Origin of the sequence: Thermoanaerobaculum aquaticum (assembly GCF_000687145.1) — a bacterium.
Taxonomy (GTDB): Bacteria; Acidobacteriota; Thermoanaerobaculia; order Thermoanaerobaculales; family Thermoanaerobaculaceae; genus Thermoanaerobaculum; species Thermoanaerobaculum aquaticum.
The window spans coordinates 1-49,234 of sequence record NZ_JMFG01000036.1 but is presented as its reverse complement, the minus strand read 5'-3'; the positions used below and the strand labels follow the sequence as shown (position 1 = coordinate 49,234).

Annotated in this window: 48 protein-coding genes and 3 pseudogenes; 44 read left to right on the top strand and 7 right to left on the bottom strand. The window is 62.8% G+C overall.

Going from position 1 to position 49,234, the window contains the following annotated elements:
- Positions 1-256: pseudogene (locus EG19_RS13785) on the bottom strand (methionyl-tRNA formyltransferase); the annotation flags it as partial.
- 86 nt (positions 257-342) lie between these two features.
- Here EG19_RS13785 and EG19_RS11210 point away from each other — a divergent pair.
- The 5 genes from EG19_RS11210 (at position 343) to gltA (ending at position 6,772) form a co-directional block, all read left to right on the top strand.
- On the top strand, positions 343-2,370 hold the full coding sequence (locus EG19_RS11210) for a M1 family aminopeptidase (protein ID WP_038050393.1): 2,028 nt from the start codon (positions 343-345) through the stop codon (positions 2,368-2,370).
- A gap of 105 nt (positions 2,371-2,475) precedes the next feature.
- Positions 2,476-3,153: a superoxide dismutase gene (locus EG19_RS11205; RefSeq protein ID WP_053335260.1), complete on the top strand. Its 678-nt coding sequence runs from the start codon at positions 2,476-2,478 to the stop codon at positions 3,151-3,153.
- A 42-nt stretch (positions 3,154-3,195) separates the two neighbouring features.
- Entirely contained in the window at positions 3,196-4,332 is a 1,137-nt protein-coding gene (locus tag EG19_RS11200) for a tetracycline resistance MFS efflux pump (RefSeq protein WP_038050392.1), read from the top strand.
- A gap of 84 nt (positions 4,333-4,416) precedes the next feature.
- The gene (locus EG19_RS11195) at positions 4,417-5,277 is read left to right on the top strand and encodes a sulfide/dihydroorotate dehydrogenase-like FAD/NAD-binding protein (RefSeq protein WP_038050391.1); all 861 of its coding nucleotides are present in this window, start codon (positions 4,417-4,419) and stop codon (positions 5,275-5,277) included.
- A gap of 4 nt (positions 5,278-5,281) precedes the next feature.
- Entirely contained in the window at positions 5,282-6,772 is a 1,491-nt protein-coding gene (gene gltA, locus EG19_RS11190; RefSeq protein WP_053335258.1) for an NADPH-dependent glutamate synthase, read from the top strand.
- Between the two features lie 19 nt (positions 6,773-6,791).
- Here the strand turns inward: gltA and EG19_RS11185 are convergent, their stop codons facing one another.
- Positions 6,792-7,136: a DUF1820 family protein gene (locus EG19_RS11185; RefSeq protein WP_038050390.1), complete on the bottom strand. Its 345-nt coding sequence runs from the start codon at positions 7,134-7,136 to the stop codon at positions 6,792-6,794.
- A gap of 41 nt (positions 7,137-7,177) precedes the next feature.
- A complete protein-coding gene (locus EG19_RS11180) occupies positions 7,178-8,842 on the bottom strand; it encodes a nucleoside kinase (RefSeq protein ID WP_053335257.1) in 1,665 nt (554 codons plus the stop codon).
- Between the two features lie 56 nt (positions 8,843-8,898).
- Between EG19_RS11180 and epsC the strand changes: the two genes are divergently transcribed.
- The 13 genes from epsC (at position 8,899) to EG19_RS11110 (ending at position 23,079) form a co-directional block, all read left to right on the top strand.
- On the top strand, positions 8,899-9,822 hold the full coding sequence (epsC, locus tag EG19_RS11175; RefSeq protein ID WP_038050388.1) for a serine O-acetyltransferase EpsC: 924 nt from the start codon (positions 8,899-8,901) through the stop codon (positions 9,820-9,822).
- 94 nt (positions 9,823-9,916) lie between these two features.
- Positions 9,917-11,911: an APC family permease gene (locus EG19_RS11170; RefSeq protein ID WP_053335256.1), complete on the top strand. Its 1,995-nt coding sequence runs from the start codon at positions 9,917-9,919 to the stop codon at positions 11,909-11,911.
- A 604-nt stretch (positions 11,912-12,515) separates the two neighbouring features.
- The gene (locus EG19_RS11160) at positions 12,516-13,382 is read left to right on the top strand and encodes a tetratricopeptide repeat protein (RefSeq protein WP_038050386.1); all 867 of its coding nucleotides are present in this window, start codon (positions 12,516-12,518) and stop codon (positions 13,380-13,382) included.
- A gap of 2 nt (positions 13,383-13,384) precedes the next feature.
- On the top strand, positions 13,385-14,134 hold the full coding sequence (locus EG19_RS13780) for an energy transducer TonB (RefSeq protein WP_235208737.1): 750 nt from the start codon (positions 13,385-13,387) through the stop codon (positions 14,132-14,134).
- An 87-nt stretch (positions 14,135-14,221) separates the two neighbouring features.
- Complete coding sequence (locus EG19_RS14320) at positions 14,222-14,860, top strand: MotA/TolQ/ExbB proton channel family protein (RefSeq protein ID WP_268746958.1); 639 nt, start codon at positions 14,222-14,224, stop codon at positions 14,858-14,860.
- Between the two features lie 21 nt (positions 14,861-14,881).
- A complete protein-coding gene (locus tag EG19_RS11145; protein WP_038050385.1) occupies positions 14,882-15,301 on the top strand; it encodes an ExbD/TolR family protein in 420 nt (139 codons plus the stop codon).
- A gap of 9 nt (positions 15,302-15,310) precedes the next feature.
- Positions 15,311-15,739, top strand: a complete 429-nt coding sequence (locus tag EG19_RS11140; protein WP_053335253.1) for an ExbD/TolR family protein — start codon at positions 15,311-15,313, stop codon at positions 15,737-15,739.
- A gap of 206 nt (positions 15,740-15,945) precedes the next feature.
- Positions 15,946-16,635, top strand: coding sequence for a LolA family protein (locus EG19_RS11135; protein ID WP_081800141.1), 690 nt, complete (start codon positions 15,946-15,948; stop codon positions 16,633-16,635).
- Between the two features lie 5 nt (positions 16,636-16,640).
- The gene (gene tgt, locus EG19_RS11130) at positions 16,641-17,768 is read left to right on the top strand and encodes a tRNA guanosine(34) transglycosylase Tgt (RefSeq protein ID WP_038050383.1); all 1,128 of its coding nucleotides are present in this window, start codon (positions 16,641-16,643) and stop codon (positions 17,766-17,768) included.
- Positions 17,765-18,064: a preprotein translocase subunit YajC gene (gene yajC / locus EG19_RS11125; protein ID WP_053335252.1), complete on the top strand. Its 300-nt coding sequence runs from the start codon at positions 17,765-17,767 to the stop codon at positions 18,062-18,064. The genes tgt and yajC overlap by 4 nt, the downstream gene beginning before the upstream one ends.
- A 9-nt stretch (positions 18,065-18,073) precedes the next feature.
- Positions 18,074-19,636 carry a protein translocase subunit SecD gene (gene secD, locus EG19_RS11120; RefSeq protein WP_038050382.1) on the top strand — a complete coding sequence of 521 codons (1,563 nt, stop codon included), beginning with the start codon at positions 18,074-18,076 and terminating at the stop codon, positions 19,634-19,636.
- Positions 19,637-19,645: 9 nt separating this feature from the next.
- The gene (gene secF, locus EG19_RS11115; RefSeq protein ID WP_038050381.1) at positions 19,646-20,812 is read left to right on the top strand and encodes a protein translocase subunit SecF; all 1,167 of its coding nucleotides are present in this window, start codon (positions 19,646-19,648) and stop codon (positions 20,810-20,812) included.
- A 71-nt stretch (positions 20,813-20,883) separates the two neighbouring features.
- Positions 20,884-23,079 carry a RelA/SpoT family protein gene (locus EG19_RS11110; protein WP_053335251.1) on the top strand — a complete coding sequence of 732 codons (2,196 nt, stop codon included), beginning with the start codon at positions 20,884-20,886 and terminating at the stop codon, positions 23,077-23,079.
- Here the strand turns inward: EG19_RS11110 and rpmB are convergent.
- Positions 23,076-23,270: a 50S ribosomal protein L28 gene (gene rpmB, locus EG19_RS11105; protein ID WP_038050379.1), complete on the bottom strand. Its 195-nt coding sequence runs from the start codon at positions 23,268-23,270 to the stop codon at positions 23,076-23,078. The two genes, EG19_RS11110 and rpmB, sit on opposite strands and share 4 nt — an antisense overlap.
- Positions 23,271-23,543: 273 nt before the next feature.
- Here rpmB and pilM point away from each other — a divergent pair, with 273 nt between their 5' ends.
- The 16 genes and pseudogenes from pilM (at position 23,544) to EG19_RS11025 (ending at position 39,002) form a co-directional block, all read left to right on the top strand.
- Entirely contained in the window at positions 23,544-24,593 is a 1,050-nt protein-coding gene (gene pilM / locus EG19_RS11100; RefSeq protein WP_038050377.1) for a type IV pilus assembly protein PilM, read from the top strand.
- A gap of 4 nt (positions 24,594-24,597) precedes the next feature.
- Positions 24,598-25,185 (top strand): PilN domain-containing protein, encoded by a 588-nt coding sequence (locus tag EG19_RS11095; protein WP_038050376.1) that lies wholly within the window; start codon positions 24,598-24,600, stop codon positions 25,183-25,185.
- Positions 25,186-25,239: 54 nt separating this feature from the next.
- Positions 25,240-25,779: a type IV pilus inner membrane component PilO gene (locus tag EG19_RS11090; protein ID WP_038050375.1), complete on the top strand. Its 540-nt coding sequence runs from the start codon at positions 25,240-25,242 to the stop codon at positions 25,777-25,779.
- Positions 25,776-26,258 (top strand): hypothetical protein, encoded by a 483-nt coding sequence (locus EG19_RS11085; protein WP_038050374.1) that lies wholly within the window; start codon positions 25,776-25,778, stop codon positions 26,256-26,258. Before EG19_RS11090 ends, EG19_RS11085 begins: the two co-directional genes overlap by 4 nt.
- A gap of 16 nt (positions 26,259-26,274) precedes the next feature.
- Positions 26,275-27,136 (top strand): annotated as a pseudogene (locus tag EG19_RS14480) (AMIN domain-containing protein); the annotation flags it as partial.
- Positions 27,137-27,288: 152 nt separating this feature from the next.
- Entirely contained in the window at positions 27,289-28,617 is a 1,329-nt protein-coding gene (locus EG19_RS14200; protein ID WP_235208735.1) for a type IV pilus secretin PilQ, read from the top strand.
- 10 nt (positions 28,618-28,627) lie between these two features.
- On the top strand, positions 28,628-29,188 hold the full coding sequence (locus tag EG19_RS11070) for a hypothetical protein (RefSeq protein WP_152544047.1): 561 nt from the start codon (positions 28,628-28,630) through the stop codon (positions 29,186-29,188).
- Positions 29,189-29,892: 704 nt separating this feature from the next.
- Positions 29,893-30,852 carry an IPT/TIG domain-containing protein gene (locus EG19_RS13775; RefSeq protein WP_161685588.1) on the top strand — a complete coding sequence of 320 codons (960 nt, stop codon included), beginning with the start codon at positions 29,893-29,895 and terminating at the stop codon, positions 30,850-30,852.
- 93 nt (positions 30,853-30,945) lie between these two features.
- Positions 30,946-32,079: a tetratricopeptide repeat protein gene (locus EG19_RS11060; RefSeq protein WP_038050371.1), complete on the top strand. Its 1,134-nt coding sequence runs from the start codon at positions 30,946-30,948 to the stop codon at positions 32,077-32,079.
- Positions 32,076-32,429, top strand: a complete 354-nt coding sequence (locus tag EG19_RS11055) for a roadblock/LC7 domain-containing protein (protein ID WP_038050369.1) — start codon at positions 32,076-32,078, stop codon at positions 32,427-32,429. The genes EG19_RS11060 and EG19_RS11055 overlap by 4 nt, the downstream gene beginning before the upstream one ends.
- 15 nt (positions 32,430-32,444) lie before the next feature.
- On the top strand, positions 32,445-32,957 hold the full coding sequence (accB, locus tag EG19_RS11050) for an acetyl-CoA carboxylase biotin carboxyl carrier protein (RefSeq protein WP_038050368.1): 513 nt from the start codon (positions 32,445-32,447) through the stop codon (positions 32,955-32,957).
- A gap of 6 nt (positions 32,958-32,963) precedes the next feature.
- On the top strand, positions 32,964-34,301 hold the full coding sequence (accC, locus tag EG19_RS11045) for an acetyl-CoA carboxylase biotin carboxylase subunit (protein WP_038050367.1): 1,338 nt from the start codon (positions 32,964-32,966) through the stop codon (positions 34,299-34,301).
- Positions 34,298-34,822, top strand: coding sequence for a shikimate kinase (locus EG19_RS11040; protein ID WP_053335249.1), 525 nt, complete (start codon positions 34,298-34,300; stop codon positions 34,820-34,822). The genes accC and EG19_RS11040 overlap by 4 nt, the downstream gene beginning before the upstream one ends.
- Positions 34,810-35,574, top strand: coding sequence for a metallophosphoesterase family protein (locus tag EG19_RS11035; protein ID WP_038050366.1), 765 nt, complete (start codon positions 34,810-34,812; stop codon positions 35,572-35,574). The genes EG19_RS11040 and EG19_RS11035 overlap by 13 nt, the downstream gene beginning before the upstream one ends.
- Before the next feature lie 18 nt (positions 35,575-35,592).
- Entirely contained in the window at positions 35,593-38,016 is a 2,424-nt protein-coding gene (locus tag EG19_RS13240) for a peptidylprolyl isomerase (protein WP_081800137.1), read from the top strand.
- A gap of 11 nt (positions 38,017-38,027) precedes the next feature.
- On the top strand, positions 38,028-39,002 hold the full coding sequence (locus EG19_RS11025) for a 2-hydroxyacid dehydrogenase (protein ID WP_038050365.1): 975 nt from the start codon (positions 38,028-38,030) through the stop codon (positions 39,000-39,002).
- On the opposite strand, the gene EG19_RS11020 is transcribed toward EG19_RS11025, so the two are convergent.
- Positions 38,962-40,218, bottom strand: coding sequence for a hemolysin family protein (locus EG19_RS11020; RefSeq protein WP_081800136.1), 1,257 nt, complete (start codon positions 40,216-40,218; stop codon positions 38,962-38,964). The genes EG19_RS11025 and EG19_RS11020 overlap by 41 nt on opposite strands.
- 76 nt (positions 40,219-40,294) lie before the next feature.
- Complete coding sequence (locus EG19_RS11015) at positions 40,295-41,578, bottom strand: Glu/Leu/Phe/Val family dehydrogenase (protein ID WP_038050363.1); 1,284 nt, start codon at positions 41,576-41,578, stop codon at positions 40,295-40,297.
- A gap of 124 nt (positions 41,579-41,702) precedes the next feature.
- On the opposite strand from EG19_RS11015, the gene EG19_RS11010 reads away from it, so the two are divergent.
- The 10 genes from EG19_RS11010 (at position 41,703) to mutM (ending at position 48,988) form a co-directional block, all read left to right on the top strand.
- Positions 41,703-42,287, top strand: a complete 585-nt coding sequence (locus EG19_RS11010; protein ID WP_161685585.1) for an RNA polymerase sigma factor — start codon at positions 41,703-41,705, stop codon at positions 42,285-42,287.
- Entirely contained in the window at positions 42,284-42,751 is a 468-nt protein-coding gene (locus EG19_RS11005; RefSeq protein WP_038050362.1) for a hypothetical protein, read from the top strand. The genes EG19_RS11010 and EG19_RS11005 overlap by 4 nt, the downstream gene beginning before the upstream one ends.
- Entirely contained in the window at positions 42,748-43,530 is a 783-nt protein-coding gene (locus EG19_RS11000; RefSeq protein WP_038050360.1) for a hypothetical protein, read from the top strand. The genes EG19_RS11005 and EG19_RS11000 overlap by 4 nt, the downstream gene beginning before the upstream one ends.
- Before the next feature lie 94 nt (positions 43,531-43,624).
- Positions 43,625-44,143 carry a YceD family protein gene (locus EG19_RS12910; protein ID WP_053335247.1) on the top strand — a complete coding sequence of 173 codons (519 nt, stop codon included), beginning with the start codon at positions 43,625-43,627 and terminating at the stop codon, positions 44,141-44,143.
- A gap of 28 nt (positions 44,144-44,171) precedes the next feature.
- Complete coding sequence (rpmF, locus tag EG19_RS13235) at positions 44,172-44,354, top strand: 50S ribosomal protein L32 (protein WP_081800134.1); 183 nt, start codon at positions 44,172-44,174, stop codon at positions 44,352-44,354.
- Positions 44,355-44,366: 12 nt separating this feature from the next.
- Positions 44,367-45,383 carry a phosphate acyltransferase PlsX gene (plsX, locus tag EG19_RS10990; protein WP_200867154.1) on the top strand — a complete coding sequence of 339 codons (1,017 nt, stop codon included), beginning with the start codon at positions 44,367-44,369 and terminating at the stop codon, positions 45,381-45,383.
- A gap of 3 nt (positions 45,384-45,386) precedes the next feature.
- Complete coding sequence (locus EG19_RS10985) at positions 45,387-46,385, top strand: beta-ketoacyl-ACP synthase III (protein WP_038050359.1); 999 nt, start codon at positions 45,387-45,389, stop codon at positions 46,383-46,385.
- Positions 46,386-46,393: 8 nt separating this feature from the next.
- The gene (gene fabD / locus EG19_RS10980) at positions 46,394-47,317 is read left to right on the top strand and encodes an ACP S-malonyltransferase (RefSeq protein ID WP_038050358.1); all 924 of its coding nucleotides are present in this window, start codon (positions 46,394-46,396) and stop codon (positions 47,315-47,317) included.
- 12 nt (positions 47,318-47,329) lie between these two features.
- Positions 47,330-48,076: a 3-oxoacyl-[acyl-carrier-protein] reductase gene (gene fabG / locus EG19_RS10975; RefSeq protein ID WP_038050357.1), complete on the top strand. Its 747-nt coding sequence runs from the start codon at positions 47,330-47,332 to the stop codon at positions 48,074-48,076.
- Positions 48,077-48,172: 96 nt separating this feature from the next.
- A complete protein-coding gene (gene mutM / locus EG19_RS10970; RefSeq protein ID WP_038050356.1) occupies positions 48,173-48,988 on the top strand; it encodes a bifunctional DNA-formamidopyrimidine glycosylase/DNA-(apurinic or apyrimidinic site) lyase in 816 nt (271 codons plus the stop codon).
- On the opposite strand, the pseudogene EG19_RS14195 reads toward mutM, so the two are convergent.
- Positions 48,985-49,234, bottom strand: a pseudogene (locus EG19_RS14195) (CarD family transcriptional regulator); the annotation flags it as partial. The gene mutM and the pseudogene EG19_RS14195 overlap by 4 nt on opposite strands.

Genomic DNA, 49,234 nt, shown 5'->3' with positions numbered 1-49,234 from the left:
CCACCACCACCCCCGCTTCCGCCCCCAGTTGCTTGAACTGCTGCAGGAAATCATCGGAAGCCAGCTTTTCCGCTTGCATTACCGGCAAGCCCACAGCCCGGGCAAAGTCGGCCACCGCCGGCGTGCTCATCAAAAGGTGCCGCCCGGCCGGCTTGTCCTCCCGGGAAACCACCAGAAGCACGTCATGCCCGGCCTTGCGCAGGGCTTTTAGCGTAGGGATTGCAAATTCCGGCGTGCCAAAAAAGACCACCCGCATGGCGCCAGTGTACAGGAAGGGGGGATGGGTTGCGGAAGGGCTGGGCGCTGGCTTAGCATGGGCACGAAAACGGAGGTTGCGGACGCATGAACAAAAAGCTTCTGGTGTCGTGGCTTTTGCTTTTTGCGGCTGTAGGTTCCCAGGCCCAGGTGGCCAAGGTGGCCGAGGATGTGGCCCAGCTACGTTTAGGCCCCAAAGCCTTTGTGGTGGAGGGGAGGGAGCTGGCCTTTGGCGGGTTGCAGGTTTCCTGGAAGATGGGCTCCGCTGCGCCGGTGTTTGCCGGCGAAAAGCAGGTGGGCTGGTTTCTCACCGGCACCGGCGAGGTCACCTACACCTTGCCGGATCCGCTCTTGCAGCCGGTGTTTGCCTACAACGTGGAAAAGGCCACGTCTCTCGAACTGAAAGGCAAAAACGCCATTGCCCAGCCCTGCGAAGCAGCTCTGGTTTTAACTTCGGGTGCACCGGAGGCCCTGCTCTCGCCCCTGCCCCAGGGCGAGCAGGCACCCCCGCAGGAGCTCTTCTCCCGCCACCGGGAACGCTTTTCCCGGGATCTGGGGTGGCAACCGCAGGACCTGTTGCCGGCCGCGCTGGTGGATGGGTGGGCGGAGCCGCTGGTCTTTGTGGAAATCCAGGGGGCCAAGGACGACCTGGTCTTTATCCACGATCCCCTGGTGGCCAGCGAAGAGACTCTTTCGGTGCTCAAGCCCATTTACGGCCGCGATACCGACCTTCCCGAGTTCAAAGGCCGGAGGTACCAGGACACCCTGGCCGAGCTGCCGTTGGGTCACGGGTGGCTGGACTTTGCCCCCGATCGTTTCTTCTTGTCCGATCTTGACGTCACGGTGGTGCACCGCGAAGGCATCCACGGCGAAATCACCGCACGGGAAACCTTTTCCATCCTGGAACCCACCCGGGTGCTTCCGCTTTCCCTGTGGAGCCAGCGCCTCATTACCGCCGGGCTTGGTGCCAAGCCCAAGGTGGTGCCCTACACGCTTTCGGCGGTCACCAACGAGGCCGGGGAACAGCTGTCCTTTTTCCACCGGGAGGGTGCGCTCTTGGTGGATTTGGGGCGAAAGGCCCAGCCCGGTGAGAAGGTCACCATCACCTTCCGCATGAGCGGGGATGTGCTCTTCAACCCCGGCAACGATCAGTTCTGGATGCTGCCCACCAGTTCCTGGTTTGCCTCCCCCCATCACATCGAGATGCAGCACGCCACCTACCACGCGGTGGTGAAAACCAAAAAGCCCTTCATTGCCTTTTCCTCCGGCAAGCTGGTGAAGCGCTGGGAGGAGGGAGAACTCAACTGTGCCGAGTTTTCCGCGGAAAAGCCGCTGATGATCCCGGTGGTGCTGGCGGGTAAGTACACGGTGCAAGAGGAAACCCGCAACGGCCGCACCGTGCGGGTGGCTTCCTACGTGGCGGCGGAGCCCCGGGGGGTGAAGAAGCTCATCAACAACGCCTTTTCGTTGATGGAGTTCTTTGAACCGTTTTTGGGTCCGTACCCCTTCCCGGAGCTGAGCATTATCGAAATTAACCAGCTCGGCTGGGGGCAAGCGCCGCCTGGGGTCATCTTCATCACCAAAGAGGCGTTTACCCCGCTGCAGGATGAGGAGACCAAGTTCTTTTCCGAGGGCATCAACGCCCGCTTTACCCACGAAATGGCCCACGCCTGGTGGGGGCACGTGGCGAAGCTCACCATGCAGGACCAATGGCTTTCCGAGTCCCTGGCCGAGTACTACGCGGCCTTTGCCATGGGCAAGCTGTGGCGGGAATCGGAGTTCAAAAAAGCCCTCAAGGATTGGGATGGGCGCGCCCGTTACGTGAAGGACAAGCTGCCGGTGTTCCTGGCGAACCAGCTGGCCGGTCCCGACGCGGGTCGCGACCGCATGGCCCTGCTTTACGCCAAAGGCCCGCTGGTGCTGCACGCGTTGCGTCAGGAACTGGGCGACAACGCGTTCTTCACGGTATTCAAGAGCTACCTCAAAAACTTCGCTGACAAACCGGCGCAAACCAAGCACGTCATCGGCATCACCAGCGTGGTTGCCAAAAAGGACTTTGGCCCCTGGTTTGACCGTTACCTGCTGGGGCCGGGGTTCCCGGCGGCGGGCAAGTAAGGAATAGGTTTTCGCGCTTTTGGGTTTTGCCTTGGCGGGGGTGGCCCCGGGGAGGTAGCAGTGTCGGAAGCTTCCGGGCAAAGCAGAAGGCAGTTTCTCAAGCTCATGGCGGCGGCGGCCGTGGCGCCACCGCTTTTGGCGCAGCCTCCGGCTCCTTCCCGCCGGCTTTCCCTGGAGCTGCCGCCGCTCCCCTACGCCTACGACGCCCTGGAGCCGTACATTGACGCGGAAACCATGCGCCTGCACCACGACAAGCACCACGCGGCTTACATCGCCGGGCTTGCTAAGGCGGTGGAGCAGGTCCCCAAGCTTGCAGAGCAAACCCTGGAGGAGCTTTTGACCTCCCTTGCCAAGGTTCCGGAGGCGGTGCGCACGGCGGTGCGTAACCACGGCGGCGGGCACTACAACCACTCGTTGTTCTGGCAGTGCCTGGCGCCCAACGCTCCCGCGGCCCCGGAAGGGGAGCTGGCCAGGGCCATGGCCAGGGACTTTGGCAGCTTCGAAAGCTTCAAGGAAACCTTTAGCAAGCAGGCTATGGGGGTCTTTGGCTCGGGCTGGGTATGGCTGGTGGTGGAGGGGGGCAAGCTCCAGGTGGCCACCACCGCCAACCAGGACACCCCGCTTTCTCTTGGGAAAAAACCCCTTCTCGGCCTGGACCTGTGGGAACACGCCTACTACCTCAAGTACCAGTGGCGGCGGGCGGAGTACGTGGCCGCCTTCTGGCACGTGGTGAACTGGCCTTTTGTGGCCAGGCGATTTACGCAAATCGCCCACGCCCGTTAACGCTTTGCCCAAAGCCCGTGTAAAGTACCCGCGGGGGGAGGCATGTCGCGGCGGGTTTTGACCGTGCTTTTTGCCGTGGTGTTTATGGATTTGGTGGGTTTTGGCATGGTCATCCCGCTTTTGCCCCTCTACGCCGAGCAGTACGCCCCTCCCCCTTGGGTTTTCGGTTTGCTTTTGGCCAGCTACTCGGCCATGCAGTTTGTCTTTTCCCCGATCCTGGGAGCGCTTTCGGACCGCTGGGGGCGAAGGCCGGTGCTGCTGGTGTCGCTGGCCGGCTCGGCCGTGGGCTACCTTCTCTTTGGCCTGGCCGATTCCTTGGCCATGCTGTTTGCGTCCCGGGTGGTGGCGGGGATTGCCGGGGGGAACGTGGCCACCGCCCAAGCGGTGATTGCCGATGTCACGCCTCCCGAGGAACGCGCCAAGGGCATGGGGCTCATTGGCGCGGCGTTTGGTTTGGGGTTCGTGGCTGGCCCGGCCTTGGCCGGGCTTTTGCTGAGCTTTTCCCCTCGGTTGCCGGGCCTGGCGGCCGCGGCTTTCTCGGCGGTGGCCTGGCTTTCGGCGTTCCGGGCTTTGCCGGAAACCCGCAAGCCGGGGCAGGAAGCGGTCGTTCGGCGTGTGCCCCTGGCCGGGGCTCGGGGTTTGGGTGGTCTTTTGGTGGTGGGGTTTTTGACCGTTACCGCCTGGGCCGCCTTTGAGGTGACCTTTGCCCAGTTCCTCCACGCCCGCTTCGCGCTTCCCGCGGCGCGGGTGGCCTGGCTTTTCGCTTACGTGGGGCTTTTGGCGGTGCTGGTGCAGGGTTTTCTGGTGAGGAAGATTCCCGGGCGCGTTCCTCCCAAAGTGTTGGTGGTGGCCGGCCTGGGGTTGGTAGCTCTGGGGCTGGGTTTGCTGGTGGGCGCCACAACCGTGCCCACGGTGCTTCTGGTGCTGCCGCTTCTGGCCTTGGGGCAGGGCCTGGTCAGCCCGGCGCTGTCCTCCTGGGTTTCCCGACAAAGCCCGGCCGCAGCGCAGGGGGAAGCCCTGGGGGCTTTTCAAGGCGTGGGCTCGCTGGCCCGCATCGTGGGGCCGATCACCGGTCAGCTGGTGCTGGGTCACTGGGGAGTGACCGGGGTTCCCCTGGTTACCGGTCTTTTGGCCCTTGCTGGTTTGGCGGTGGCTTTGCTCTTGCCCGCAGGTCGTTAACCGACAGTCCAATGACGGTTGCGTAGAATCCGTTAATTTGAGATAATCAGCCGCCCCGGGGAGTTCCAGGGGGCGGGAGAGTCCATGTTCCAAATCCTCAAAAAAGAAAGCCTGGCGCCGCAGTTTAAGCGTTACGTTATTGCCGCACCGGAAATTGCCCGCAAACACCGAGCCGGGCAGTTTGTGCTGGTGATGCTCCACGAACACGGGGAACGCATCCCCCTCACCATTGCCGGCTCCGATAAGGAGGCCGGCACCATTACCTTGGTGGTGCAGGAGGTGGGGAAGACCACCATGGAAATGGGGCTCATGGAGGAGGGGGACTGCCTGTACGCGGTGGTGGGTCCTTTGGGGACGCCCACCCATGTGGAACGGTGGGGCACGGTGGTGTGCGTGGGAGGGGGGGCCGGAATTGCGCCGCTGCTGCCCATTGCCAAGGCCATGAAGGAGGCCGGCAACCGCGTTCTCTCGATTTTGGGTGGCCGCAGCCGCGACCTGGTCATCCTGCGAGAGGAGATGGCGGCGCTCTCGGAAGAAATGTGGATTACCACCGACGACGGGTCCCTGGGTCGAAAGGGGCTCGTCACTCACGCCCTTGCTGACGTCTTGGCTAGCGAGCGGCCGGACTACGTGGTGGCGGTGGGCCCGGCGGTGATGATGAAGGCGGCGGCGGAAATGACCCGGCCGCTGGCCATCCCCACCCTTTGCTCTCTCAACACCATCATGGTTGACGGCACGGGGATGTGCGGCGGCTGCCGGGTGCTGGTGGGAGGACAGCCCAAATTCGTGTGCGTGGATGGGCCGGAGTTTGATGCCCATCAGGTGGATTTTGATTTGCTCATCAAGCGCTTGCGCACCTACCTGCCGCAAGAGCAACTGGCCAAGCAACGGTTTTTGGAAAGCCATCAGTGTGTGGCCCTTGAAGCGGCCGGGGGGAGGGTTTAAGGCCATGACGGGACTTCCTGAACTACCCAAAAAGGAACGCACCAAGATTCCGCGGCACCACATTCCTGAACAGCCCCCAGAGGTGCGGATCCGCAACTTCCAGGAGGTGGCCTTGGGCTATACACCGCAAATGGCCATGGAAGAAGCCCAGCGCTGCCTGCAGTGCCCGGATCACCCCTGTGTGCAGGGCTGTCCGGTGCAAATTGATATCCCCACGTTCGTGGATCTGGTGCGGCAAGGGGAGTTTGCCAAAGCCGTCGCTAAGATCAAGGAAGCCAACACCCTGCCGGCCATTTGCGGGCGGGTTTGCCCGCAGGAGGACCAGTGCGAGGCGCTGTGCGTGCTGGGCAAGAAGTTTTCGCCGGTGGGGATTGGCTACCTGGAGCGGTTCGTGGCGGATTACGAACGCCAGTCCGGCACCGTGCGCATGCCCGAAGTTCCCCCGTGGAGCGGCCACAAGGTGGCGGTGATTGGTTCGGGGCCGGCGGGTTTGACCTGTGCTGCGGATCTGGCACGCCTGGGCCACAAGGTCACGATCTTTGAGGCCTTGCATAAGCCGGGCGGGGTTTTGCTTTACGGGATTCCCGAGTTCCGTTTGCCCAAAGCCATCGTGGAGTACGAGGTGGAAAACCTCAAGAAGATGGGGGTGGAAATCCGCACCAACTTTGTGGTGGGGAAAACCGCCACCGTGGAAGAGCTGTTTTGGGAGTACGGCTACGATGCGGTGTTCTTCGGCACCGGTGCCGGCTTGCCATCGTTTTTGGGCATCCCGGGGGAGGAGCTCATCGGCGTGCTTTCCGCCAACGAGTTCCTGACCCGGGTCAACCTCATGAAAGGCTACGCCTTTCCCGATTACGACACCCCGGTGCCGGTGGGGCGGCGGGTGGCGGTGATTGGCGCCGGCAACGTGGCCATGGACTGCTTGCGCTGCGCCAAGCGGTTGGGGGCGGAAGAGGTCATGTGCATTTACCGGCGCACCCGGGCGGAATCCCCGGCGCGCATTGAAGAGCTCCAGCGGGCCGAGGAAGAAGGCATTGATTTCCGCTGGCTTTCGGCCCCGCTGGAGATTTACGGCAACGCCGATGGCTTTGTCACCGGCATGAAAATCCAGCGCATGGAGCTGGGGGAACCGGATGCCTCCGGGCGGCGTCGGCCGGTACCCATCCCCGGCTCCGAGTACGAAATTGCCGTGGACATGGTGATCGTGGCCATCGGTCAAAGCCCCAACCCCCTGGCCACGCGGGTCACCCCCGGCCTGCAGCTTGACCGGCACGGGTGCATCATCGTGGATCCCGAAACGCAAATGTCTTCAATCCCGGGCGTATTTGCCGGCGGAGATATCGTCACCGGCGCGGCCACGGTAATCCTGGCCATGGGGGCGGGGAAGAAAGCCGCGCAGGGGATCCATGAGTGGCTTGCCAAGCTGGATCGCGGTGAGGTGAGCAAGCCCCGCTTTGATGCCGTGCCTGCTGCCCAGGCACCGGTCCATCCGTAGCGGTTTTTGGCCGCTTAGGCTAACGGCCTTCGGGGCGGCCGGGTTTGGCCATGGGGATGGGGAACGGCATCACGCCCCCGCCTTCCGCTGCTGCCACGCGGCTCACGCCGGCCTTTTCCACCTGGTCAATGCGCAGCACCGCATGGTAGGGAACAAAAATGCGGGAGACTCCGGCAAACTCCTGCCGGAGCTTTTCCTCGCTGGGGTCGGCAATGATCTCGCTGCGGGAAAAGTGCAAATCGGCAACTTCCAGAAAGCCAAAGATGTTGGAAGCCGCCACCTCGGAGGCGTACACCTCGTACACCTGCCCCTGCTGCACGAACAGCACCCGATAGATCGGCTTGGGCTTGGATTGGCGAACCATCACACCTCCCCGTTCATGCTAACCGCTGGTGGGCGATGTGGCTAGTATTCAAAAGCCGAACCGCCGATAAACTCCCGCAAGATCGAGGTGGAAGGCACATCTTCCTGAAACACCGGCACAAACCAGGCCAAAAACTTCAAAAGCCGGTAGGCCTCGGTGTACGCCGGGTGCTCCCTGGGCACCTCCAGAAGGAAGCGCTCGGCAAAGATCTTGAGCACCGCCGGTTCGTAAACCAGAGCCGAGTTGAACATGACGTCGGCTTGCTCCTGGAACGGGAAGATCCAGCGCCGCTCACCCCGCCGCACCCCCGGCCACATTTCCAGGGTGCGCACCGCCGGGTGACCGCGGAAGAGCCGGTCGCGGACGATGCGGCGCAAAAGCCGGGAGTCGGAGGTGAAGATGCGGTTGTGGTCGTCCAGGGTGAGCTGGGTGAGGGCGGAAATGAAGATGCGGAACTTGCTTTCCTCGGCCACCGCTTCCGTCAGCCGGGGGTTTAAGGCGTGAATGCCCTCAATGAGCAGGACTTGCCCCGGTTCCAGCTTTAACGTGCTCCAGCGTTCGGGCTCGGCCCTTTTTCCGCGCACGAAGTCGTACTTGGGAACGGCTACGGTTTTGCCTTCCAACAGTGCTTTCAGGTGCTCGTTGAAAAGCGGCAAATCCAGCGCTTCAATGGACTCGTAGTCGGGTTTTCCTTCTTCATCCAGCGGGGTTTTGTCGCGATCCACGAAGTAGTTGTCCAGGGAAACCCCCACCGGGTGCAAGCCACAAACCCGCAGTTGGATGCCTAACCGCTTGATGAAGGTGGTCTTTCCGGAAGCCGAAGGCCCGGCCACCAGCACCACCCGCGCTTGCGGCCGGGCGGCAATGGCATCGGCAATTTGCGCGATCTTCTTCTCGTGGAAACCTTCAGCAATACGGATGATTTCCGAGATTTCTCCGGAAAGGCAAGCGCGGTTTAAGGAGCCCACGTGGGCGATCCCTACCGCTTCGTTCCACTGGCGGGTTTCCCGGTAGGTGGCAAAGAGCTTGGGTTGCGGCCAGAGGGGGAGCAGCTCTTGCTTGCCGTTGCGGGCAAAGCGCAGGAGGATCCCGTCCTCGTACAAGGCAAGATCCCAACCCCGCACCCGCCCGGCGGAAGGGGCCACCGGGCCGTGGGCGATGTCCAGGAAGTTACCGCAGCTCACCACCGGCACTGTGGAAGAGCGGTGGGTGGCCAAAAGCTCCAGCTTCGAAGCTTCCCCCCGCGCCCGGAAGGCGGCCTCGGCTTCCTCCAGGGTGATGACCGAGCGGGTGAGCGGCACGTCCTCTTGGCACATCCGCTCCATTTCCCGGGCCAAGGAGGTCACCACATCCTGGGTGAGGGGGAGCTGGGAATGCCAGCTGAAAAAGTACCCGCCGCCCAGGGACTGCCCCACCACCAGCCGGCTTTCGGGGTAAAGCTCGGCGGCAGCCGCCAAAAGCAAAAGCACCGCCGAGCGGCGCAGCACGGTTTCTCCCAGGCGGCTTCCGGCGCGTACCGCTTCCAGCTCCACCTGCAAGCCGCGCAGCGGGAAGTCCAGCATTACCATGCGGCGGTTGACCAGGGCCGCCAGCACGTCCAGCGGCACCTCCCCCCAAAACTCCCGGAAGAACTCCCACACGGTGGTCCCGGCCAGGACCTGTCGCCTCTGACCGGCAAAGCTCACCACCACGGTCTTCCCCGCCATCCTTACCTCCCTTTGCATTGTACGCCGGGCGCGTACAATGCCGGCGGAGGGTTGAAGTGGCCAACGCGTCGCAAAAGAAGAGGCTTATGGAAGCCATCGAAACCATCACCCGCAACGTGGAGGCCCGAGGGGAGCCGCTCTTCCACGGGGGGGAGCAACCGCTGCCGCAAAAGCGGGAGGTCATCGCCATCGTCCGCGGGCTGCAGGAGGTCATTTACCCGGGCTACTTTGGCGACCAGGCTTTGTACCGGGAATACCTGCACGCCCACCTGGCGGATCAGCTTTACGCGCTTTCCAAAAAGCTCGAAGCGGAAATCCGCAAGGCCGTCAACGCCGTGTGCCGCCGCCCCGGCGGGGAGGTGGTGGGTCCGGTGGCGCAGGACCCGGCGGAGGTGGTGGTGCGGTTTTTTGCGCGGCTGCCGGAGGTCATGGAGCTCATCGCCGGCGATGTGGTGGCCGCCTACGAGGGGGATCCGGCAGCAACATGCTTGGAGGAAGTGGTTTTGGCATACCCCGGCGTCAAGGCGGTGTTCACCTACCGGCTCGCGCACCTCTTGCACGAGCTGGGGGTGCCGCTCATCCCCCGCATCATGACGGAATTTGCCCACAACGAAACCGGCATTGACATCCACCCCGGCGCCAAAATTGGCCGGGAGTTCTTCATTGACCACGGCACCGGCGTGGTCATTGGTGAAACCGCAGTGATCGGGGATCGGGTGAAGCTTTACCAGGGCGTGACCCTGGGTGCTCTTTCCTTCCCTCGGGATGAGCGGGGCAAGCTCATGCGCGGCACCAAACGTCACCCCACCCTGGAGGACGATGTGGTGGTTTACGCCGGGGCCACGATCTTGGGCGGCGACACGGTGGTGGGCCGCGGCTCGGTGATCGGCGGGAACGTATGGCTCACAACCTCGGTGCCCCCGTACTCCAAGGTCACGCTTTCCCGCGACCAGTTGGCCTACGAAATCACCCCACGTTAAACGCTGGTTTTGCCCGGCGACTTGACGCCCGGGTCTATACTGCACGGCCGGCCAGGGCCTCCGTTGCTGCCGGGGGTACCGCCGAGGCGTGCGCATGGCTGAGCCACCGTTGGCCAGTTCCCCCACACCGCCTGATCCCCCATCGTGGAGCCGGCGGCTCAAGGAGCTTCTGTTCGGTAAGCCCCGCAACCTGCAGGAGGCAGGTCTTGTGGAAAAGCTCTCGCTGGTGGCGCTTTTGGCTTGGGTGGGGCTTGGCGCCGATGGGTTGTCCTCCTCCTGCTACGGGCCCGAGGAAGCGTACCGAACGCTGGGTTCCCACACCTACCTGGCCATTGGCATTGCGGCTTTGACGGCTTTTACAGTGGTCCTCATTGCCACGGCGTACAGCCGAATCATTGAGGAGTTCCCACACGGTGGCGGCGGATACGTGGTGGCGTCCAAGCTTTTGGGCGAGCGGGTGGGGGTGGTGTCCGGGTGCGCGCTGCTGGTGGATTACGTGCTGACCGTTGCCGTTTCCGTGGCCGCGGCCTGCGACGCCTTATTTAGCTTTTTGCCCCCAGATTGGCATGGGTTCAAGGTGGCCAGCGAGGTGGTGATCATCCTCGCGCTTACCGTGCTCAACATCCGCGGTGTCAAGGAATCGGTGCTGACGCTGGCTCCCATCTTCGTGTTGTTCCTCCTCTTGCACGTCTTTCTCATCGTTGGTGGCATTGCCTTGCACCTTGGGCAAGTGCCGCAGGTGGTGGGAAACCTTAAGGATTCCTTCCGCTCGGGGTTGGCTTCCCTCGGCGGCTGGGGCATGGTGGTGCTGTTCTTTCACGCTTATTCCATGGGCGGCGGTACTTACACCGGTTTGGAAGCGGTTTCCAACGGTTTGCCCATCATGCGCGAGCCAAGGGTCCGCACCGCCAAGCGCACGATGTTGTACATGGCAGTATCGCTTTCGTTTACCGCCGCGGGCTTGATGGTGTGTTACCTGCTTTGGGGAGTAGAGCCGCTGGCCGGAAAAACCCTCAACGCCGTGCTCCTGGAGAGCTTCAGCGCCCGGTGGAGTTGGGGACAAGCCCTCACCGTTGCCACGCTGCTGTCAGAAGGAGCGCTATTGGTGGTGGCAGCGCAAACTGGCTTTTTGGACGGACCGCGAGTGCTGGCCAACATGGCGGTGGACTCCTGGGTCCCCCACCGATTTGCTGCGCTTTCTGAACGCCTCACCACCCGCAACGGCATCTTGCTCATGGGGGCTGCGGCGCTTTCGGCCCTGCTGTACACCCACGGGGAGGTCCGCCACTTGGTGGTGATGTACAGCATCAACGTGTTTTTGACCTTCACCTTGTCCATGTTGGGGATGCTCCGGCTTTGGTTGGGGAGGCGGAACAGCCAGGGTCGCTGGCGTAAGGTTGCGCTTTTTGCCGCGGGCTTTTCGCTGTGCGGCTCCATCCTCATCATCACGGTGGTTGAGAAGTTCCGCCAAGGGGGCTGGGTTACTTTGGCCGTCACTGGCTGTTGCATTGGGCTTGCTTTCTTGATCAAGCGGCATTACCGGGGCATGGCAGGAAAGCTGGCTGAGCTTGATCGCACGTTGGGCACGATCCCCGCCGGTGAGGAGAAGGTTGCGCCGTCCCTTGACCCTGGCAAGCCCACGGCGGCTTTCCTGGTGGCGAGCTACAGCGGGCTGGGGGTTCACACGGTTTTGAACGCGCTCCGCTTTTTCCCCGGGCACTTCCGCAACCTGGTTTTTTTGTCGGTGGCGGTGGTGGATTCGGGGGCATTTAAGGGCGAAGGGGAGCTTGCCAAGCTTCGGCAACGGCAGGAAGCCATGCTGGCCGAATATGTGGCCCTGGCCAATAGGCTGGGTTTTGCCGCCACTTCTCGCTTGGGCGTCGGCACCGACGTGGTGGCGGCAGCGGAGGCGCTGTGTCTGGAGGTGCTGCGAGAGTTCCCACGAACGGTGTTCTTTGCGGGCCACCTCATCTTCCGTCGCGAGCGGTGGTACCACCGCTACCTCCACAACCAAACCGCTTTTGCCCTGCAAAAACGCCTGCAGTGGCAGGGAGTTCCGGTGGTGGTCTTGCCGGTACGGGTGTACTAGCGTAAAAACCGGCATCGGAGAAATGGGGCACTGCTTGACACCCGGAGGGACCAGACCTAGATTATGCGCCATGAGAGGGCGGGCGCTCGGCCTGCTGATGTTGGCCGCCGTTGGGCTGGTTGAACTAGGTGAACCCTTCCTAGGTATGTCCCACCAATCGGCCTCACAACCTCCGGTCCAGGAGGTGTCCTTCGGCGGTCTGGTGAGTCCTTCCGAGTCCCTGGCGCTGCCCGATGCCCGCGGCAAAAGCGAGGCTGTCGTTGTGGCCGCGGATGACTCAATCTCTCCCGTGGGCTTAGACCAACAGTACCTGCACCTAGGAAGCGGGTCTTTCACTCCTTTGGGTCCGCTGGCGCAGGTACGCCCACCCATGCGCTGTTGAACCTCTCCTCCTAGGCACAACCAACTGTTGTGCCTTGCCAAAAACTTTCTCTCTGTAAAAACGAGCAGTTGTGCTTCGTAGCCCGACCGAGGGTCGGGCGGGAGGTTTCGCTTGATGTGGAATCGCACGATGAGGGCGCCGTTGGCGGGCGGGGCTCAGCCTATAGCCCAAGGGTGGCGATGCGGGGCTGGCATGAAGCCAGGAGGGGTCAGTAGGAGTGCTGTGCTTTTGGTGGTGGTGTTGGTGCTTTTGGCGGGTGGTTGCAGCAAGCTGCGGGCGCGCCAGCTGGTGCGGGAAGCCAACGAGCATTACAAGGCGGGACGGTATGAGGATGCCATCAAGCTGTACCAGCAAGCGGAAGCTATCGAGCCGCAAGAGGTGCGCATCAAGAAGTTCATTGCCTACGCTTACATGGCCTTGTACCAGCCGGGCTCGCGCCACCCCAAGGATGTGGCTGCTGCCGATAACGCCATTGCCTATTTTAAGCGCTACCTTCAGGTTCGTCCCGATGACCAAAAGGTGGCGCAATCGTTGGTGACGATGTACATGAACTCCGATCGCTTGGCTGAGGCAATTGCGTACTTCAAGCAGTACTCCACCGATCATCCCAATGATGTTCAGGCCGTGCAGTCCATTGCCATGCTTTATGCGAAACAGGGTGATTTCGACGCAACGTTCAACTGGCAAAAACGCTACATTTCCATGCTGGAAAAAGCTTCCTTCCGTGACCCCAAGGAGCGCAAGGACAAATTGGCCGAGGCGTACTACACGTTGGGGGTTACCTGCTGGGAAAAATCGTACTCTTCTTCGCCAGAGCTACTTCCGCTTTCTCGACGCTTGGAAATTCTCAATACCGGGCTTTCCTGCCTGGAAAAGGCGATGCAGTTCCGGGATAACTACGCCGATGCCATGGCCTATGTGAACCTTATTTATCGCCAGTACGCCAAGTACGAAACCGATCCAGTCAAGCAGGCGGCCTATACCGCTAAGGCCAATGAGTGGTTGGCCAAAGCTGTGTCGGCGCGGCAAGCGCAAGAAAAGCAGCAACGGGAAGAGCAAGCAAAAAAGAACCTATTAGAGGCCATGTGACCATGTTTGAGGACCAACTGATCGAGTCGCGGAAAAACAAAGGTGAGGGCAAGCGCAGTCTGGTTTCTCTACCGCTGTCGCTGCTCATTCACGCCGTCGTAATTGGGGCCGCGGTGGTGGGCACCATGTGGGCCATCGAGGATATTCCCGAGCCGCCCATTCCGGTGTCGTTTTACGCGGCGCCGCCGCCACCGCCCCCACCACCGCCGCCGCCACCTAAGGCATCGGCCCCCAAACCTAAGGAGCAGCCGAAGCCACAGGAGGTGACGGCACCCGTTGAAATCCCGCAGACGCTACCCCAGCCAGCAGCGGTGCCCGAGCCCGAAACTGGTGTGGAAGGTGGTGTCGAAGGGGGTGTGGAGGGCGGTGTGCCCGGCGGGGTTTTAGGCGGGGTCCTTGGCGGCACGCCAGGAGGTGTGCCTGGAGGTGTGGAGGGTGGTGTTCCTGGGGGTGAGGTAGAAGGGCCGTACCGGGTGGGCGGCAAGATTGCCGAGCCACGGAAAATCGTGCATGTGGCGCCCACCTATCCGGAAATTGCCCGGAAAGCCCGGATTGAAGGGGTCGTCATTTTGGAAATCATCGTGGATAAGGCCGGCAACGTCCGGGATGTGCGGGTGCTCCGGGGTTTAGGGATGGGGCTTACGGAAGCGGCGGTGGAGGCAGTGCGGCAGTGGCGGTACGAGCCCGCGACCCTCAACGGTCGGCCGGTGGAGGTTTACATAACGGTAACGATCAACTTCCGCCTGCAGTAAGGGCGGAAAGGACAGGAGCGGTAACGAATAAGGAGGATAAAAGCAATGTGGATGAGTCCGATAGAACTTTGGAATTCAATGGGATGGATGGCACGGTTGGTGTTTCTTTTTCTTGCCTTCCTCTCGATTTACTCCTTGAGCGTGTCTTTCGAGCGGTGGCTGCGTTTCCGGGAAGCGCGGAAGCAGTCCCTGGCCTTTACGGTAGCGGTCTCGCCGTTGCTCAAGGAAGGCCGTTTGGCTGAGGCCATTGCCCTTTCCAAGAAGTTTCCCGCCAGTCACGTGGCAGCGGTGGTGAGCGCCGGTCTCTACGAGTTTACAGTGGGAGCGCACGGTGCAGGCATTCCTGGGCATGATGTGGTGGAAGCCGGCCAGCGGGCCATGGAGCGAGCTGTGGTGAAAACCACCGAGGAGCTGAAAAAGCGGCTCTCGGGTCTGGCCACCATTGCCACCACTGCCCCGTTCATTGGTTTGTTTGGGACCGTGGTGGGCATCATTAACGCTTTCCGGGGGATGGCGGTAAGCGGCTCCGGGGGGTTGGCGGCGGTTTCTTCGGGAATTGCCGAAGCCTTGGTAACCACCGCTCTCGGTCTTTTTGTGGCCATCCCGGCGGTGTGGCTTTACAACTACTTCCTTAATAAAGTGGACCGCTTCCGGGTGGAAATGACCAACTCGGGATCCGAGCTTTTGGACGCGTTCCTTAAGTTACGGGCGGCAAAAGCGGCCTAAATTGGCCGGGAGGTAAGGCCCATGGCCATGATGACGGGTGGCGACAGGAACGGCGTGAAAAGCGAGATCAACGTCACGCCCTTGGTGGATGTGTGTTTGGTCTTGCTGATCATCTTTATGGTTGTCACGCCGATGTTGCAAAAGGGCGTGGACGTGCAGCTACCGACCGCGCAGGATCCGGCCAAAAAACCGGAAAGCCAAAACCAGGTTTTGCTGGCAATGAAGGCGGATAAAACCATGTGGTACGAAAACCACTGGCTGCCGGAAAAGGACCTTGCCGCAAGGTTAGCCGAGCTGCACGCCCGCGCTCCAGGTAAGGAAATCGTCGTGAAGGCCGATGCCCGCCTCACCTGGGGGGACGTCAAGCGCCTTTTAAAGCTGGTGAAAGAAGCGGGCTTTTCCAACATGGCGCTTGTGGCCGAAAAGGAGAAAAGGCAATAAGGAGGCAAGATGGCTTTCGACATTTCAGGCTCACCAAGCAGCGCGGTGCGCTCGGAAATCAACGTCACGCCGCTGGTAGACGTGGTGCTGGTGCTGCTGATCATCTTCATGGTGGTCACACCGCTTCTGCAGATGGGTTACGACGTCAACGTGCCTCCCAAAGCGGAAGCCAGCAATGCACCGCCACCCACTGATTTGGTGGTGGTGTCGCTGACCGCAGACAAAGGCATCTTCATTAACAAGGAGAACGTTCCCTTGGAGCAGCTGCGGTTTCGACTGGCGGAAATCCTCAAGAACCGGAGCCGAGGCACGGTGTTTTTTTCGGCTGATGACCGCGTTAAATACGCCGATGCGGTCAAGGTGCTGGACGTCATGCGCGCCTCTGGGGCCAAAAACCTCGGCATCGTTGAGGAGTTTGTGGATCCAACCAGCCATTAGCTTTTGGCGTTTGGTGAAATCGTTTGCTTCGGTGAAGCCAAGCGTTTGAGCGGGGGAGTGCGTTACGGGTGAAGCCTGCCGGTGCAAAAAAAGTCCAATCCGGCGAGCAAAGGAGATGGCTGTCTTTTCAGAGGCGGTGCCCTCGGCAGGCTCACCCCAACCCGTGGTTTGACCCACTCCCGGTGCTTTGCTAGTGTTGCCGGGTCATGGGTCGAGCATGGGCTGTCCTTGCGGTTGGGCTTTGGGCGTCTGCCTCTGCCGGCAGTCAGGTGGAGGGCCTTTCCGGGAAAGCCAAGCTGGATGCGGTACTGGCCGAGATTTCCAAGGCGCAGCTGGCCATCCAGACGCTTTCGGCCAACTTTCAGCAAACCAAGGTAAGCCGTCTCCTTAAAGAGCCTTCGGTGCTTAGCGGGGTTTTTTACTACCAGGCTCCGGATCAGGTGCGCTGGGAGTACCGGAACCCCAGGGAAACCGTGGTACTGGTCACCGCCCAAGCCATGGTGACCTACCGCCCCGCCGAGCGGCTGGCGGAAAAGGTGGAGCTAGGCCGCAGCCAGCGCAAGCTGTTCTCCTTCCTTTCGGCCAGCGAGCCCATCATGAACCTCTCCCGGCATTTTTCCTTTACCTTGCGGGACCCCGGTGGCGAAGGTAACTTCGTGCTGATCCTTAACCCGGTGACCCACCAGCTGAAAAAGCGCTTGCACCACGTGGAGCTGGTTATTGACCGGAAGAGCTTCTTGCCGGTGCGGTTTTCCTACACGGAAGCGGATGGCGACGTGACCACCTACGAGTTCTCCCAGGTGAAGATCAACCAACCTCTTCCTCCGAACCTGTTTTCCCTGGATCTGCCCCCCGGTGTGCGGGTGGTGGAGCTGAAGCTGCGGGGCTCTGAATAAAAGCCATGGGTCGAAACGGAACTTTTCGAGTGGTGGCGCGGGAGGGCTTCGCACGGGCGGGCGAACTGGAAACTCCCCACGGCATCGTCAGGACCCCGGCCTTCATGCCGGTGGGGACTGCCGGCAGCGTCAAAGGCCTGGCCCCCTGGGAGCTGGCTCGGCTCGCTCCGGAAATGGTTTTGGCCAACACCTACCATTTGCTGTTGCGGCCGGGGATTGAGGTGGTGGCGGAGCTGGGGGGGCTGCACCGGTTCATGGGATGGTCCGGTCCTATCCTCACGGACTCCGGGGGTTTTCAGGTTTTTTCCCTGGCGCAGTTGCGGCGGGTTTCCCAGGAAGGGGTGCTGTTTCGTTCGCACATTGACGGCACGGAGTTCCTGCTGACCCCTGAGTCCTGCATGGACGCGCAAAGGCGGCTAGGGGTGGACGTGGCCATGGCCTTGGATGTCTGCCCGGCGCTGCCAGCTTCCCGGGAGACGCTGGAGCAGGCGGTGAAGCTCACGGGCCTTTGGGCCCGCCGCTGTCGGCAAGCCCTTCCCGCGGGGGAGGGGCCGCTTGTTTTTGGCATTGTGCAAGGCGGTCTCGAGCTCGACCTGCGACGGCAAGCTCTGGAAGCGCTCTTGCCTTTGGATTTCGACGGTTACGCCTTGGGTGGCTTTTCGGTGGGGGAGCCACCGGAAGCCATGTGGCAGGCGGTGGGCGTGCTGGCCCCGGAGCTGCCGGAGGATCGGCCCCGCTACCTCATGGGTGTGGGCACGGTGCGGGACATCCTCGAAGCGGTAGCTGCCGGCGTGGACCTCTTTGACTGCGTCATCCCCACCCGCAACGCCCGCAACGGCCTGCTGCACACCAGCCGCGGTCCGGTGGTGGTAAAACACGCCCGCTACCGCGGCTGTCCGGAGCCCCCCGATCCCCAGTGCACCTGCCCTACCTGTCAAACGTGCTCCCTGGCGTACCTTCGACACCTTTACCTGGCCCGCGAGGCCGCTTACGTGGTTCTGGCCACGGTGCACAACCTGCACTTTTACTTGACCTTGATGCGACAGGTACGGTCGGCTATCATAGATGGCCGCTTCGCCGAGCTGCGGCAGGGCATAAGCGCTGATCTGGCGGCGGCAGTGGAGGCATCATGAACCCGCAAAACCCCTTAGTTCAGCTTTTTCCGCTGCTTCTGGTGTTTGTGATTTTTTACCTGGTGATGATCGTGCCCATGCGGCGGCGCCAGAAAAAGCACCAGGAGATGCTGGCGGCCCTCACCAAGGGGGATCGCGTGATCACCAGCGGCGGCATTTACGGCACCATCGTCAACGTGGAAGGCGACGTGGTGACGTTAAAGGTTGCCGATAACGTGAAGATTCAGGTGGCGCGTGGCGCCATTGCTGGTCTCGCCAAGGACGCGCCCAACGTAAGCTTCTCATCTCCCGAGTAAGGAGGCGACATGCGCAAGAGCCTCACCTGGCGTTGGATTCTCATTGGTTTGGTCACGGCCGGGGCTGTTTTCTTGATGTGGCCGCCGGAGAAGAAGATCCACTTAGGCCTCGACCTGAAGGGCGGCATCCACCTGGTGTTGAAGGTCAACACCGAGGACGCGTTGCGGGCCGAGGTGGATGCGGCCATGGAGCGGCTGCGGCAAGCGCTCACCGAGAAGGGCTTTCCCCCCGAAAGCATGACCCGCTTGGAGGACAACGAGGGGTTTTCCTTTAAGCCGGCACCCAACACCGACCCAGCGGTGCTGGATCAGGTGTTGAGCGACAAAGTGCCCGACTTTCAGGTGAGCCGCGGGGTGACCGTGACCTGCCGGCTGCAAGAGCAGGTGGCGCGGGAGCTGCGCGATATGGCGGTGCGGCAAGCGCTGGAAACCATCCGCAACCGCGTGGACCAGTTTGGCGTGGCGGAACCGGTGATCCAGCGGCAGGGGAACAGCGACCGCATTGTGGTGCAGCTTCCGGGCGTGGACGATCCGGCACGCGTGAAAGACCTCATCCGGGCCACTGCGTTTTTGGAGATCAAGCCGGTGGTGGCGGTGGCGGATTCGGAAGCGGCGTTGCTTGCCAACTACGGTGGCAAGGTCCCCGACGATTCGGTGGTGGTCACCGGCGATGAGCGGGACATCACCGGCCGGGTGGTGGGGAAGCGCTATTACCTTTTGAAGAAGGCCTCGGTGATTACCGGCCGCGACCTGCGCAACGCCCGGCGGTCCCAAGATCAGTTCGGACAGCCGGCGGTTTCTTTTAGCTTAACGCCGGAGGGCGGCCGCAAGTTTGGGGCTTACACCGCGGCCCATATTGGCGAGCAAATGGCCATCGTGTTGGACAACAAGGTCTATTCGGCGCCAGTCATCAGGGGGCACATTACCGACTCCGGCATCATCGAAGGGCAGTTTACGGTGCAGGGCGCTGAGGACCTGGCGTTGGTATTGCGGGCTGGTGCACTGCCGGCATCCATCACCTACCTGGAGGAGCGCACCGTGGGCCCGTCCTTAGGGCGGGATTCGGTGATCCGCGGGGTTCGCTCCGGTCTTGTGGGGCTGGCTTTGGTGGTGCTTTTCATGCTTGCCTACTACCGGGGGGCCGGTATCAACGCTAACGTAGCCTTAATCCTTAACGCCGTGCTGCTGCTGGGGGCCTTGGCGGCCTTCAAAGCCACCCTTACTTTGCCCGGTATCGCCGGCATCATCCTGACCTTGGGTATGGCAGTGGACGCCAACGTGCTGATCTTCGAGCGCATCCGCGAGGAGCTGGCGGTGGGCAAGACCGTGCGCAACGCCGTGGATTTGGGTTTCTCGCGGGCCTTGGGCACGATCATTGACTCCAACCTCACCACGCTCATTGCCGCTCTCTTCCTCTTCCAATTTGGTACTGGACCGATCAAGGGCTTTGCGGTGACGTTGTCCTTGGGTCTGATGATTTCGATGTTCACGGCGGTCTTTGTTTCCCGAACGTTGTTTGAGCTGGTGCTCTCCCGCAAGAGCGGGCGTGGGCCACAGACGCTTTCCATTTAGGGAGTGCCTATGCGCTTTTTTGCCAATACCAACTTTCCGTTTTTGCGTTACCGCCGCATTTGGATTGGGATTTCCCTGGCGCTGGCGGCGTTGGGGGTGGCGAGCATGGTTTGGGGCCCGGGGCTCAAGCTGGGCATTGACTTTTCCGGCGGTACCCAGCTTACGCTCAAGTTCAAACAGGAGCCTGACCTTTCGCGGGTGCGGAAGGCCTTGGAAGCCCTCAAGCTGGGGGAGGTCACGATCCAGCGCTTTGACGAGCCGGAACGGCACGAGTTCTTGGTTCGTGTGCAAAACCCCGGACAGGAGGGGGACTTTTCCAAGGTGATGGCCGAGGCCCTGGACCGCGAGTTCCACGGCACCGGTTCGGGGTCCCTGCCGCTGCACACCGTGGGTGTCGATGCCCTGCGGGACGCCCTGGCTGCGGCGGACCCTGATCATGTGGGCGGGGGTTTGGATGCCCGTCGGCAGCACTACGAGCCGCAGGCTGAGGCAGTTCTGCAGCTGCGGAAGGAGCTGGGGATCTTTCAGGGTCCCGAGGACCTGGACAAGGTGACGGCGCTTTCCCCGGCGGTCCGGACGTACCTGAAAACCAGCGCCCACTTTGGGGAGTTCACGGTGTTAGCTGCCGAAGCGGTGGGTCCCCTGGTGGGCAAGGACCTACGCAACAAAGCCATGCAGGCCGTTGCCTTTTCGCTTTTGGGCATGTTGGTTTACATTGCCTTCCGGTTTCACCTTCCCTACGGAATCGGCGCTGTGGTGGCCACCTTCCACGACGTGATTCTCACGTTAGGGGCGCTGTCCATTACCCAACGGGAGATCAACCTCCCCACCATTGCGGCGCTCTTGACCCTGGTGGGTTACTCGGTGAACGACACGGTGGTGATCTTTGACCGCATCCGCGAGCGGTTAAAGCTGGAGCGTGGTAAGTCGCTGGTGGAGATCATGGACAAGGCCATCAACCAGACGCTGTCGCGGACGGTGATCACCTCGGGTCTCACGCTTCTGGTGGTCATTGCGCTGTTCCTCTTTGGCGGCGATGTCATCAACACCTTTGCGTTTGTGCTGTTAGTGGGGATCATCGTGGGCACGTACTCCTCAATTTACATTGCCTCCCCGGTGGCTCTGTTCTTTACCGAGCTGTTTGCCAAAAAGAAGGCCGGCAAGGCTCGCCGGTAAAGTTTGGCGGTTTTGGCAGCGGGCCCTCTTGGCGGAGGGCCCGCTCGCTTTTTAAGGGCTAGAATGGAGTGATGGACACGCTGCCGCGTTTTGACGATATCCTGGAACAGGTCCAGGCTTACAAGCCCACCTGTGACGAGGATTTGCTGCGGCGGGCGTACGTCTTTTCGGCCATGGCCCATCAGGGCCAGGTGCGGGCTTCGGGCGAGCCTTACCTGGTGCACCCCCTGGAGGTGGCGCGGATTCTGGCCGAGATGCGCCTGGACGAAGTGGCCATTGCCGTGGGCTTGCTCCACGATCTTTTGGAAGACACCTACGTCACCGAGGAGACCCTCCGCGATCAGTTCGGCGATCGCATCACCAACTTGGTGAAGGCCCTCACCAAGATCACCACGCTGGAAAAATCCTACGCCGCCCGCCAGGCGGCCCAGGCCGAGTCCTTCCGCCGCATGCTCTTGGCCTCCATCGAGGACATTCGGGTGCTTTTGGTCAAGCTGGCGGACCGCCTCCACAACATGCGGACCTTAAACTTCCTGGACGAGAACAAGCGCCAGCGCATCTCCCAGGAAACCTTGGAAATTTACGCACCGCTCGCCCATCGCCTGGGCATGGGGAGGATCAAAGCGGAACTGGAGGATTTGGCCTTTTGGAACCTCTTCCCGGAAGAAGCCAGGAGGCTTTCCGAGGAGCTTTCGGCCAGAAGGGAAAAGGCTTCGGCGGCCATTGAGCTGGTGCGCTCCGAGCTGGAGCACATGCTCAAGGAGCTGTCCATTGAAGGCGAGGTGCGCTTCCGCATCAAGCACCTTTACTCCATTTGGCGCAAGCTGAACGTCCAGGGCATCTCCCTGCATGAGCTTTTCGACTTTCTGGCGTTCCGGGTGGTGGTGGACAACGTGGCTAACTGCTACGCGGTTCTGGGCCTGGTCCACCAGCGCTGGCGGCCGGTCCCCGGGCGCTTCAAGGACTACATCTCGGTTCCCAAGTCCAACGGCTATCAGTCGCTGCATACATCGCTTCTGGGGCCGGAGGGCTTGCCCTTTGAGGTGCAAATCCGCACCTGGGACATGGACGAGGTGGCGGAAAAAGGCGTGGCCGCCCACTGGCTTTACAAGGAAGGCCGCGATCCGGGTGCCGATCATCCTCGCCTGGCATGGCTCCGTTCGCTGGTGGAAGGGCAGCAGGAAAGCCCCCGGGAGTTTTTGGACTCACTGCGGCTCAACCTTTACCCCGAGGAGGTGTTTTGCTTCACACCCAAGGGCGAGCTGGTGCGTTTGCCCCGGGGGGCCACCCCGGTGGATTTTGCGTACGCCATCCACACCGAGGTGGGCAACACCTGCGTGGGAGCGCGGGTGAACGGTCGCCTGGTCCCTCTTCGCACGGTGCTGAAGACCGGCGACATCGTGGAAATCCAAACCTCTCCCAACCAGGTACCCCGTCGGGGCTGGCTGGAGTTTGTGGTCACCGCCCGGGCGCGCACAAAAATTAGGGCCTATTTGAAGAAGGGTGAGAAGGACCGCGCCCGGGTTTTGGGGCGCAAGCTCCTGGAAAGAGAAGCGCGGCGGTTGGGCCTGGCGGTGAAGCAGGGGCTGGAGGGGTTCAACCTGAAGGAAGCGGTGGTCCACCACGGCTTTGCCAAGGAGGAAGACCTTCTGGCGGCGGTGGGCTTCGGTCGCCTTTCGGCACGGGAGGTCATGGCCGTATTTGCCCGCGAAAAGGGCGAGCCGGAAAAGACCTCCGCTTCCAAGGTTCGCCCTCATCCCGGATCCGAGGGGCTGGTGGTGGAGGTCATGGGCGATCGCGACCTCCTCACCTTCCGGGCCAAATGCTGCCAGCCGCTCCCCGGCGACCCCATCGTGGGCTACGTGACCCGTGGTCGGGGGGTAGCCATCCATCGGCGGAGCTGCCCCAACCTCCGGCGACTGGCCTTAGCTCCCGAGCGAGAAGTGGAGGTGCGGTGGGGTTCCCTGGGGGCTTCGTACCCCATGCCGCTGCACGTGTTCTTCGAGGATCGTCCGGGGATGCTGGCGGCCATTTCTCAGGCCATCACCAGCGCCGGCTCCAATATCCGCACCTGCCATTTGGCCACCGAGGATCGCTGCGGGGTGGTCAACCTGGAGGTGGACGTGAGCGGCCGGGACCAGCTGGAAAAAGTCGTGGCCCTCATCCGCCGGGTGTCCGGGGTGACGCGGGTGGATTTTGGCTTTACCCGAGATTTTCGCCAGCTGGTGGCCACTCGGGGTTCCGAGGTGGCAGGCGGGGCCCGTTAGCGGACGGCCTTTTGCACGCGGCCGGAGCGCAAACAGCGGGTGCAAACCTTAATGCGCCGAGTACCGGCGGCAAAACGCGCGCGCACCACATGCAAATTGGGCCGCCACCGCCGCTTGGAGACGTTGTGAGCGTGGGAAATCTGGTTACCCACCATGCTTTTCTTGCCGCAAATCTCGCAAACTCTTGCCATCGTGACCTCACATGCGCCTTTCGCCGCGCAGCGCGGATTGTAGCATACTCAAGTGACGGAGGTCACCAAGTGCGCGGCTGGCAAATGAGTAGGCGAGCTCGAGTTCAAAAGGCTTTCTTTTATATCATGAGGAGAGGAGATAGCCTCTGCTTTGATGGTGGCCGCTTGACAAGAGGATATTGCAGTCATTACATTAGCAGCAAAGATGGGCACGACGCGGAAGGCAAGCTCCGACGCAGCAGTGAGGAAAAACGTTGAGGAGGGGGTGGTAACGTGCTGCTAGGGAAAAAGAAAAACATCGTCGGGCTGGATATTGGCTCTTCGGCTGTGAAGCTGGTGGAGCTTAAAGGCGGGCGCGGGGGGAGGTTTACCCTCGTTCATGCCGGTCTCGCCCCCCTTTCCCCAGAAGCCATTGTGGAAGGCACCATCATGGACTCCTCCCTGGTGGTGGAGGTGGCGGGGCGCTTGGTGCGCGAGCGGGGCGTGCGGAACGCCAACTTTGGCGTTTCCCTGGCGGGGATGAACGTGGCCATTCGAAAGATCCAGGTGCCCGCTATGTCCGAAGCCGAGCTGGCGGAGTCCATCCAATGGGAAGCCGAGCAGTACTTGCCCTTTGACGTGAACGATGCCAATCTGGACTACGTGATCTTGGAAACCGGTGCGGAGAGCATGACGGTGTTGGTGGTGGCTGCCAAGAAGGAGCGGGTTGCCGACTACACCAGCATCGTCACCCAGCTGGGCAAGACCCCGGTTCTTGTGGACCTTGATGTTTTCGCCGTGCAAAACGCTTACGAGTACAACTACGGTTTGCCCGAGGATCGGGTGGTGGCTTTGGTCAACGTGGGGGCTTACCTCACCAATCTCAACATCCTGGCTCACGGTCAGTCGCTGTTTTGGCGGGACATTGTCTTTGGCGGTAACAACTTCACGGAAGCCATTCAGCGCGAGCTGCACGTGACCCGGGAGCAAGCGGAAGCCATTAAGACCGGTGAAAGGGTAGGGGACGTCTCCCCGCAAACCGTGTACGGTATCCTCAACGCTGTGGCCCAGGACTTCGCCGAGGAGCTCAAGCGGACCTTTGACTTCTTCTACACCACCTCGGCCCACGATCGGGTCGAAGAGATCGTGCTTTCCGGCGGGTCCGCTCAGCTTTTGAACTTGGACCAAGTGCTGAAGGATCGGTTTTCGGTTCCTGTGGAAATCATGAACCCGTTCAAGGAAATCACTTATTCGGAAGCGGAGTTTCCACCCGAGTGGTTGAACCGCCATGCTCCTGCTATGGCCGTTGCTGTGGGCATGGCGCTGCGGACGGTGGGGGACTAGCGCCATGATCAAGGTCAACCTAATTGGGGAAGCCAAGCGGGAGAAGGCGGCAAGAAGGCCGCTTCTGACCCTTGCTGGCGCCAACGTCAACAACTACATCGTTGTCGGGTTGATTGTCGTCGCCCTGGTGTGGATTGGCATGCGTTATTGGCGGTTGTCCACGCAGCTGGCCTCCATCAACGAGGAAATCGCCCAAAATCAAAAGGAGTACGACCGCCTCAAGCCCATTATCGAAGAGGTGGAAAACTTCAAGAAGAAGAACGCCGAGCTCAAGCACAAGATCGAGGTCATCGAGCAACTGAAAGCCAACCAATTTGGGCCAGTGCGCATCATGGATGAGGTCAGCAAGGCGCTGCCGGACCTGGTGTGGCTCACCAGGATGGAGCTGGCCGGACGCACCGTTTCGCTCACCGGGCAAGCCCTCAACGAAAACGCGGTGGCCAACTTCATTGCCAATTTGGCGGCCAGTCCCTTCTTTTCGGAACCCACGTTGCGGGTTATGAGGCAGGATCAACAGGGGGTGTTTAGCTTTGATTTGTCCTGCGGGTTCAGCCCAACCCCCCGAACCGGCAGCGAGGCTTCGGGGCAATGAGGGAGCGTGACTATGGCAGGTCTTGAGCTGGAAAACCGACCTTGATACTTCGCCTTGATCTTGGGCGCGGTTATTGCCGGTGTGGGTATCTGGGGGGCGGAAAGCCAGTGGCTTTCCGGGATCGAACAGGATATCAAGACCCGTACCGGTGAGCTGGAAAGCCTTAAACAAAAAGTCCGGGAGGGCAAGGCGGCGGAAGCGCGGTTGCCGCAGTTCCGGGAAGAGTTTGCCCGCCTGGACAGCGAGCTGCAGAGGCTTTTGCGTATCCTGCCTACGCAAAAGCAAACGGACGAGCTCATTAAGAAAATCAAAGCCCTTACTGAGCAGGGAAGCTTCCGCTTTGTGGCTTTCGAGCCGCAAGGTTTCCAAAAGAAAGACTTTTACACGGAATGGCCCATTCGCGTCAGTTTGGAGGCGGGCTACCACGATCTCGCCAGGTTTTTCGATCGCCTTTCCAAGTTTTCACGTATCATCAACGTGGAGACCTTGTCCTTGGCAGCTCTCAATAAGCCCGGGCCTTACACCTTGACCGCTGGCTTCACCATGAAGACCTTCATTTACGGTGAGGTCAAACCGGAGGGAGGGGCGAAATGAAGAAACCTGTCCTTTGGCTGGTGGGCTTGATTTGGGCAGGCTGGGTGGCTTCCCAAACGCCGGCCCCCACACCCAGGCCGGAGGAAAAGCCCATTGACACCTCCACGGTGGAGCGCATCCTGGCGGGGGAAGAGGAAGTGGCGGCCGGGGGCGGATTTACCTACGACCCTGCGGGACGGCGGGATCCCTTCCGCTCGCTTTTGAAGGGCCGCTCCCGGGAGGAAATGGGAGAGCGCCCACCGGGCCTGCCGGGAATGGGTGTGGAGGAAATCCGCTTGCAGGGCATCATCAAGCTCCCTGAAGGGTACGTGGCGCTCATTCAAGGTACCGACAACATGTCCTATCTCATCAAACCCGGCACGGTTCTTTACGATGGCACGGTGGAAAAGATTGAGCCGGGCAAGGTAACGTTTAAGGTGAACGTGGCGGATCCTAGAAGTTTGAAGCCGTACCGCGAGGTGGTGCGGACGCTGCAGTAAGCGCGAGGGGGTTGCAATGAAGCCGACAGAAACTCGACGGGTTTTGGCTAGCCTAGCGGTCATGCTTTTGGTGGTGGGAAGCCTAGGGGCCCAGGAGGAGGTGTCGATCCTGGGCATGGCCTGGACCCCAACTCCAGCTCCAGCGTTGGTGGTGAGCGCCTCCGGGCCGCTGCCCTATCGGGAGGTCACGGGTGAGGGCGGCGTTTGGACCCTGGAGTTCCCGAAGGCCCGTTTGGCGCAGCCTGTGGAAAGCCTGGCGGAACCGCAAGCTGGCTTGAGGCGGGCCACGCTGGCCACCCACGAGAGCGGAGCCGTGAGCCTGATCCTGGAGTTGGCGCCCGGGGTGCACCCCCTCGTTCGCGCTTTGCCTGCCGGGGTCGAGGTGCGCCTGGCTGGGCGCGAGAAGGCGGCGGCTGCCCCGCGCGGCGAGGTTGAGGTGATCCCGGCTGTGGACGGGGAAACCGTGACCGTGCTGGTCAAGGGGTTGGGCCCGGTAGCTGGCAAGGCCTTTGCGCTGGACAACCCCCCGCGGGTGGCGGTGGATATCCCGGGCATCCTTCCCAGCAAGGCACGCCGGGTTTACCCCGTAGGGACAGGCGGGGTGCAACGGGTGCGGGTCGCCCAGTTCGCCGTGCAACCGGAACCGGTAGTGCGCGTGGCCATTGACCTGGATGCGCCAATGAAGTACGCCGTGGAAAGCACCGGGGAAGGCCTGGTGGTGCGGCTGGGCTCCGGGGATATGGCGGTGGCCGCTAACGCTTCGCCTCTTCCCGAGGTGGTGACGCCGGTGGCGGTGACGGAAGAGCCGGTATCGCCGGTAACGGCGAAAGAGCCAACCACTCCCGAACCGGTGAAAGTGGCGGAGGCGCAAGCGCCCANNCCCACTGCGACCCCCGCCCCACCTGCCCCGGCACCGGCTGCCGATGTGGCCGTGGCACCGCCGGTGGCGGTGGCGCCAGCCCCACCGGCAACGACGAGCTCTCCGAGCCCGCCGGTGGACTCGCCGTACACCTCCACACCGAAGGCGCTGGTGGAGCAGGCGGCTCCAACCCCTAAAGCTGCCACGGGACCCAAGGAGGTGGAAACCCAGGAGCGCCAGTTTACCGGCGAGCCCATCAGCTTGGAGCTTAAGGACGCGGACATTAAGGACGTGCTCCGCTCCTTTGCGAAGATCACCGGTCTCAACATTGTGGTGGATCCGGATGTTACCGGCTCGGTCACGGTGACTTTGGAGAACGTGCCGTGGGACCAGTGCCTGGACATCATCCTGCGCATCAACCGCTTGGATTACGTCATTGAAAACAACGTGCTGCGGGTAGCGCGAATGGAGCGGTTAACGCAGGAAAAGCAAGCCTTGGCTGCTTACCAGAAGCAAGCGGAAGCCGCCCGGCCCATGAAAACCGTTACGAAAGTGCTTTCGTACGCCCGGGCCGAGGACGTGAAGGCCATCCTCACCGCAGAGAAATTCATCGTTTCCGAGCGCGGTTCGGTGGTGGTGGATCCGCGTTCCAACATGCTTATCATTAGGGATCTGGCCGACCGCCTGGAGGGCATCCTCAACCTCATTGATGAGCTGGACCACCCCAACCCGCAGGTGCTCATTGAGGCGAGGATTGTGGAAACCAGCCGTCGCTTTAGTCGGGCACTGGGCCTTGCATGGGGATTCTCTGCCGTGGCCGACGCTGAGCATGGGACAACTACGGGCTGGCGTTTTCCCAACTCGGGTAGTGTTCAGGGCGGCGTCTTCGGCGATCCCGCCGCTGGCTTCACACGCGTTGGCGGGACAACCGGTTTTCTCTCGTTAGCGTTTGCGGATATCCTCAACGCCTTCAATCTCGATATTGTACTTTCCGCCGCAGAAAGTGATGGCTTGGTTAAGGTTATTTCCGCGCCCAAAGTAGTCGCCCAGGATAACCAGGGCGCCAAGATCGAAAGCGGAATCCAAATTCCAATTGCGCAAACCGTGACCCAGGGGAACGTGACGAGCACTACTGTTACCTTCAAAGATGCCACCATCAAACTGGAGGTTACCCCGCACATTACTGCCGAGGGGACAGTCCAGCTTGATGTGAAGCTGGATAAGACTGAAGTGCTGGAAGGTGTAAATGTCATAGCAATTGGCGCACAATTAGCCGGTGCACCGCTGTCCAAGCGCGTGGCCGAAACCAAGGTTCTTGTGCGGGACGGTGGCACGACGGTGATTGGTGGGGTGTACAAGATGAAGCAGGATCAACAGCGAAGTCAGGTTCCAGGTCTTGCCTCTATTCCAGTAGTTGGGAACCTTTTTAAGCGGCGCGAGGTGAAGGAAGATAACGACGAGCTGTTGATCTTCTTGACGCCGCGCATCGTGAAGTATTAGGGGGACGGCTATGACGAACGTAACCAAGAAACTCTCAGTTGTTCTGCTAGGGGGCGTAGCCTTTTTGGGCGGTTGTGCCGCCGGCAACCACTCCGCCGACGAGGAAGCGCCGGTGATTCTTACCGTCGAAGTGCGAGAGGGCCCGGCAGACATTGATATTTCCAACCGGCAGGATGTGGCGATTGGAAACATGCAGATCAAGTCGCAGGCCAAAGCCCCGGGAACAACGTTGGGGCCCCAGGACGATGTTGTCCTTACCGAGTGGGTCATCACCCCGGAGCGGATTGACGGCGGTACTGTGGCTTCGCCAGTTTGGCGAAATGTAGTCAGTGTTACCGTACCTGCTGGGGGCACGGCAAACTTACAAAACTACCGGATTTTCCCGGCGGAGTACTTTGACCAGCAGCCGCTGGTGCAGCTTTACCCGCAAAACGGGGGTTTCGACCGTGAAACCGGTAAGCGCAACATTCGTCAGCGTCTCAAGATTGCCATTTACGGCAAGACGGTGGCTGGCCGCCGGGTAACGTTGCGCTTCGATTGGGATTTGAACTTCTTTTATCAGAACTACTGAGGGAGGGGACTGGCATGATTAAGGTAGAAGCCTTTGTTGGTAGCTTAAGCTTGGCGGGGGTCTTGGTACTTACCGCCTGCAGCAAATCGGACAGCCCCACCGCTCCCAGGCCCTCCCCCACGCCTAGCGCCGCCACCCTGCAATTGGCAGTGGAGAGTAGCCCGGCATACGTGGGTGATGTACTTTCAGCACGGGCCCAGGTCACCGTGGGGGGTTCCGCCGTGGCCGACGGAAGCCCTGTCGCGTTTGCCCTCGGGCTCAATCAGTGTTTATTCGCTGAGAACGCTTCTCCAACGATTACCAAAACCACCGTTGCAGGTATTGCGCGTGTCACGTTCAGCTGTACGGCCGCCGGCGAGGTCGAGCTTTCTGCGCGTTACGGCTCTGCCAACGACACAAAGCGCTTTACGGTTCAATACAACCCTAACGCCATAGTTCCGGCTACCAGTGCCCCAAGCATTTTCCAGCTTGACCCCGCGGTAGGAAATGGAAAGGGGGGTGAGTACGTCACCATCGTTGGCGATGATTTGTGCTCCTACTACACCGCGTCGGGTAACTGCGTGCAGCCTGGGAAGGTTCAGTTCCAAATTGGGGCACCAGTCAACGCCACCCGTGATGCGCCGGTGGTGGCCGCCTCCGCGAACGGGGATCGTTTAATCGTTTTAACCCCGCAACCGTCCCCCAACCCCTTGACTCAGGATGCGATGGTCTCGGTGGTGGTCACTACCGTTGCCGGCTCGGCCACCGCTACCGACGCTTTCCGTTACAGCGCCCAGCAGCTGCCACCGCTGATCTATAGCCTCCAACCGAGCTCTGGTTCCGCTCGGGGAGGCGAAACGGTAACCATTTACGGCGCTAACTTCCAGGAGCCAGTGAAGGTGGAGTTTTCTCCGGGCGGAGTGGCGCAAGTGGTGGATGTGCCGCCGGGGGGTAACCAGATTACCGTCATTACTCCCCAAAACTCCGTTCCCATTGACGCCGACACTACGGCCAGCGTGACGGTGACTTCCCTTTTTGGCACCGGGAGGGACCAGACGGTTACGAAACCCAGTGCCTTCACGTTTAAGGCTGAGGTCACCACACCTGTCCTTTACGCTCTTTCGCCCAACGCCGGGCCCATCGAAGGGGGCACTCGGGTAACGATCTTTGGTACTGGCTTCCAGTACCCGGTGCAGGTGCTGTTTGGCGATCGGGAAGCGCAAGTGGTGTCCTCCAACTTCAACCAAATCGTGTGCATTGCGCCTTCCATTGCCCCCAGCCAGCCGGGAAGCCCGACGGTGGTGCAGGTGCAGGTGAAGAACATCCTTACCGGCAAGGTGTCGTCCAACACGCTGGCCTATCGTTACGGTGAGGCTATGTTTGTGTCCGGGATTACGCCCAACACCGGCTACATCCTGGGTTGGACGCCGGCGACCATTTACGGTCAGGGCTTTGTGGCACCGGTGCAGGTGTTGGTGGACCAGGGCGGCATCCAGGTGGAAGCCGAGGTGCTTTCGGTTTCGGGGACCTCGCTTCAAGTGAAGATTCCGCCCTATCGCGGGGTCATTGGGGACCAGTGCGCCCCCGTGACCGCTACGATCAAGGTCACGAACCTGGGTTCGAACCTGTCGGTGACGGGTCCCACCTTCACGTACCTGTGCAGCGGCGGGATTTCGGGGACCTAAGGGCGGTAGAGCATTGCATTGTTAACGGGTAGGGGCGCACGGCCGTGCGCCCCTACCTTTTGTGCTAGCGGTTTTTTGGGCTACACTTGACCCGTGACGCCGCAGGAGCGCATCGCTGAGTTGACCCGGGAGCTTGCCGCAAACCCCGCTTCCCGGCAGTTCTATCAGCTGGGGGAGCTTTTGCGCCGGGAGGGACAGCTCGACCAAGCCGTCACTGTCCTGCGCCAGGGGCTTTCCCATCACCCGCGGTACGTGGCAGCGTGGGTTTCGCTGGGTAGGGCGCTTTTGGACCTGCAGAAGCTTGCCGAGGCGCAGGCTGCCTTTCGCGAAGCGTTGGCGCTGGATCCTCAGAACCCCGTGGCTTGGCGGCTTTTGGGGGAGGCCCTGTTGGGCCTGGGGGAGCGTACGGAAGCTTTGCACGCCTTCCAGCAAGCTCTGACCTTGGTTCCCGGGGATGAGGTTTTGGAAGAGGCGGTAGCAAGCCTAAAAGCCGAGCTCAGCGTGCCGGCAGCAACGGCGGCACCCCCCCCGCCCCCAGCGGAGCCGCCTTTCGCCGAGCCCTTTGTTGAAAGCTTGGCTCCCCCACCTCCAGCCGGGGAGGACTTGTTCCCGGTGGAAACCCTGCCCCCGGCTGATTTGGAGGCCGATGCGGTTTTCGCGGTTCCACTGGAGCCCCCACCGCCGCCGGCGGACGATTTTCTGCTCGCACCCCCACTGCCCGCCGAAGAGCCGCCGTTGGCGTTGGAAGTGAGCCCCGAGGAGCACGCGGAACCCGGGATCGAGCCATTTGCGGCACCGGCAGCTCCAGCAGAGATCACGCCGGAGCCATCTGCACCCGCTGCGGCTCAGGAGTCGCTTGTACCGGAGCCGTCTCCACCGCCTGCAGCTGCGGAAGCGGTTCTGGCGGAGCCCGAGCCTTTGCCGGTGACAGGCGCTGGTCCTCTGCCTCAGCCGCCGGCTCCTGAGCTGCCCACGCTTCCCACCCTTGCCGATGCCCGGGCAGCCGTGAACCGCGGGGATTTGGCTGCCGCGGCGGAAATGCTTCGCCAGCTTCTTTCGGCCAATCCCGAGCATCAGGAGGCCGCCGACCTTTTGGCTTTGGTGGAGGACATGATGGAGCCTCTGCCCCCCGAGGAACCCAGGCTTTCCCCGCGGGAGAAGAAGATCGCGGCGTTGCAGCGTTTCTTGGCAAACGTTACACTGGCGCGGGAGCGACTGCGGGTATGAACTTCGGCGAGCTGGTTAAGCCCGTAACAGCGTGCCCCGGCCTTTTGGCTTTGGCCATTGCCGACCGCGAGGGCATTGCTGTGGAAAGCTGGGGGCCGGAAGCCGCGGAAGCGGAAGAGGTTGTGGCTGAGTACACGGGCTTTCTGCGGGAGCTCACCACCGCTAACCGCGAGCTGAAGCTGGGTGATTTGCACCAGGTGGTCATTGCCGGAAGCCAGCGGACCATCGTGGTGACGTTCATTACGTCCGATTATTATTTGTTTGCCGTGGTGGACAAGGACGGCAACCTCGGCAAGACCCGCTTTCAAAGCCGCGTAGCAGCCTGGCGGCTGCGTCCCGAGTTCACATAAGCGCGAGGGAGGACGATGTTCACTTTTGACGAGATTTGTCAGTTGATCCGTCTCGTGGCGGAAACCAGGGTAGGGGGTATAGAGCTGGAGAGGGATGGCGCGAAGCTGCGCATTGACGGGGTACAACCCGCCGCTGCGCCGACCATGGTGGGGGCGCCCCTGGTCTCCGAGCAGGCGGTGCAGGCCCTGAGGGCAGCCGTGACCCCGCCGCTGGCCGCGCCGGCACCCGCTGCGGCTGCTACACCCAGCGCGCCGCCAGCGGAAGACTCGGGGGAATCCGAGGACAACCTGCACTTTGTGACCTCGCCCATCGTGGGGACCTTCTACCGCGCCCCCAACCCCGAAGCCCCGCCCTATGTGCAGCCCGGTGACCGCGTGCGCAAGGGGCAGGTGCTGTGCATCGTTGAAGCCATGAAGCTCATGAACGAAATCGAGTCCGATGTGGACGGGGTGGTCGTCAGGATTTACCCCGAAAACGCCCAGCCGGTGGAGTTTGGAGAGCGCCTCTTCGCCATTCGGGTGGACTGAGGTTCCATGATCCGCAAGGTCCTCATTGCTAACCGCGGGGAAATTGCTGTGCGCATCATTGCCGCCTGCCGCGAGGCCGGCCTGGCCACGGTGGCGGTCCACTCGGAGGCCGACCGGGACTCCCTGCACGTGCGCCTCGCTGACGAGTCGGTGTGCATCGGCCCCCCCTACGCCAAGGAGTCCTACCTCAACATCACCGCCATCATCGCCGCTGCAGAAATTACCGGTGCCGATGCCATCCATCCCGGATACGGCTTTTTGGCGGAAAACGCCCACTTTGCTGAGGTGGTGCAGGAGTGCGGGCTCACCTGGATTGGGCCGCCGCCAAACGCCATCCGTCTTATGGGGGACAAGGCCGTGGCCCGAAAGACCGTGGCCGCGCGGGGGGTGCCGGTGGTTCCGGGCTCCCAGGAGCCCCTGGCCAGCCGCGAGGAAGCGGTGGAGCTGGCGCAAACCATTGGTTTTCCGGTAATCCTCAAAGCCTCTGCCGGCGGGGGCGGTAAGGGCATGCGGGTGGCCAACGATGCTCGCGAGCTGCGCCACGCCTTTGACACCGCTCGCCACGAAGCGGAGCGCGCCTTTGGGGTTGGCGACGTGTACCTGGAGAAGTACCTCACCCACCCGCGGCACATTGAAATCCAGGTCATGGCCGACCAGCACGGCAAGGTGGCAAGCCTGGGTGAGCGGGAGTGCTCGATTCAAAGGCGGCACCAGAAGCTCATCGAGGAGTCCCCTTCGCCGGTGATCACCCCGGAGCTGCGCAAGGCCATGGGCGATGCGGCCATTGCGGCCGCCAAGGCGGTGGGCTACGAAGGCGCCGGCACCGTGGAGTTCCTGTTCCAGGACGGGCAGTTTTACTTCATGGAAATGAACACCCGCATTCAGGTGGAGCACCCGGTCACCGAGCTGGTCACCGGGGTGGACCTGGTGCTGGAGCAGCTGCGGGTGGCCAGCGGCCAGCGGCTTTCCTTTTCCCGAAACCCAAAGCTTTCCGGCCACGCCATGGAGTTCCGCATCAACGCCGAAGACCCGGAAACCTTTGCCCCTTCCCCGGGGACCGTGAGCTTCTTGGCCCTCCCGGGAGGACCGGGGGTGCGGGTGGACACCCACCTCTACCGCGGCTATCGCGTCCCCCCGTACTACGACTCGCTTTTGGCCAAGCTCATCGTGTTTGGGCAGAACCGGGAGGAGGTGCTCCGCCGCGCCCGCAGGGCGCTTTCCATGTTCGTGGTGGAGGGGGTGAAGACCACCATCCCGCTTCACCTCAGGATCCTGGAAGACCGCGATTTCCGTGAGGGAAACCTGTCCACGCGCTTCATGGAGAGGTTTCTCGCTTCCCCTTGAGCACCGGTACCCGGGTTTTTCTGGTGGGGTTCATGGGTTGTGGCAAGACAACCACCGGCCAGGCCCTGGCCCGGCGCTTGGGCTGGGCTTTTGTAGACCTGGACACGCAGGTGGAGCAGGTCTTTGGGCTTTCGGTGCGGGACATCTTTGCCCAACACGGGGAGGCGGCCTTTCGCGAAGAAGAGGCCCGACAGCTTGTGGAAACCACCCGCCTGGAGCGGGTGGTGGTGGCCACCGGTGGCGGCACCTTTGTCCCCGAGGCGAACCGGGTCCTGGTGCAGAGGTCCGGCATTTCGGTGTTCTTGGACGTGCCCTGGGGGGAAATCCTGCGCCGGCTGCCCAACAAGTGGGAGGAGCGGCCGCTGTTCCGTTCCCCCGAACAAGCCCTGGAGCTCTACCGCCTGCGCTTGCCTTTTTACCGCTTGGCGGACTTCACCGTTCGCCCGCTGTTTGGGGAGGATGCGGAAGCTTTAGCGGGTAGAATAGCGTTGCTGCTTAGGGGCTTGCTGTGCGCTACGTAATTTTCTCGGATGTGCACGCCAACATCGAGGCCTTGGCTGCCGTGCTGGCACACGCTGCCCGCAAACGTAAAGACGCCTGGGTCTTTTTGGGTGATGCCGTGGGCTACGGCGCCGCCCCCAACCAGGTGGTGGAGCGGCTACGTCGCCTCAAGGGGAGGCTGGTGGCGGTGCGGGGGAACCACGACCGCGTGGTTCTGGATCCGGCCTCCGGCATTGAGTTCTTCAACGACCACGCCAAGCTCGCGGCGCGCTGGACCTCCATCGTTTTGCAGCCCGCCAACCGCCGTTGGTTGAACGCTGTGCCCGCCGGGCCGGTGTGGCTTGAGCCCAACATCGTGGCTTGTCACGGCGCCCCGCAGGACGAGGACACCTACATCTTTGCCGAAACTGATGCCATTGACGCCTTTGCTGCGGTCCCCCAGGCCTGGGTGGTTTTCTTTGGTCACTCCCATGTGCCGTGCGTGTGGGAGCTGCGGCAGGAGGGAACGCAAGCGAGCCTGGCCTTTGCCTGGCTTAAGGGCGGCGATCGCATTGAGCTTTTCCTTTCCCGCGACAGCCGTTACCTCATCAACGTGGGGGCTGTGGGGCAGCCCCGGGACCGGGATTGGCGGCCGGCTTACGGGCTGTTCGACTCGGAGCACGGCAAGCTCACGATTTACCGCGTGGTTTACGACGCTAACGCCGCGCGTAAGCGCATTCTGGATGCCGGCTTACCGCAGATTTTGGGGGACCGGCTGGTGCGGGGTTACTAGCAAAGAGGGAGGCACGCTGTGAGGCAAGGGCTGGCGGTGGTTTTTCTCGGTTTTGTGTCGAGCCTCGCTGCCGCAGGGGCGCAGGACGAACTGGCGGCGCGGCTGCTGCAGGTGGCGGAGACCAGGAGCTTCGACGCGGAAACAGTCCTGGCTGCCGCCGAAAGCCCGGAGGTGCGCTGGCGTCGGAGCGCTGCCAAGCTCGTGGGTCATTTCCGGCAGGAAAGCGCGGCGCGGGTGGCCCTGCAGCTTGCGCGGGACCCCAACCCTGAGGTGCGGGCGGAAGCGGTGGCCTCCCTGGGGCGACTGGCCCCCTGGCTTTCCCAACCCTCCTGGCAAACCCGGGTGCGAAAAGCCTTGACCACTGCCCTGGCGGATCCTGCACCGGCGGTTCGGGAGGCGGCGGCGTGGGCATGGGCGGCGGCGGGGGAGGCGGACAGCGTGCTTTTGTCGGCGGTAAGCCGGGAGCGGGAGCTTGCGGTGCGGGCGGCCATGCTCCGGGAGCTTTGGCGCACCTCGGGCAACCAGTGGCCAGCGGTAGCCCTGCGCTACACCCGGGCAGGGCAAGCCGAGCTGCGCTGGGCGGCGTTGTGGTCGCTCTCCCGCAAGGGCGGTGGGGAAGTGGAGGCGTCGCTGCCCGAGCTTCTCCGCGATCCCGAGCCGCAGGTGCGGCTTTTGGCCTGCGAAGCGGTGCGCCGGCACCGCCTTTCCGGCTTGGCATCCTCGGTGGTGGCGCTGCTCGCTGATTCCGAGGAGGGGGTGCGGGTGGCCGCCATGAACGCCCTGGCGGAGCTGGGCGAGGGGGCTTCCCAGGTGGTCACCGGCAAAGCCCTGCGCGAGCTTGACCAGCTCATCGCCCGGGAGGACCTGGAGCATCCACATCTGCGGGTGGCGGCGGTGCGCCTGGCGGGGGCTACCGGCTGCTGCCGGGAGGCGTTGCGATCCCTGGTGGAGGAAGGGGGTTGGGCCGGGGGTGAGGCTCTCTTGGCCCTGGCGCGGCAAGGGGTGAGGGAGGCGGTGGAGCAGGAGCTTGCGTCGCCCGACCCCTTTTTCCGTCGCTGGGCGGTGCTGGCCTTGCCCCACCATCCCAAGAACCAGGAGCTTGTGGTGAAGGCGTTGGCCGACCCTGAAGTGGCGGTGCGGCTGGCGACAGCCGAGGTGGCGGGAAAGCTGGGGGCTGCCGCGCTTTCGGCTGAGCTTACCAAGCTGCTTTCCGATCCTGACAGCGCCGTGCGCCTGCAGGCCGCCGAAAGCCTTTTTGCTTTGGGTCGTCCTCCCGATCCCACCATCCTGGTCAAGCTCCTGGAGCAGGAGCTCTCCGGGGCTGCCTCGGAAACCTCAGTAGATCTCGTGCGGCTTTTAGGAAAACCGCAAAACCTCACCCCCGAGGCTGCTTCGGCTTTGGAAAAGGCCCGCTACAGCCGCTTTCCGGCGGTAGCCCTGGCGGCCTGGGAGGAGCTTTTCCGCCACGGCCGGGTGCGGGCGTTTCCCACCGGTGCCGCCGGCAAGCCCCTTGCGGCCTATCGGGAGATTGCGGCTTTTGCTGCCAAGCCTCGCTACTGGGAGGTGGTGACCGTACGCGGCACCTTCACGGTAGCCCTGGACACCGAGGAAGCACCCATCACCACCTACAACCTTTGCCAGCTGGCGGAAAAGAAGTTCTTTGACAACCTGACCTTCCATCGGGTGGTGAGCAACTTCGTGGTGCAGGGGGGCGACCCCCGGGGGGACGGCTGGGGTGGGCCCGGCTTTTTCCTCCCCGATGAGCTTTCCCGCAAGCCGTTTGCTGCCGGCTCCGTGGGGATGGCGCTGGCCGGGCCCGACACCGGCGGATCGCAGTTTTTCGTGACCCTCACCGACCAACCCCACCTCACCGGCCGCTACCCGCGGGTTGGGACAGTGGCCTCCGGCTTCGAGGTGGTGCGCCGGTTGCAGATGGGCGACAGGATCCTGCGCATCCGCTGCGGGGAAGGGGCACCTCCGATTCCCGTCCCGGTTTGGTACGGCCCGCTTTCTGTGGAAAAGCTGGAGCGGGAAATCTCTGAGTTTCGCCAAAACCGCGAAAGCTACCAGCCCGACAGCCAATGGCTTTCCTGGCTTCGCAAGGCCACGTCGAAATACAACGTGGTGGTGGCCATGGGAACCTGGTGTTCGGATTCCCGGGAACAGGTCCCCAAGCTTTTGAAGATTCACGAGGTTTTGGGCCAGCAAAGCCCCTTTTCGCAAATCACCCTTTTGGGTGTGGATCGCGGCAAGAAGGTGGTTCCGCAAGCGTTGTTCCCCTTTGGCCCGGTGGAGCGGGTCCCCACGATGGTGGTGACCTTTGGCGGTGCAGAAGTGGGGAGGGTGGTGGAAACCCCGCTTTCTCCCACCTTGGAAGAAGACCTGGTGCGCATCCTGGCTCCCCTGGAAGGGTGGGAGCTGCCGGAAGAAGGGCACCACTGAGGAGGCCAAAGATGGCGCGCGTGGCGGTGACTTCCCCCCTTCCAGGTACGGCCCTGGAGCGGCTGGCCCAGGAGCACGAGGTGGTGATACGGAACGGGCCGCCGCTTTCCGGCTCGGAACTCGCGGATTTCGTGGGGGATGCGGAAGCGCTGATTTGCCTGTTGGCCGACCGGGTGACGGCTGAGCTTTTTGCCAGCGCGAGAAACCTCCAGGTGGTGGCGGTGTACGCGGTGGGGGTCAACAACGTGGACCTGCCCGCGGCGTTCCAGGCGGGGGTGTGGGTCACCAACACCCCGGATGTGCTCACCGATGCCACCGCCGATTTGACCATGGCCCTGCTCTTGGCGGTCACCCGCCGGGTGGTGGAGGGGGATCGTTTCGTGCGGGAGGGGCGCTTTACCGGCTGGACCCCCGATTTGCTTTTGGGAAGAGGCCTTGCGGGCAAGCTTCTGGGCATCGTGGGCTTTGGCCGCATTGGGCAGGCGGTGGCCCGGCGAGCGCAAGCCTTTGGCATGCGCGTGGCTTACCATTCCCGCCGGCCCCATCCCGAGGTGGGGCTCCCCGATTTGATTTTTGAGCCTCGCCTGGATGAGCTCTTAGCCCAGGCCGATGTGGTGTCGCTCCACTGCCCCCTCACCCCGGAAACCCGCCACCTCATAAACCGCGAAAGGCTTTTCCGCATGAAAAAGGGGGCGTTCCTGGTGAACGCGGCGCGGGGGGAAGTGGTGGACGAGGCGGCCCTGGTGGAGGCGTTGACCAGCGGTCATTTGGCCGGTGCCGGTTTGGACGTGTACGAGCACGAACCCCAAGTGCACCCGGGGCTTTTACGGCTTTCCAACGTGGTGCTGCTCCCGCATTTGGGCTCGGCCACCCGGGAAACACGGGAAGCCATGGCCGACCTGGTGGTGGACAACGTGCGGGCGGTGCTTGCGGGAAAGCCGCCGGTCACTCCGGTGGTGGGGCCGGGGCTTCCACCCGCACCTTGAGCACCCGGCGCGGGGTGGCTTCCAGCACGGTAAAGGTCAACCCGCGATGGGAAAAGGTGGCGCCCTTTTGGGGAACGCCGCCAGCCAGGGTCAGCAGCAACCCTCCCACCGAGCTCACCCTGGCGGAGGGCGCAAGCTGCAGGCCGGTGAGCCGCGACAAGCGCTCCAGGGGGAGCGAGCCGCTCACCACCCAAAGGCGGTCGCCCAGCTCCTGCACCATGGGCCCCTGCACGTCAAACTCGTCGCGGATATCGCCAACGATGGTTTCCAGCACGTCTTCCAGAGTGACGATGCCGGAAACCGCGCCGTACTCGTCAAAGCAAACCGCCAGGTGCAAGCGCCTCTCGCGCATTTGTGAAAGCACGTCCACCAGACGGGTGCTTTCGGTGACGCACAGGGGGGGCTTGAGGTACGCGGTCCAGGGCTTGCCTTCCTTTTGGCAGCGGAGCAGGTCGCGAGCGTGCAGCACCCCCACCACGTTGTCGTCCCGCTCGTGGTACACCGGGTAGCGGGAAAAGCCGGAGGCCAGCACGGTTTCCCGTACCTCTTCCAGCGTTAAGCTGTCGGCCAGCATGACCACATCGGGGCGAGGCACCTGCACGTCCCGCACCACCGCCCGCTCAATGGCCAAAACCGCTTCCACCATGCCCAGCTGCTGCTCCGAGAGGTAGCCCTCCTGATGGGAAAGGGAAAGCAAGAAGCGCACGTCGTCCAGGGTGGCGGCGGCCGGTGTGCCGTGCAGGGGCGTGCCGCGGATCCTGGCCACCAGCTGCGAAATGCCCAACAGTGGCCCGGTGAACGGGGTCAGCACCAGGTCGAAAAACGCCACCGGCACCACCGCCCACGAGGCGAAGCTCTCGGGGTCCACCCGCGCCAGCGTCTTTGGGGTCACCTCCCCGAAAACCAGAAGCGCCAGCGTCATGGTTCCCACCGCCAGCGCCAACCCCTGGTTGCCAAAGAGCCGCAAGGCGAGCTCGGTGGCCAGCGCGGAAATCCCCACGTTGGTGGCGTTGTTGAGCACCAGAAGCGTCACCAAAACCCGGTGGGGGCGCTGCCGCCAGCGCCGCCAGGCGGCCCGGGTAAGGCGGCCCTGGGACCGGGAGAAAACCTCCACCCGGGAAATGGGCAGGGCGGTTAGGGCCGTTTCAGAAGCTGAGCAAAAGGCGGAAAAAGCTAAGCCCAGAAGCAACAGCACCAGCGTCGCGGCCACACTCATGCCAGCCCATGGTAACAAAGCTAAGCCGACTCAGCAGCGACGAATGTCTGTGACCAAGCGATGCTTTTTGGCTTTCTTACACCCAGCCCCGCAGCTTCATGGCCTCCACTACCCGGCCAATGGCCACCATGTACGCGGCGTTGCGCATGTAAACCTTCTTGGCCACCGCGGTGTCCAACACTGCGTGGAACGCGGCGGTGAGCTTTTCATCCAGGCGCTTCAAAACCTCATCGCGGTGCCAGTAGAAGTTCATGTCGTTTTGCACCTGCTCGAAGTAGGAACAGGTGACACCACCGGCGTTGCAGAGGAAGTCGGGGATCACGAAGGTGCCGCGCTTCTTCAACACCTGGTCGGCTTCCGGCGTGGTGGGGCCGTTGGCGCCTTCGGCAATGATCTTCACTTTGGGGGAGATGGCCTCCACCGTTTCCCCGGTGATCACGCCTTCAATGGCGGCGGGGATGAGCACGTCCACCTCTTTGGAAAGCCAGGCGTTGGCGTCTTCGATGCGGTAACCGGCCGCTTGCGCTTTGGCCTTGTCAATGGTGCCGTACTGGTCGGTGATGGACTGCAGGAACTTCGGGTCAATGCCATCGTCTTTGGTGTAGGTGTAGGCCTTGCGGTCGTGGCGGTCCCAGCAGGAGACGCACACCACCGTACCGCCCAAGATTTCGATAAAGCCGATGGCCGCGTACTGAGCCACGTTGCCAAAGCCCTGGATGGCGGCTTTGGTGCCCTTGGGGTCAATCCCCAGGTGCTTCATGGCTTCCCGCACGGTGTAGATGACGCCGAAACCTGTGGCTTCGGTGCGGCCCAAAGAGCCGCCGGCTCCGAGGGGTTTGCCGGTGATGACGCCAGGCACGTACTCTCCCTTGAGCTTGGAGTACTCGTCCATCATCCACGCCATCATTTGCGGGTTGGTGCCCACATCGGGAGCAGGCACGTCCATGCGGGGGCCAATGTTCTTCCACATTTGCTGCACCCAGCCGCGGCACAGGCGCTCCTTTTCCCCGTCGGAAAGCGTAGAAGGATCCACCACCACCCCGCCCTTGCCGCCACCCAGGGGGATATCGGCCACCGCGCATTTCCAGGTCATCCAGGTAGCCAGGGCCCGCACGGTGTCCAGGGTTTCATTGGCGGCCCAGCGGATGCCCCCTTTGGCAGGGCCCCGGGCATCGTTGTGCTGCACCCGAAAACCGTCAAAAACCCTAACCGATCCATCATCCATGCGCACAGGAATGCGGAAGTGAAACTCGCGCAACGGGAAGCGCAGGATCGCGCGCACACCTTCGTCCAAACCCAGCTGGTCGGCAACCTCGTCAAACTGGCGTTGGGCCATCAGGAAGGGATTAAGTTCGCCCATGGGGAAGCTCCTTTCTGGGGTCACGTGTCCCGAGGCTTGGTCCTCGGGCCCCACGGCCATTGTAACGGTTTTCGTTTACTTTGCAACTGACTTTCACAAGGGCATTGAGAGTTACACTTTCCCCGTGCCGGTAGACGACTCGGTGCTGGTGGCGCAAGCCCAGGAGGGGGACGAACAGGCTTTTGGGGAGCTCGCCACCCGTTACGAGGGCAAGCTCCGCCTTTACGTGTGGCACATCGTGGGGGAGGAGGAAACCGCCCGGGATCTGGTGCAGGAGGCCTTCCTGAAAGCCTGGGCCAACCTGCACCGGTACGACCGTTCCTTTCGTTTTTCCACCTGGCTTTTCCGCATTGCCCACAATTTGGCCGTGGATACCCTGCGCCGGCGGCGGCACACCGATGTGCCCCTCACCACCGTGGATGAAGAGGGGGAAATGCGCGAGCTGCCCCTGCGGGACGCCCTGCGCTCGCCCCTGGAGCAACTGGCCAACAAGCAGTTGGCCAGGGCGCTGGAGGAAGAGATCGCCAAGCTGCCGGATTCGCTCCGGGAACTGGTGGTGCTCCGCCATTTCGTGGGTCTGGCCTATCAGGACATTGCCGAGCTTAAGGGGCTGCCCCTGGGCACGGTGAAGAACAAACTTTTTCGGGCCCACAGCGTACTTAGGGAAGCCCTGGCCCCGTTCTTGGGCCAGGTGGGAGGGCTGGAGTGAGCTGCGAGGAAGTTCAAACGTTGCTGGAAGAGGGCAGCCGCCAGGAGCAGGTCACAGCTCACGTGGCCCGCTGTGGGGTGTGCGCTGCCCACGCCGCCCTCCTGGAACAGCTTCGGGGCCTGGCTCCCCGGGAGGAACAACAGGCAAGAGGGTGGGTTTCCCGCCTTCCCCATCCTGGTTGGCTGTGGCGAAAGCCCCAAACCTACCTGCCTCTGGTCCTGGGCCTGGGTTCGCTGATCGCAGGGCTTTCCGCTCTGGGACGCGGGCTTCCCGGGCGTGAAGAGCTGGGGCTTCTGGCCCGTGCCTTTTGGGAGGTGACGGGGCTTTCGGTGGGTGAGGCTCTCCTGGCGGCCAGCCGCGCCGCCGCCAGCGTCTGGGGCTCCGGCCTGGCAATCGCCGCTGCGGGTTTGGGCTTGCTTGGTTTGTTGCTTCTGCGCTGGGTGGGGGTCAAGGTGCGGGCATGATTGCGGCTTTACTGCTCACCGCTGCTGTGCACGCCGTGGCGCCCACGGGGGCCGTGGTGGTGCGGGGTGAGGTGCCGCAGGTTCTGGTGGTGGCGGGGGATGTGCGGGTGGAGGGCCGGGTCACCGGCAACGTGGTGGTGGTGCTTGGGGACGTGGTGCTCAGCGAGCAAGGGCAGGTGGATGGCGACCTGGTGGTTTTGGGGGGGTCGCTGCAAAGCTCAGGAACGGTTCGGGGCAAGAGCTGGGTGGTGGGAGGTCAACCCCCGGAGGGGCTTTCGGCCCTGCCCTGGGTGTTGGTGCGGTTGGGGCTTTGGCTGGTGGTGAGCTTCCTGTTGGTGGCGCTTTTCCCGCGGGTGGTGCGGGGCGGTGCTGAGGTGCTGGCGGAAAGGCCGGTTTGGAGCGGGGTTTCCGGTTTGGGCTTGCTGCTCCTGTGGCTTTCGGTGGCGGTGCTGGTGGGGGCAAGCGTGGGCGGTGGGCTGGCGTTGATGCTATGGGCTTCGCTGGCGGTTGCCCTTCTGGCGGTTAAGGCGCTGGGGCTGGTGGCCCTGGCATGGGCCGTGGGGCGAAGGTTGCGGCTCTGGCTGCCTATGAGTTTGCGCGGGGAAATCCCCCGGACGGGGCTGGCCATGGCCGGGCTGGTTTTGCTTTCCGCTGTCCCCTGGGTGGGAATGCCTCTGTGGGTGGTGGCCAACGTCTTGGCCGTGGGTGGGGCCTGGCTTGGACTTCGAGCGCTTTGGCCGCTGGTGCAGCCCGCTCATCCTGCCTCCTCCCGTGTTTAGTCGGGCCTGCAGTGGCAAGCCTTTGCCGCAGGTTCCTGGCGTTTGACGGTTGTGCTAGCCCTTGCTATGCTTTAGCTTCCCCGGGGAGGGGGAAGTGTTGAGGATTGCCCTGGAGCTCGCGGACACGGAGCCGGTGGACTTTCGCCAAGAGCTTTCCTTGCCAGAGGGAGTGGGCGGTGAGGACGTTTTGGCCTGGGAGCCGGTGTATTTTGCCGGAAGGCTCAAAAAGAGCGGCTCAGGTTACGCGGTGGTCGGCACGGTGAGCGGCCGGGGGCACCTGCGTTGTGTCCGCTGCTTGGGGGAGTTTGAGTTTGCCTTTGAGGAGCGCTTTTCCGTGCAAATGTTGCCGCTGGCCTTAGCTCCCCAGGAGGAAGAGGTTCAGCTCACGAGGAAGGACCTGGACGTGCGCTTTTACTCCGAACCGGTCCTTGACCTCCTGGAGCTGGCCTGCGAACAGGTCGAGCTGGCCTTGCCGGTCAAGCCCCTGTGTCGTGAGGATTGCCTGGGCTTGTGCCCCCGCTGCGGCGCCGACCTAAACCAGGGCGCCTGTGGCTGCCCCCCTGAGGTGGACGAGCGGTGGCACAAGCTTTTGGATTTCCGCCCGGTTTCTTAAAAGCCGAGCAATAAAGGAGGAGAGTCTCATGCCTAACCCAAAACACCGTCATTCCAAGGCACGCCGGGATCGTCGGCGGGCCCATGATCACCTGGCGCAGCCGCCGCAGTCGCTATGCCCGCACTGCTTCCAACCCAAGCTGCCCCATCGCGTTTGCCCCCATTGCGGCATGTACGAAGGCCGGCAGGTGCTGAACGTTGAGGAGATTTAAGGTCAGCCTTCGGTGAAAAGGCTCCCCGTTGCCTTGGACGCCATGGGGGGCGATCACGCCCCGCAAGCCACCGTACAGGGTGCGGTTGAGGCCGCCCGCGAGTACGGCCTTGAGGTTTTCCTGGTGGGGAAGGAAAACCTCCTGCGCAAGGAGCTGGCGCGTTTTGGCACCGTCCGGGGGGTGCACGTGGTGGATGCCCCGGAAGTGGTGAGCATGGACGACCCGCCCATCGCGCCGGTACGGCAAAAGAAGGAGTCCTCCATGGCCGTGGCCCTGCGGCTGGTGCGGGACGGCCTGGCGGGAGCCTTCGTTTCCGCCGGCAACACCGGAGCGGCCATGGTGGCGGCCAAGCTCATCCTGGGGACGCTGGCGGGTGTGGATCGGCCGGCTCTGGCGGCCCCGGTGCCCAACATTTCGGGACAGACCCTGCTCATTGACGCCGGCGCCAACGTGGACTGCAAGCCCAGACACCTGCTGGAGTTCGCCGTCATGGGGCACTTTTACTCGCACTTGGTGTTTGGGATCCCCTCACCGCGGGTAGGGCTTTTGTCCAACGGTGAGGAGGAGGGCAAGGGGGACAAAGTGACCGTGGCCGCCTACGAGCTTTTGGCCGATGCCAAGCTGGGGTTTGTGGGCAACGTGGAGGGGCGGGACATTTTCGCCGGCACCGTGGACGTGGTGGCCTGCGACGGCTTTGTCGGCAACGTGGTCCTCAAGACCGCCGAGGGTTTGGGCGAGATGGTGGTGAGGCTATTGCGGCAGGAAGCCAAGCGCATGCCCATATCGGCGTTGGGCTTTCTTTTGGCCAAAGGGGCCCTTTCCAGCTTCAAAAAGCGCGTGGACTACGCTGAGTACGGTGGGGCGCCGCTTTTGGGGGTGCGGGGGGCGGTGCTCATCGGCCACGGGCGCTCCAACCCCAAGGCGATCCGCAGCGCCATCCGCTTTGCCCATCGCTTTGCAAGCTCAGGGGCGGTGGCAGCCATTGAAGAGCGGGTGAGCCGCCTGAACCACGAAGCCAACGGAGGGTAACCGGTGCACGATAACCACAGCCGCACGGCACGCATTGCAGGGCTGGGAACAGCGCTCCCGGCCAGGGTTTTAACCAACGCCGACTTTGAGCGCATGGTGGAAACCTCGGACGAGTGGATCGTGACCCGTACGGGCATCCGCGAGCGGCACGTGGTGGGGGAAGGGGAAAGCCTGGCCACCCTGGCGGTGGAGGCGGGGAAGAAAGCCATGGCCGATGCTGGAGTGGACCCTCAAGAGGTGGAGCTTTTGATCCTGGCTACCGCCACCCCGGAACAGCCCATCCCTGCCACCGCCGCCATCATTCAGCCGCAGCTGGGGGTCATGCGCGCCGCCTGCTTCGACCTTTCCGCGGCCTGTTCGGGCTTTTTGTACGCCCTGCAGGTGGCGCGGCAGTTCTTCTCCACGGGGGAGGTCAGCACCGCCCTGGTCATCGGCGCCGAAACCCTTTCCCGCTACACCGACTACACCGATCGGGCCACCTGCGTGCTGTTTGGCGATGGGGCCGGGGCGGTGGTGCTCAGGGCGGCGGACGCCGGCCAGGGCATCCTGCGCATGGCCTGGCATACCGACGGCAGCATGGCGGATTTCATCTGCATGCCTGGCGGCGGCAGCAGGTTCCCACCCAACGTCAAGGAGTACGTGGACGCCCGCTTGCCCTTCATCAAGATGCGGGGCAACGAAACCTTCAAGGTGGCGGTGCGTGCGCTGGCTGAAGTGTGCGATGAGGTGCTGCAGGCTGCCGGTATGACCGTCAACGACATTGACCTGCTGGTTCCCCACCAGGCCAACATCCGCATCATTGACGCGGTGGCTTCGCGGTTGGGGGTGCCGCCGGAAAAGGTGTTCGTCAACGTGGACAAGGTGGGCAACACCTCGGCGGCTTCCATCCCGCTGGCGTTGGCCGATGCCCGGGCCCAGGGGCGGCTGAAGCCCGGGGATCTGGTGCTCATGGCCGCCTTTGGCGGTGGCCTTACCTGGGCGGCCAGCCTGGTGCGTTGGTGAGGTGAGCGGTGGGCAAGGTGGCGCTTTTGTTTCCCGGTCAGGGCTCGCAAGCGGTGGGCATGGGTGCCGACCTTTACGAAAGGTACCCGGAAGCCCGGGAGGTTTTTACCCAGGCCGATGAGGCGCTGGGGGAAAAGCTCTCCGAGCTTTGCTTTTCCGGTCCGGAAGAGGTTCTGCGCCTGACCCGCAACACCCAGCCGGCCATTCTCACCGTTTCTTTGGCCATTTTTGCGGTGCTGGCCAAGAGAGGCTTCCGGTTTGACGGGGTGGCGGGCCACTCTTTGGGTGAATACTCCGCAGTAGGAGCAGCTGGCGGTGCGGGGGTTGCCGATTTGGTGCGGGTGGTGCGGCTGCGGGGGGAGCTCATGCAGCAAGCGGTGCCGGTGGGTGAAGGGGCCATGACGGCAGTGCTGGGCGCTTCCCGGGAGCTGGTGGAGGAAGCCTGCCGGCAAGCTTCCCAGGATGGCTCGGTGGTGGTGCCGGCCAACTTCAACGCCCCCGAGCAAACCGTCATTGCCGGGCACACCCAGGCCGTGGCCCGGGCGGAAGCCTGGCTTTCCCAGCAAGGGGTGCGCAAGCTGGTGCGCTTGCCGGTTTCGGCCCCCTTCCACTCCCCGCTCATGGCACCGGCCCGGGAAGGGCTCAAACCGGCGCTGGAAGCCCTTCGGCTTACGGACCTTTCCGTGCCCCTTTACAACAACGTGGACGCCCGGCCGGTGCAGGCGGCAGCCGAGGTGCGGGACGGGCTCGTTCGCCAGGTGGATGCTCCGGTGCGGTGGGTGGAGCTTGTTTCCCGCATGGTGTTCGACGGTTTCGACACCTTTTACGAGGTGGGGCCCGGCAACGTGCTCTCCGGCTTGGTGCGCCGCATTGCTCCAAGCGTCAAAACCGTGCCGGTGGGCAAGGTGGAGCAGGTTGAAAGCCTTTTCTAAAAGGGGGTCAGCATGAGCGGTGAGCTTTCCGGCAAGGTGGCGTTGGTCACCGGAGCCAGTCAGGGCATTGGCGAAGCCTGCGCCTGGGCTTTGGCCCGGGCGGGAGCTACGGTGGTATGCACCTCCCGCAGGCTTTCGGCAGTGGAAGCGGTGGCGGCCCGCATCGTTGAGCAAGGGGGAACGGCGGTGGCGCGGGCGTTGGACGTGACCAACCCGGAGGAAGCCGCGGCGGTGGTGGAGGAGGTGGCCCGCACCTTGGGGGGGCTGCACATCCTGGTCAACAACGCCGGCGTCACCGACGACCAGCTCTTTGTGCGCATGAAGCCGGACTCCTGGCGCAAGGTTATGGCCACCAACTTGGACGGGGTATTCCACGTCACCAGCCCTGCTGCCCGCATCATGCTCAAGCAAAAGGAGGGGCGCATCATCACCATCACCTCGGTGGTGGGGCTCATGGGCAACCCCGGACAGGCCAACTACGCTGCGGCCAAGGCGGGGCTGGTGGGCTTTACCAAAGCCCTGGCGCGGGAGCTGGGTTCCCGCAACATCACGGTGAACGCCGTAGCGCCGGGCTACATCCAGACCTCCATGACCGAAAGCCTGACGGAGGAGCAACGCCAGCGCTTGCTGGCTACCCTGGCGATCCCGCGCTTGGGAACCCCCGAGGACGTGGCGGCGGTGGTGGTGTTTTTGGCGGGGCCCGGCGCTTCCTACATCACCGGCGAAGTCATCAACGTTTCCGGCGGGCTGTACATGTAAAGACCGCAGCGCCCGGGGTTTGCCCCGGGCGCCGGGCGAAAGGAGGAGGTCAAGGCTCACCCCGTTGTACGGGGGGCGAGCTTCCCGCGTTGGGTCATGCCTGAGCTTCCGGAAGTGGAAACCGTCCGCCGCGCCCTGGCCCAGCATCTCTGTGGGCAGGAGGTTACCGCCGTCCAAGTGCTCAACCCTCGCCTGCGCATGGCGGTGGATGCCCGGGCGCTGGCGGGGCTTGTAGGTTTGCCATTGCAGGCAGTAAACCGTCGGGGCAAGTACCTTTTGCTGCTTTTTTCTGGGCGCATTTTGGTTTGCCATTTGGGCATGAGCGGCCGCTTTTCCTTGAGTCTTCCCGGCGAGGAGCTGCCCGCTCATACCCACGTGGTTTTTGCTTTTACCTCGCGGCAAAGGCTTGTGTACGTGGATCCCCGGCGTTTTGGCTTGCTTTTGTTGGTGGATCGCGAAGAGCTCATACCCTTTTTCCCCTTGGGACCCGAACCCACCGATGTCAGCGCCGTGGAGCAGCAGCTTTTGGTGGCAAAAAAGCGCAGCAAAAGCCCGGTGCGCAACGTGCTTCTCGATCAAAAAATCATCGCCGGTGTGGGCAACATTTACGCCAACGAAGCGCTTTTTGCCGCCGGTATTCGTCCGCAAACACCCATGGGGCGGCTTACCAGAAAGCAAATTTCAGCGCTTTCGGTAGCGCTCCGCCAGGTGATCGAACGGGCCATTGCCGCTGGCGGCACCACCTTAAAGGACGGCAGCTTCCGCAACGCCCTGGGAGACCCCGGCTATTTTGCCGTGGATTTGGCGGTTTACGACCGCGAAGGCCAGCCTTGCGTGCGCTGCGGGAAGGGTATCCGCCGGCTGGTGCTCACCGGCCGGAGCGCCTACTTTTGCCCCTCCTGCCAGCATTAGGCCGGGCTTTCGCTCTTGCGCGGCCGGCCCCGCCGCTTGGGTGCCGGTGCGGCGGCTTCAGCACTGGCGGCCTTGGGAGGACGGCCCCGTCGCTTGGGGGCGGAAGCGGGGGTTTCGCTGGCTGCTTGCTTGGGGGGGCGTCCCCGCCGTTTGGGGGCAGCGGGAGCGGCAGCTGCCGACTTACGAGGCCGCCCACGGCGAGCAGGGGCCGCTTCGGCCGCGGCCTTGCGCGGCCGTCCCCGGCGA

Excerpts from the sequence above, each read along its gene's own strand:
- EG19_RS11170 (WP_053335256.1), top strand. The coding sequence starts at position 9,917 with ATGGCTGAGCCACCGTTGGCCAGTTCCCCCACACCGCCTGATCCCCCA.
- accB (WP_038050368.1), top strand. The coding sequence starts at position 32,445 with ATGTTCACTTTTGACGAGATTTGTCAGTTGATCCGTCTCGTGGCGGAA.
- EG19_RS14320 (WP_268746958.1), top strand. The coding sequence starts at position 14,222 with ATGGCACGGTTGGTGTTTCTTTTTCTTGCCTTCCTCTCGATTTACTCC.
- EG19_RS11145 (WP_038050385.1), top strand. The coding sequence starts at position 14,882 with ATGGCCATGATGACGGGTGGCGACAGGAACGGCGTGAAAAGCGAGATC.
- EG19_RS11210 (WP_038050393.1), top strand. The coding sequence starts at position 343 with ATGAACAAAAAGCTTCTGGTGTCGTGGCTTTTGCTTTTTGCGGCTGTA.
- EG19_RS11205 (WP_053335260.1), top strand. The coding sequence starts at position 2,476 with ATGGCGGCGGCGGCCGTGGCGCCACCGCTTTTGGCGCAGCCTCCGGCT.
- secF (WP_038050381.1), top strand. The coding sequence starts at position 19,646 with ATGCGCTTTTTTGCCAATACCAACTTTCCGTTTTTGCGTTACCGCCGC.
- EG19_RS13775 (WP_161685588.1), top strand. The coding sequence starts at position 29,893 with ATGGTCTCGGTGGTGGTCACTACCGTTGCCGGCTCGGCCACCGCTACC.
- mutM (WP_038050356.1), top strand. The coding sequence starts at position 48,173 with ATGCCTGAGCTTCCGGAAGTGGAAACCGTCCGCCGCGCCCTGGCCCAG.
- EG19_RS11110 (WP_053335251.1), top strand. The coding sequence starts at position 20,884 with ATGGACACGCTGCCGCGTTTTGACGATATCCTGGAACAGGTCCAGGCT.
- EG19_RS11095 (WP_038050376.1), top strand. The coding sequence starts at position 24,598 with ATGATCAAGGTCAACCTAATTGGGGAAGCCAAGCGGGAGAAGGCGGCA.
- gltA (WP_053335258.1), top strand. The coding sequence starts at position 5,282 with ATGACGGGACTTCCTGAACTACCCAAAAAGGAACGCACCAAGATTCCG.
- EG19_RS11015 (WP_038050363.1), bottom strand. The coding sequence starts at position 41,578 with ATGGGCGAACTTAATCCCTTCCTGATGGCCCAACGCCAGTTTGACGAG.
- EG19_RS11020 (WP_081800136.1), bottom strand. The coding sequence starts at position 40,218 with ATGAGTGTGGCCGCGACGCTGGTGCTGTTGCTTCTGGGCTTAGCTTTT.
- tgt (WP_038050383.1), top strand. The coding sequence starts at position 16,641 with ATGGGTCGAAACGGAACTTTTCGAGTGGTGGCGCGGGAGGGCTTCGCA.
- EG19_RS11195 (WP_038050391.1), top strand. The coding sequence starts at position 4,417 with ATGTTCCAAATCCTCAAAAAAGAAAGCCTGGCGCCGCAGTTTAAGCGT.
- EG19_RS11025 (WP_038050365.1), top strand. The coding sequence starts at position 38,028 with ATGGCGCGCGTGGCGGTGACTTCCCCCCTTCCAGGTACGGCCCTGGAG.
- accC (WP_038050367.1), top strand. The coding sequence starts at position 32,964 with ATGATCCGCAAGGTCCTCATTGCTAACCGCGGGGAAATTGCTGTGCGC.
- EG19_RS11200 (WP_038050392.1), top strand. The coding sequence starts at position 3,196 with ATGTCGCGGCGGGTTTTGACCGTGCTTTTTGCCGTGGTGTTTATGGAT.
- EG19_RS13780 (WP_235208737.1), top strand. The coding sequence starts at position 13,385 with ATGTTTGAGGACCAACTGATCGAGTCGCGGAAAAACAAAGGTGAGGGC.
- secD (WP_038050382.1), top strand. The coding sequence starts at position 18,074 with ATGCGCAAGAGCCTCACCTGGCGTTGGATTCTCATTGGTTTGGTCACG.
- rpmB (WP_038050379.1), bottom strand. The coding sequence starts at position 23,270 with ATGGCAAGAGTTTGCGAGATTTGCGGCAAGAAAAGCATGGTGGGTAAC.
- yajC (WP_053335252.1), top strand. The coding sequence starts at position 17,765 with ATGAACCCGCAAAACCCCTTAGTTCAGCTTTTTCCGCTGCTTCTGGTG.
- rpmF (WP_081800134.1), top strand. The coding sequence starts at position 44,172 with ATGCCTAACCCAAAACACCGTCATTCCAAGGCACGCCGGGATCGTCGG.
- EG19_RS11135 (WP_081800141.1), top strand. The coding sequence starts at position 15,946 with ATGGGTCGAGCATGGGCTGTCCTTGCGGTTGGGCTTTGGGCGTCTGCC.
- EG19_RS11000 (WP_038050360.1), top strand. The coding sequence starts at position 42,748 with ATGATTGCGGCTTTACTGCTCACCGCTGCTGTGCACGCCGTGGCGCCC.
- EG19_RS11070 (WP_152544047.1), top strand. The coding sequence starts at position 28,628 with ATGACGAACGTAACCAAGAAACTCTCAGTTGTTCTGCTAGGGGGCGTA.
- EG19_RS11180 (WP_053335257.1), bottom strand. The coding sequence starts at position 8,842 with ATGGCGGGGAAGACCGTGGTGGTGAGCTTTGCCGGTCAGAGGCGACAG.
- fabG (WP_038050357.1), top strand. The coding sequence starts at position 47,330 with ATGAGCGGTGAGCTTTCCGGCAAGGTGGCGTTGGTCACCGGAGCCAGT.
- EG19_RS11185 (WP_038050390.1), bottom strand. The coding sequence starts at position 7,136 with ATGGTTCGCCAATCCAAGCCCAAGCCGATCTATCGGGTGCTGTTCGTG.
- EG19_RS11140 (WP_053335253.1), top strand. The coding sequence starts at position 15,311 with ATGGCTTTCGACATTTCAGGCTCACCAAGCAGCGCGGTGCGCTCGGAA.
- EG19_RS11085 (WP_038050374.1), top strand. The coding sequence starts at position 25,776 with ATGAAGAAACCTGTCCTTTGGCTGGTGGGCTTGATTTGGGCAGGCTGG.
- EG19_RS11055 (WP_038050369.1), top strand. The coding sequence starts at position 32,076 with ATGAACTTCGGCGAGCTGGTTAAGCCCGTAACAGCGTGCCCCGGCCTT.